The sequence below is a fragment of the Amedibacillus dolichus DSM 3991 genome, assembly GCF_000154285.1.
In the GTDB taxonomy this organism is placed as follows: Bacteria; Bacillota_I; Bacilli_A; order Erysipelotrichales; family Erysipelotrichaceae; genus Amedibacillus; species Amedibacillus dolichus.
In genome coordinates this window covers 2,523-58,373 of the sequence record NZ_DS483462.1, presented here as the reverse complement: position 1 = coordinate 58,373, position 55,851 = coordinate 2,523, and the positions used below count along the sequence as shown (strand labels likewise).

Here is a 55,851-nt window from a genome sequence, read left to right as displayed (position 1 = left end):
CCGGTCTCCGGGTCGGTGGAGGTCTCCGTGCGGTAGCGAATCTCCACTTCCTCAGTAAGCGTCAGCTGATACTGTGCTGCAAACACACGCGCCAGCTCTGCCTGAGCGCTCTGCCGGGTGTAGCCTTGCAAGACGGCAGAGAGAAATGCTGCCAGCTCATGAGGGTCATGGCCGATCATACCAAGGTCATAGCGATACTCGTCATACCCTGGGTGGCTGCTTTCAATGTTGTCGATTTCCTCCTGCAACTGGGCTTCTCTGGCTGCATAATCTGCCTCCACCGCCAGCATTTCCGGGTCATCCGACGGATAGGTGGTGCCGGAGAGAACGGAACCGATGCTCTGCGCCATCATGGAGCAGGAGGACATGGTATTCATCAGCATACAGGTAATGAGGAACAAAACCCCTGCCATCAGGAAACCCTTCTTGTGGCGCATGACGAATGCCCCTGCCTGCTGTACCTTTTCTTTTACCGTCCTTGCGGCTTTTCCGGTTTTGGATGCAGCCTGGGCGGTATTTCCGGCAGTCTGACCGGCGTGTTTGGCGGCGGCATACTGCTTTTTGATGGCCTGCTTTTGCTGCCAGCGGGAAAGTGGATTGCTGGCAAACTGGGGATTTTCCTGCAAAGATTTCTGGTACAGAACATTTACATTTGCCTTTTCCAGTTGGCGCTCTGCCTGTGCTGCTTTGCGGTACGGCTTCAGCTTGTGGCTGCGATAGCCCTCCCGCACCAGATAAGCGCCGGTCTCCACCGCTTCCTCGGACTTGTGGGCGCTTTCCACGCCCACATTGTCCTGTTCTGTTTCCCGGATCTCTTTGTGGAGTTTGCCCGCAACCAGATGGACGGGAGCTTCCTTGACCCCTTGAGAAAGTTTGGAGGGTGGCTTTTTCTTGTCCTCAAAGGTCAGCTTCGAGGTCTTTTTTCCGGTATCCGGGTCGATGACCGTCTGCCTGACCTTTTTCTTTGGGATATTGGCCTGCGCCTTATCTGCTCTGGCCGCAGCTTTCTCCGCTTTACGGATCGGCTTTTCCAGTGCAGGGTCAGACCGTTCCTCATCAGTAAAGCGCAGGCGCGGCTCCTTATTCAAACCATTCTCCCAGCATGAGGGAGGACATCATGTAGTGCAGCTCTGCATAAATGGCCATTCCCACAGGATCGTTGAACATACAACCGGACAGGTAGGCGTAAAACTGTGCCACCACATCGGACAGGATTTTCGCTTCGGTTCCTTCCAGAACCAGACCACCCATACCTTCCTTGGCACGGATGATGCTCCAGACCTCTGCCAGACGGAGCAGCCCCACCTGACCGGTCTCATTCAGTTCGGCTGCCTGATCTGCCGCCGTGCGGCACTCACTTACCGCATCAGCCATGACCGTAAGCAGCTGGCTACGCTGGGCATTTACCGCCCTGTCAAAAAACATCAGCGGGTTTTGATTCAAAATGTTGGGGTTCATAATCATTCATCCTCCTTTTTCAGTTCCTGAGGTTTGGTGGTCATAATACGGTACAGCTCGGTATTCTTCGGGAAGTGATCCACGAAAGGCAGGATCGTGGAACCATAGAACAGCAGGCCCTCGCCCTCACCGGAGTGGGTCACATAGCTAAGCTGGTGTGTGGAAATGCCCAGCTGCTTGGCAAGTATCTGGCGGTCTCCGCCTGCCTGGTTGAGCATATACACGAAGTCGGAGTTTTCAAAGATGTTTTCTACCTCGCGGCTGCTCAAAAGGTCTTTGACATTCTGGGTGATACCTGTCGGAATACCACCCCATTTACGGAATCGCTTCCAGATTTCCACTGTATAGGCAGCGGTCTGTTCCTCCTTCAAAAGCAGGTGCATCTCGTCGATGTAGTAACGGGTGGACTTGTGGGCAGCGCGGTTGATGGTAACGCGGTTCCACACCTGATCCTGTACCACCAGCATACCGATTTTCTTGAGCTGCTTGCCCAGTTCCTTGATGTCATAGCAGACAATGCGGTTGTTGATGTCCACATTGCTCTGGTGGTTGAACACATTGAGGGAGCCGGTTACATAGATTTCAAGGGCCGTAGCGATATACTGGGCTTCCTTTTCCTCCTGTTCCCGAAGCAGGTTATATAGGTCCTCCAGTATGGGCATATTCTCCGGGCGCGGGTCATTGAGGTAAGTCTGATAGACCAGACGCACACAGCGGTCGATGATGGTTTTCTGCACCGGCTGCAAGCCCTCCTTACCGCCCACAATCAGCTCACATAAGCTGAGGATAAAATCAGACTTGAGGGACAGCGGGCTTTCATCATCCGAGTAGTCCAGGTTCAGGTCCATCGGATTGATGTAGTTGGTGGAGGTAGGCGAGATCTTGATGACCTGCCCATGCAGACGTTCAACAAGAGGTGCGTACTCCGCTTCCGGGTCACAGATAATGACATCATCACTGGTAAGCAAAAAGCAGTTGGCGATTTCTCGTTTTGCGCTGAAGGACTTACCGGAACCCGGTGTACCCAAAATCAAGCCGTTGGGGTTTTTCAGCAGCTTTCGATCCACCATGATGAGGTTGTTGGACAGGGCGTTGATGCCGTAGTACAGAGCCTCTTTGCCGTTCTGGAATAATTCCTGTGTGGTGAACGGTACAAAGATAGCCGTAGAACTGGTGGTCAGTCCTCGCTGGATTTCGATCTGATTGAGTCCCAGGGGCAGACAGCTCATCAGCCCTTCTTCCTGCTGAAAGTCCAACCTGGTCAGCTGACAGTTATACTTCTGGGCAATGGAGCCTGCCTGGAAAATGTTGTTGCCAAGCTGACGGGGATTGTCCGCTGTGTTCAGCACCAGAAAGGTCAAAAGGAACATTCTCTCGTTGCGGCTCTGCAAATCCTGCAAGAGTTTTTTCGCTTCACTGCCGTAAGTAGCAAGGTCAGATGGAATGATGTCCATGTCGTATCCGGCACGAACTGCTTTTTTCTGTTCCTCGATCTTACTGCGGTCAAGGTCGGTAATCTTGCGCTTTACCGTTTTGATGGCTTTCACCTGATCCACCGACTGAATGTGCATACTCACAATGAGCGAGCTTTCCATATCCAGAAAATCAGCCAACAGACGGTCATTCAGCTCCGGTGCGAGAATCTGCAAAAAAGAAACAGCCCCGTATTTCTTGCCCATACGGAACTGCTTGCCGGTGCGGAACTCAAAGGAGCTTGGTGCAATAAAATCCTTTGTGGACAGACCGGAAGGAGCCAGCCAGTCCCATTCAAACTGAAACGGGAGCTGTTCATCCATGTGGAATACCGCATGAAGCTGAGAAAGCCTTTCTTTACCGTCCAGCGTTCTGGCAGCTACACCAAGACGCTTGAAGTTGTTGAGTATATCGGTCTCAATACGCTCCAGACGGGGCTTGGCGGCTTTGATGCTGTCTGCGTCGATACCAAAGGTCAGGTATTTGGTCTTGATGAGACCGTTGTTGCCTCTGGCCAGCTGATTTTGCAGCATTGTGGTGTATTCCTCGCGGATACTATCAAAGGCATCCCTCTGGGGCGGGATGGAAATGGAGTTTGCAAAGGTCTCCTCCGATGCCGCAAGGTTCAAAAAAGACAGCTGGAAATGAATCGAGCTGTCAAAATAATTGAGGAAATCACACCAGCCCTCAAAGATCGCGGTCTTATCTTCATTTTGGGAGAGCTGATAGTTGATGTCCTGAAACTGAATGGTCTTTGTGTAGTGGTTGTCCGATACACGGCAGATCCCGTCCGGCCACATCCGTTCATAGGGGATACTGTCCTGTGCCGATTTTCCTTTTCTGTCCGTGCGGTTGGCGCGGGCAATGGCAGCTTCAATCTGCTTTCTGTCGGCGCGGGACAGCTTTTTCTTTGTTTTGACCGGCTGCACAGCTTTTTCCTCGGTTTTTCCGAACAGCTGGTGCAGCCATTTTTTTATTGCGGTGAACAATGTCATACACCTCCTTATCGAGCATTTCCTGCCGCTTTAATACGGCATAAAAGTTGTTGGTCTGGTAAGGTCGCTGCCTGGGGCGGATCACCGTGACGCGAATGATATTGCCCACGATCTTTTCCAACGGCTGGCCATGCTTTTCGTACATAGCCAGCATAAAGAAGGGCAGCATAACCAGCATCATACACATAGCCGCTACACTGTTTCCGGTAGGTTTTCTGAGCAAAAAGAAAAGCGGTACGCCAATAAGTGCTCCGCCCGTGAAGCAGATAAGCTGTCGCTTGGTCAGATTGAACATGACCTTTGTTTTGACTTTTGTTAAGTCCTTGGGTACGGGTACATAAGCCAATGTGGAAACCTCCTTCCGTTTTAATGCGCCTGAAAGACTGATTTTGCAAGGCTGCCGGTTTTGAATAGTGTAAAGCACAGCAGTACGGTGTAGCCCACGCAGCTCCAGATTGCCATGATGATGTCATCTTCCAGAGCGATGTTCTGCACCAGCACAGCATAAATTGCCACACAGACGATAATGAGAAACGCCTGAAAGCCCAGTGCCAGCAGGGATCGGAGGTAATTCTGTCCCATACCGCCCCATTCTTTGCCCATCATTGCAGCCATTGGAACGGGAGCCACCGAAGTTACAAGGTAGATCTCGATCATACGGCCATAAATAACGATAAAGATACAGATATACAACGCCCACATGGTAATGCCAATAAAGAGGGATTGGAACCACAGTCCGAACAGCGGTCCCAAATCCATTTCCATCAACCTCGGTTCCAGATCGGTCATAACTGAGGAAATGTCAATGGACGCATCCGAATTGATAATCCCTGCCGCCTGCGCCACCACGCTCTGCGCCATATCAAAGACGCCCATCACGATATTCCATGTGTTTGTGACAATGAGGATGGCGGCAGCTGATTTGAACACCCACTTGAAAATCATCCAGGTATCCACATCATGCAGGTTGTTCTTGTCTGCAATCATCTGGATCAGGTCTACGGTCATCACGATAGCCAGAATCACACCTGCAATCGGCACCATGATGGAGTTGGACAGATTCTCAATCATGCTGAAAATACTGCCATTCCATCCCTGTGGTGTCTGGCCTACCTGTACGGATATATCCGCGACCTGTTGGTTTACGCTGTCAAACATCCCCGAAAGGTTGCTCATAATGCCGCCCACCAGCATTTCTTTCAGCCAATTCGTCAGGGCTTCAAGTAAGAAATCCATACGGTGTCAACCTCCTTTCCGCCGCCCCCGCAAAGCTGCGGGAGCGGCAAGGATTTCATACGGAGACGCTTAGACAGAGAAAAGCCCGGAGAGCAGAGGTACAAGGACCATGCCGACTACGGCTACACCAGCACCGGCCATGAGCTGCTTCATGCCCTGTGATTTTGCACCAGGGTTGTCGTTTCCGTAACCTTCGAGGAGGTTGATGACGCCCCAGATACCAAGACCAGCACCGAGAGCGATAACGAGAGTCTGAAGAACGGTAATTGCCTGTTCAAAAAATGCCATATAGTTTGTTAGCCGGAATCTGATTAAAAAATAGGTTTGTCATGTTTCATAGGCATACAAAAGCCGGAACAATCTGCCGCCCGGTTTCCGGGGGCATGATTCCGGCTGTCCTCCTTTTTCATTATTTTTTTCTTGCGATTGTCCGCTTTGTACGCCAATGGCCCATAGAGGGCAGATGCGGCGAATAGATAAGATCACTCCCTTCTAAAGCGGAACGAAATTAAGCGCCCTTTGTGTCTACTTCATATACATCGCAGACCTCATTGGGCTTGAGTTTCAGCCTTGCGGACAAGAATGCTTCAATATCAAAAGCGTTCTTGTCATCCGCGTCGGCAGTGTACTTGAAATTGGGGTGCTTGGTGATGTCGTACTTATCCGAAAGGAAAGGACGCACACCGCGCAGCTGGAGGATACACTTGCCGCCATCCATAACAGCAAGCTCATCCTGGCTCATCAGCTCTTTCCCCAATTTTTGATAGTTGAGTGAATGGGATGTTTCCCTCCCACGGCTCTCTCCGGTGTTGTAGGTGTCGATGGTTTCCTTACCCAGCACTGCGGCCAGCTCCTTGAGAGTGGTCGGCTCCTTACCGCCCAGGAAAATGGAGGTATCCATATTGCCGATGATGGTATCGGCGTTGTCCTTGTAGATGGCTTTCAGCTGGCTTTGCGCCTGCAACACCAGACAGGCTGAGATCTCACGGCTTCGGATGGTAGCCACCAGCTTTTCCAGTTTGGGAATCTGGCCGATGTTGGCGCACTCGTCGATAAGGCAGCGCACATGAACCGGGAGCCTACCGCCATACACATCGTCAGCTTTTTCGCAAAGCAGGTTGAAAAGCTGGGTGTAGCACATGGAGATCAGGAAGTTAAAGGAATCGTCCGTATCGCTCATAATGAGGAACAGAGCGGTTTTCCGGTCTCCCAGCGTATCCAGCTCCAACTCATCGTAGGATGTAACCTCGCGCAGCTCCGCAATATCAAATACGGCCAGACGCGCACCGCAGGAAATCAAAATCGACTTGGCTGTTTTGCCGGCGGCCAGCTTATATTTCTTATACTGGCGCACCGCAAAGTGGTTTGGCTTCTCGGCTTCCAGTGCATCAAACATCAGGTCTACGGGGTTTTTGAACTCCTCGTCATCCTCACGGACTTCCATGGCGTTGATGAACTCAATGAGGGTGGAGAAGTTTTGTTCCTCCACCGGAGCCTCATAATGGATATATCCGATAAGGGCACAGTACAGAAGCGTTTCTGCCTTGACCCAGAAATCGTCCCCGGCTTTTCCCTCGCCTTTGGTATTGGCGATCAGCGTTGTCACCAGCTTCAAAATATCCTTTTCGCTGTGAATATACGCAAATGGATTATAGTGCATGGATTTTTTGAAATTGATGGTGTTCAACACTTTGATACGATACGGTTCATAAATGACTTTGCCATTTTTATCTTTTACTGGCTTCCCGTCCTTCCCCAGCTTGGGCGCACCCCTTTGGAGCATTTTTCCGCACTCCACCAGAATTGTTCCCTTCGGGTCCGTCACAACATAGGAGCTGTGCATCTGCATCAGATTCGGTTTGAGCCAGAAGCGGGTCTTACCGGAACCGGAGCCGCCAATCACCAGTACATTTTTGTTTCTGGCAGTCTTTGGGTCCTTGGGGCGGCTGTTCATGGTCAGGCTCTCCGTTTTCGTCAGAATCACATTGTTCTGAAATACAGGATCAACGTAAGGTGCAATATCCTCACGGGTTCCCCAGCGGGCCGAACCATATTCCAAACCATGTCGATATTTCTTGGCGTTCTTGCTTTTAAGATACACCGCCAGCCTCAGACTGCCTCCACAGCACAGCCCTACCAACAAGTCCAATGGATGCAGGCTTGGCCAGAAACTTTCCAGCGCTCCAGGCAGAACCGCAATCAGCGAAAGAAACTTTTCTGAAGCATCCGCCCCTTGTGCCATTCGCCATGCTTCTCCAAAATTGGTAGCAAACAGTCCCATCAGGATATACGGCATATTCAGCAAAATGAGCTTTTTGATGTCCAATGTCTTTTTCATCGTTCCAGCTCCTTTCGCTTGGTGCGATCCACCACAGCATTTTTAACCATCTCTTTGAACTGGTTAAGTTTTGCCAGTACGGACGAGCGCTCTGTTTTCGTTGCCTTTTTGACTTTTTTGTTGGTGTACTCTGTAAAAGCTGCTGTCAGAGCATCTGCATCACGGCCTTTGAAAAAAATCAGGTACTTTGGCGGAGAACTGCTGCGGTCCTTTTTCACCGCATAATCCACACCATATTTCCGGGCGATTTTCTCAAACTCCTTGATAGAGGGGTCTGTGATCTCAATGTTGGATATTCCCTGATTCTGCCCGACAAGCTGCTTCACAGTCTGTTTTCCATGCGGAACAACCGGCGCATCACGGCTTCTCTGTTTTTCCAGCTTCTTTTCCTTTCGATGTGCCATGTACTTGCTTATGGCAGCCTTAAACATTCTGCCGGTAAACTTTGTTCCACTGACAACCAGCGTCAAAGTTCTGTTTTCCACTTCTTCCTGCATTTTCAACGCCTCCTTTCCACGAAGTTTGCAGGGAATCTCATTTTTGCTAAGGCGGAACCACCAGCCGCCGCAGAAGATAACGCTTCATACCGCCCTCCTTAGCGTAACTGGTCAGTACGGTCATAGTGCAGATTGCCCTGACGCACCTTTGCGTGGCTCAAAATCTTAATCTGCCCCTTTTCCTGACTATCCAGTGCTTTTTCATAACCGGTATCCGACAGGAACAGGCGGGTTCGTTCGCCTTTCCAGCCAACAGGGGAATCGTTCGTCAGCACATCAAAAATAATCATGTGCCGGGTGTCCTCGGCAAACCGTTGCAAATCCATGTATTCGTGGCCGTGGTAGTTCTGCGCCCCGGCCTTGAGGCGCATTTCCTCCATCAGCTGGCCCACAGTCTTACGCTCAGGCATGGCGCGCACCTCCTTTCCCACGCCCCTGGCCCTTCACGGTCAGGATGCCGTCCAGGGTGGTGGCGGTAATCCGCAGGCGCTCGGCGGTGGCAATGTCATTCTTCACGATCTCGTCGATGCCGTGGCCGCAGACCACCAGCACATGGGAACGGCGCAGGTAGTCCCGCGCCATATCCAGACCGTCCTTGTGTTCCTGGGGAATGTCGTCCTTGAGGAAGGTGGGCAGGAACAGCACCGGGCAGATGGGCGAATACCCGGCGTCGTACACCTGACGGCAGTAGGCCGCAGCGTTCTCGGCGTTCTCATACTGTCTGTTGCTCCAGGGAGCCGTAATGTAAGCAAGGGGTCGTTTCATGGCAAAATCCTTTCTCCCGGTGTATCCGGGCAGCAGAAAAGCGGCTGTTTACCAGCCGCCTGCATACATATCGTGGTTGACTTGTGCAGTGTAGTGGTTGCTGATCGTGGTCGGCGCGTTGAACAGCACCGCAAGCAGATACTGCTTCATGTTGCGGACCTCGGTGGTGTTTTTCTGTAAGCTGTCCATGACAAACCGGATATGCTCGCTGTCCAGCTTCAAAAAACGGGAGCGCACCACCTCATGGGGGAAGTCACTGCCAGCGATCCGGGTGGTTTTCCGCTTGGCGCAGACAGTCTCCACCATCAGCTCCACAATCTCGTCCAGGTCCTCCCGGTAGGTGGTAAACTCCCGGCACAGGTGGTCATACTCGATGTTCTCCAGAATCAAATCCCGATAACTTTCCATCTCTGAGACAGACATCGCATCCCTTCCTTTCCGTTCCGGCAGCTGTGCTGCCGCTGGCTCCCGGAAGGGAATAGAATCGGTACTTGATCCATAAGTAATTGTTTTTTCTGTATTTGATTTCTCTATATTTAATTCTGCGGGCTTTTCCGTATCCGGTTTATCCAGATACGGGTTTTCCGTATCTGGTGAAGCCATATCCGGCTGGGGCGTATCCGGGTTCTTCGGCTGTGGCTGCTCATATATGACATACTCCGTATCACTGATGCGTCCCTGGCGGTCACGCAGTTTGTGCCGCACAATGTAACCGGCAGCCTCCAATTCCCGCAACGCAGCGCCTATGGCATCCACGCCCTCCTTACAAATCTTTGCAAGACCACGGGTGGTGTAATTCCAGTCCTCTGGCAAAGACAGCATCATGGAAAGCAGCCCCTTGGCTTTTAACGACAGATTTGCATTTCGTAAATGATGATTGCTCATCACGGTATAATCACGGGTCCGTTCAATGCGAAAAACGGCCATCGACCTCACTCCTTCTGAATTTTGGGTACAAAAAACCGCAATCCTCATTCCAAAGAATTGCGGTGTTCAACACTTTTCAAATTTTCTTGCATAGAACCAAAACAGCGGCTTTTGAAGACGCGCCTCTGCAAATGGCTCCTCCTGGGCGAAAGGAAGTGTTTGCATCACGCGGTCAATATCCGTTGTATCCATGTCATGCTGAGATTTGCAATCTTCCCGGATTGCTTCTTGAATTTCCTTTACCGTACACATAGTCATTCCTTTCCTTTCGTTGTATGGGTTTATGAGCGGCGGCGTTTTCCCGGTTTGAAATCGAGGATATGTCCCTCAATCACACGAGCGTAACGCTTGATCTTGATCTCCCGGCGCTGCTGGCTTTGCAGAGCGGCCTGATACCCGTCCTCGGTCAAAAACAGCCGCATTTCCTCTCCGGGACTGCCGTAAGCTGCGCTGGGACGCAGGACGGAAAACTCAATCATCCAGCGTGTGTCATCCCAAAACCTCTCTACGGCGAGAATGTTGTGTCCTTTCAGCTCACGGGCTGAAATATCCCTCATAGGCGGCTCCTTTCATCGTTCCTGGTCTCTCTGACGCTTTTTCTGCCATGCCTCCAGCAGCTTGATGATGGTTTCCTGCATCCGCTGGGGCGTATAGCTTTTAGGGAAATACTTCCGCAAGGTGTCAGAGGTAAATGTCACTCGGTCCAGATCGCTTTTCTTTTCCTCACCCATGATGACACGCATCATATCGAGGGTCAGATGCCCCTCCTGACTGTATTTCTTGAGCCGCTGGGCTTGAGAAAGAGAAGGGGTAGCCTGTTCGCTGTCCATTGCGTCCAACAGGTCTACCTGTTCCTCCTTTTTGAGAAAGGACAGCTCATAGGCAGGGTTCAGGGCAATCTTCTTTTCATCCACCATGTCCAGCAGTTCGGGAATCAACTCTGTCAGACGGATATAGCGCTGAATTTGATTTCTGCTTGAACCAGCCTGCTGAGCCAATATTTCATCGGCTCTCAACTTCGTCCCAACTTGGGACGAAGTTAAATCAACTCGCTCTCCCTGATGTTTCATGGCGTCCAGCTTCATCTTGTAGGCAAAGGCTCTTTCACTTGGGAGCAAGCTTTCTCGTTGCAAATTGCTGTCAACCATAATGATCGTGGCGGCATCATCATCCAAATCCCGAACAATGACTGGCATGGTCTCCTTGTCTGCCAGTTCACTGGCTCTGTGCCGCCTGTGTCCGGCTACCAGCTCATAACCGCCCTCTGGGTCCGGTCGAGCAATCGCCGGAACCAGAACGCCATACTGCTTGATACTGTCAGCGGTCTCCATCATGGCTTCGTCATCCTTGACTTTGAATGGGTGGTTCCTAAAGGGATGCAGCTCAGACAGCGGAATCTCCTGAATCTTTTCCAGCTTTGCATCTTGACGGCCTTCTTCGGTGGAGAATAGATCATCTACCGAGGCCAGCTCTATTTTTTTCGCGCTGCTTTTCAAGTTTCAACACCTCCTTCGTCAGATTTCGATACCCCTCTGCCACTTTGCCGCCAGGGTCATGGGCGAAAATACTTTTTCCCTCTGCGCTAATTTCCTTTGCCCGGACAGAGTGGGGGATCTCTGTGCCGAATACTTTGATCTTGCTGCCATAGGTCTCACGCAGGAGCGCGGAGATCTCTTTGGCAAAGTTGGTTCGGCTGTCCACCATCGTCAGCAGGATACCGTCTATCTGGAGCTTGGGGTTGATCTGCCGCTTTACCTTGTTTACCGTGGAGAGCAGCTGTTCCAGTCCTTTGGCGGGCAGATACTCTGCCTGAACGGGAATTATGATCCTGTTCGCAGCGGCCAGCGCATTGACTGTGAGCATACCCAGGGAGGGCTGGCAGTCGATGAGGATATGGGAGTATTGCCCCTTCAGCGTGTCCAGATATTGCCGCAAGATAGTCTCACGGCTCATGGCGTTTACCAGGGATACCTCCATACCGGATAACTGGATGTCCGCAGGCATCAGGTCAACGCCTTCTGCATGATGCAGAATACCTTCTCCGGGGCGTATAGGCTGATCCATCAGAATTTTGCCCATTGCATCCGACAGTGTAAATGGCAGCTTGTCCGGTTGCGGATTTCCCAAGCTGATTGTCAGGCTTCCTTGCGGGTCCCCGTCAATCAGAAGCACTTTCTTTCCGGCCTGTGCCAGACCTATTCCCAAGTTCGCACAGGTTGTTGTTTTGCCAACGCCGCCTTTCTGGTTGGCGATGGCGATGATTTGCGTGTTCAAATAAACCTCCTCCTTCTACAAAAAATATCCCTATTCCGAAAAATAGGGATGAAAAAAGCCGCTTACTCAAATAAATGAATAAACGGCTATGTAAGAAATATTCGATTGTAAGTAAAGTTTTATATCACTGCAAAATAACGAAGTGCATCTTTGATTGCTTCTACCTTTTCTGGTGTCGGATGTTTCCTCGGCTGTTTCAATTCTTCTACCGCATTAGGAGCATCATACATCGGCAATCCCAAATTTCGCTTTACCTCTGCGATATACGCGGTATGTACCTTGAAGCCGTATTTCGCTTCTATGTACTCCTTAATCATTTTGTAGGTCACTTTTTCTTTGGGCTTGTACGCTTCGGCTCTTTTAGCAATACTATCTACCGGAATCTTGCCCTCGCCCTCTCCAAACTCCACATCAATGTGGATATAACTATCGGCTTTTTTGTGGGACAAAAGAACTACCGTCTCAACATGCTGTGTATTAGGAAACATATCAATCGGAATAACCCTCTGTACTCTATACTTTTCCTGCAACACAGCCAAATTTTTCCCTAACGTTGCCGGATTACAAGAAACATAAATAATTTCCTTAATCTTACTTCTCAAAAGACACTCCAACATCGCATCGTCCAAACCGCTTCTTGGCGGATCGACCACAAGTACATCAATCTCCTTATTTTTCGATAAATACGTAAGCTTACTAGCTGCATCATCACATAGAAATCTCACATGCTCACAATGATTACGCTTCGCATTTTGATTTGCATTCACAACAGCGTCCTTAATCGTTTCAATTCCGATAATCTCATCTGCTTTATCCCTCAAATATAAAGAAATCGCTCCGATTCCACTATACGCTTCCACAATTCGCTTCTTATGCCCTTTTACAAGTGAAGCAATCGTTTGGTATAACACCTTAGCCTGTGCCGTATTTAGCTGAAAGAAGGAACGTGGTGATACTTCCAAATCCAAACCATCGAAATGGAACGGAAGTTGTTTCTCCCCACCTAAATGAACCATTTGCTTTCCAAATACCTCTGCTGTATTTTTCACTGTATGAATGCTCTGCCATAAGCTATACATTCCTCTAATATGTAAAATATCCTCTATTAACGAACAAGACAGCTCGTCATGACCGGTTACTAATGTGCATTGATACTTTCCATCAAAACCACGTACAACCAAAGAACGTATTCCCGATTTTGTATGATGATTATATGGCTGTATACCAAACCTTTTTAACACCTCAATAACCTCATGACGAATACGCTCTACTCCCCGATCATGAACAATGCATTTCTTCATTTCCGTAAAAATATTAGAGTTTGGAAGATAAAACCCACTGCAAAGCTGTCCTTCCTTATTCAATGAAACCGGAAGCTTACATTGATTGCGATATCCGAAGATTTCCTCACTGCCGATAACTTTTTCGACTTTACGAGGATCAACCTGTGCATATTTTATCAATGACTGCTTCAATAAAGAACGCTTATACTGTAGTTGTGCAGGATATTTCGCAATCATCAGCGGACACCCTTTACATGCATGATGCACAAAACATTTCGGCTGTATGCGATCCTTGCTTTTCTTAATAATATAGTTCACACTACCTATCGCATAGCGCTTTTCCTTAGTAACAATTTTTACATCAATTTCCTCATCAAGCAAAGCTCCCGGCACAAATACCGGCGTACGATTCAAATAACCGATTCCTTCACCATTGATTCCGATTTTTTTAATTACTGTTTTCATACCATTTCCCCTTACGATTTTATAATTCGTTTTGTCATTTGATCATGCACTCGTAAGCATACAGCAAAGAATTTAGCATGCTTCATCACCAATGCTTCCTCATTTCCATAGTCCTCTTCAAACACCATGTTGATACAAAAGCCTAAATAAATGATACAGGATATTAAATAGATTGCAAGCAAAGATGTTACAAGAACTGCAATCGGCCCGTAAATATCCTCATAGGAAGTAAAATTATGCACGATACTGATAAACAAATCCGCTAATCCCATGATACCCAAGGTTGTAAACATACCACCGATAAATCCAAAGCTTACATTTCGCTTACGAAAGCTCAGCATACGATAAGTAGCTGTAAACATAAACAGCATTAAACCGGCGGAAATCAGCGGAAACAACTTACTGAACTTCGTAGTCAAATACACACCGGCTAACAAAACCACCGTTAAAAACACAAACATAACAACTGCTTTAATACGAATCGACCATTTGGGAACATCAACCTTTTCATGAGCGGCACTAATCAGCAAAAAGGAAAAAATACTTCTGGAAGCCAGATAGAAGGACGTACAGGCGGTAATAATAAAACTTAAGATTCCATAATCCTTATCTACAAAAAACAAAAAAATCTGATCCAATGTCTCTGCATTGATATCCGGCAAAAAGCTGCGTACAAAATTCAATACCATATCAATCGGCAAATACGCATAGCGAAAAAGCATGGAAAACAACAAAATCGACGGTGCAATAGCCAAAAGAATTGAAAATGACAATGCATATTTAAAAAGACTTCCTTCAAACGATGTAAATTCCTCATAAATACGAAATAGCTTTTCCATCATATCACCCTGCTTTATTTATACTTCTGTATATAGTGTACCACCTTTTCGTTATCCTCGCCAAGAATCATATAATAATACGATCCAAGCTGCCCGATTGCAGGATCTTTTAACAAAGCATCTGCTTTCACAAGATAATCTCCCCACCTTTCTTCCAAATGCTCTAGGCGATAACGAAACGCATTGTAAATTAGCTTATCATCGTTGGTATCTTTTTTCCATATCGCTATTTCACACAGTTCCGCTTCACTAACCGCACTCTTAATATAAACCTCCATTCCCTTTGTATTTATTCCATATTCCTCTGCAATTCGTGCTCGATTCCAAAACTGTTCCTCCAATAGTCCAAACTCCCACACGCGATCAAGTGTATTTTGTTGAATTTCATCAAACAGACGCTCGACTTGTATCGTGTCATCATGAAAATAGCCTATCGTATCTTTACAACCAAGCAATAGCACGATCCAAAGCAAACAAAAACAACATTTCTTCATAGACAGCCTCCTGCTTCACTATATGTGTAAGTAAACAGAAACATGAAAAAAAGCTGATTGCTCAGCTTAATCGTTTTGTGCCCACTCGGGAACCTCATTTCCACGTCTTAATAACACGGCTTTTTGAAATTCGGTTTGATTTAAAAACTCCAATATATCGTGAATTTCCTCTTCACTGCAACCAACCAACAGCTTTACCTCACAATCCTTTTTCAAAATATCAGCTGATACGGCAATCGCCTGTACCAAGCTGCTTTTTTCAGAACCGCGAAATACATCAATCGGTGATTGATCAGAACTCATGGTATCATTCAAATATCCATAATCTACCGGATATACCAAATTAGAATATTTATAATGACTAGAATTTCTCGGACGATCGACAACCAACTTACTAGATAACAGCAAGGTATCTAGCTTTTGCCAAAAAAATGCATTATTCTCATACGTATTCATACTTTTCTCCTCCCTTTTAAAACTTTACACAAACATGCTCTCGTTGAATATCCTTAATTGTTTTACAGCCTGCCATAGCCATGGCTTCCTTCAATTCCAGCTGTATCTTTTCCAAATATAACTTTACACCGTTAGCTCCATCACCAATCACAGCATGGGATATCGGTCTACCGATCAAAACACCGTCTGCCCCTAAAGCGAGTGCTTTAAATACATCGTTACCGCTTCGAAAGCCGCCATCGACAAAAATCTTCATTCTGCCATCTACCGCTTTAACGATATCCTCCAACACCTCAATACCGGATAAGCAATCATCTAACACACGTCCTCCGTGATTGGAAACAATAATGCCATCTACACCGGCTTCCAAAGCCTTCCTTGCTCCTTTAACACTTAAAATTCCTTTTAAAATAACCGGCATTTCCGCCATTTTTTTAATTTTCTTTAGTTCCTCTACATTTTTAAAGCCGACCGGAGTTACACTGTTTCGTAAATTGGTAAGCCCGCTGGCATCAATATCCGAAGCAATAGCAAGTGCTTTTCCCTCTTTAGCAAGCTTTATACGCCACTCCATATCACTTTCGCTCCATGGCTTGATCGTCGGTATACCATATCCTTGATGCTTGGCAATAATATCCATTGGACCGCAAAACATTTCATCATACATTCCATCACCGCTAAAAGCCAAGCTTCCCGCAGCTAAACAACCCTCCACAAGCTCCTGTGTATAGGTCAAATCATCTAAATCAGCCCCATAATTCAAACGAATACCACTAATCGGAGCGGCATAAACAGGTAGTGAAACCTCATGTCCGAAAAAATCCGTCTGCGTTGAAATTTCCGTATTTTCACTGATTGTATCCATTGTAATAAATACTTGCTTCAGCATATCAATATTACGAACAAAAGCATTCCCGCTACCCTTTCCACCGGGACCCGGAGTTTCTCCTCGGCAAGCTGCACCATTGCATTGCGGGCAGCACCGACATTTATGACAGCGCTGCTTGGCGCTTGCATATACCTCTTGCCAATTTTCCATTCTTACACATCACTTTCCAAGCTCATACAAAAAACTAATTCCTTTATATTATACTGTTTGTGAAACAGTTTATCAACCGATTTAAAAGATTTTCATAATTATTTTCATAGTCTGTCATCACCACAGTGAAAGCAAAAAAGAGAACTTCAATGTTCCCTTTCTTTGTACTTCGTAAATACTTTTACCTTTATCTTAGCTTCATACGCAAAGCTCGCATAGAGTTAATAACTGCCAACAGCGTTACTCCGACATCGGCAAATACGCCTACCCACATATTTGTCATATTAAATACTGCCAAAATCAGCACACTTATCTTTACAACAAGCGAAAATATAATATTTTGTTTTAAGATGTTCATCGTCTTTTTCGCAATGCGAATAGCATCTGCCAAAGCACTTGGATCATCTTTCATCAAAACGACATCCGCTGCTTCGATTGCGGCATCACTACCAACACCGCCCATCGCAACACCGATATCTGCCCTTGCCAATACCGGCGCATCATTGATGCCATCACCAACAAAGGCTAGCTTTTTATCAGCTGCTTGCTGCGCTAATAGCTCCTCTACCTTATCTACCTTATCTTGTGGCAAAAGCTGCGTATATACCTGATCCAAACCAAGTTCCTTACCAACAGCTTCTCCTGCCTCTTTACGATCTCCGCTCAGCATTACGGTTTTCGTAATGCCTAACTTTTTCAAATCTGCCATTGCCTGTTTGCTTGTTTCTTTGATTTGATCGGCAATCAGCACGTATCCCATATACTTACCATCATAAGCAATATGCACAACACTAGCTTCTGAAGCTGTATCTTCAAATACAATACCATAACTTTGCATCAAGCCCGCATTACCGGCAAGAACGGCTTTTTTCTCATAATTTACCGCAATTCCCTTACCGGCTATTTCTTCATAACCAGAAAGCTTGCTTTTATCAATTTCATGATCGTATGCCTTGCAAATAGAAACGGCAATTGGGTGAGTAGAGTAGCTTTCCGCATACGCAGCCAATCGCAGTACCTCAGGCTCATCACCTTGTAATGCTACAATTTTTTCTACCTGAAAACTTCCTTTCGTCAATGTACCGGTTTTATCGAATACAACACTGTCAATATCTTTCAAAGCCTCCAAAATATTACCGCCTTTGATTAAAATACCATGGCGGCTGGCAGCTCCGATACCGGCAAACAATCCCAAAGGTATAGAAATCACAAGAGCACATGGACAAGAAACAACAAGGAATGTTAATGCACGATACAGCCAATCGGATAGCTCTGCATTCGGTACCAATAACATCGGCAAAACTACAAGCAAGGCTGCTAATCCCACAACTACCGGTGTATAAATTCTGGCAAATTTTGTGATAAATCGCTCCGTTGGAGCTTTACGGCTTCCGGCATTTTCTACCAATTCTAAAATACGTGCTACCGTAGACTGTCCATATTCTTTGGTAACTCGCAGCTGTAAAACACTGTTTAAATTCAAGGAACCGGCTAAGATTTCCTGTCCTTCTTTCACATCGCTTGGCATGCTTTCTCCTGTTAATGCCGAGGTATCCAAACTTCCGCTTCCTGCAATAACAATACCGTCCAAAGGGACTCTTTCTCCCGGTTTTAGTACAATGATATCACCTTGATGAACCGCTTCGGGAGATACTGTAATTTCTTCTCCATCAACCAACTTATTGGCATGATCGGCACGAATATCCATCAAATCGGAAATTGATGCCCGCGAACGCTCCACTGCATAGGCTTGAAACATTTCACCGATTTCATAAAAAATCATAACCGCAACTGCTTCCTCATATGAAGCAATAGCAAAAGCACCTAATGTCGCAATACCCATCAAAAAATTCTCGTCAAAAATCTCTCCTCGCATGATATTTTTCAAGGCCGCAAGCAAGACCCGCATACCGACAAGCAGATAAGCAGCTGCAAAAAGCCAAATGCCATAAACCGTATCCTCTAAGCATAGAGCTGTTAGAAACAATACGATTCCCACATACAAACGCCAATTCTTTTTTACGGAAAATAAGCCTGCTTGCGAAGAATCGCTTTTTTCTTCATGCTCCATCGCCACCTCAACACCATCTTCCAATGTTGGAATCACTTGCACGATTTCTTTTAACGTCTTTTCAGAAAGCTGTGTTTCTTTCAGTTCTACGTAAAGTACACCATTGGAAAAATTCAAGCTTGCCTGTTTTACATTTTCCATATTTTGAACATACTGCTCAATTTTGGCAGCACAGCTTGCACAATCCAAGCCCTTGATATACAGTCTTTGTGCATTAGCAAGGGGCTGCTTGATTAATGTTTCCTGTAAAGAACAGCTATCATGCTCATGGCAGTCGCAATGCGCATGGGAATGCTGATGATGTTTATGAGTGTGCTCATGGTTAGACTTTCCTTGCTTTTCAACAACATGAATGTTTGGTTCCAATGCAATGATCGTAGCTTTGATTCGATCACTCATATCCCCTTCATAATCAACAAACAGCTTTTTATGTGTAAAATCAACGCTTGCTTCTTTTACACCACTTAGCTTTGCTACACCACGCTCTACCTTCATGGCACAATTCGGGCAATCCAAACCCTCTAATATAAATTGCTTTTGCATTCTAATCACCTCGCTTTAATGCTCTTGAATATGCTCAACTCCGGCATTGAATATATATTGTATATGTTCATCATCTAAGGAATAATAAATATTTTTCCCGACACGACGATACTTAATTAAACGATTTGCCCGTAAAACACTCAGCTGATGCGATACCGCCGATTGTGTCATATCCAACAATGCCACAATATCACATACACACATTTCCGATTGAAACAACAAACTCAGTATTCGCAAGCGTGTCGGATCGGAAAACATTTTAAACAAAGTTCCCAAATCATGATATTCCTCCATTGTCAGCATCTCTTTATTTACATGATTGATAATTTCTTCATGAACTGTAATTTCTTCACAAACAGGTGCGTCCATTTTCATATCCTAACCTCCATTTAATACATGAACATTTGTTCATATGTATTATAAAACATTTCCTATCCTTTTGTCAATCGCAATAAAAAAAGAGGAACACTATCCTCTTAAACATCATGAACGATAAAAATAATCAATGGTTCGCATGATTGCCACCGTAGCATTCTTTAGCTTTTCCGGTGCTTGCTCCAACGCCTGCAAAAAGCTCATAGCACGATCGGCAATACTGAATACACCGATAAATCCAACATCGTATAACTTTTGATAACCGATGCCCAAAGCTCCGCTAATACAAATACATGGCTTATGATAACGCTTGGCAACCTGCAAAATACCCATTGGCACCTTACCAAACAGTGTTTGAGCATCGCTTTGACCTTCTCCGGTAATTACCAAATCGCAATCCTGTATCTGCTTTTCCATATCACCATAGCTTAACAATAAATCAATACCGCTTTCCATACGTGCACCTAATAAACCTATAAATATCGCGCCTAGCCCTCCGGCAGCTCCTCCACCTTCCAAGCTATTTAAATCTATTTTCTTATAACGCTTGATCTGATAACAGAAGTTTTCCATTCCATGTTCAATCTTATGTAGCTGTGCTTGTGTCAATCCCTTTTGACGACCAAACACATAAGTAGCCCCCTGCTCTCCAAGCACATGATTTTTTACATCACAAGCGGCAATCAGCTCAATATCCTGTAATTCCTTTAAACGATGAAAATCAATATAGCGCACCTTATCCAAATTCACAGCCTGCGGAGAAAGATATTGATGATTGGCATCGTAAAAGCGTGCACCTAAACATTGCAAAAGTCCTATCCCACAATCATTGGTTGCACTGCCACCCAAACCTACGATAATTTTCTTACAGCCCTTTTCAATAGCATCTAGCATAACCGTTCCCACACCATAGCTTCCGGCATATAAAGGAGCTCGCTTTTCTCTTGGGTGCATAGATAAGCCAATGATATTAGCAACCTCGATGACAGCCGTTTTCCCATCTTCGATAATAGCATATTCACTTTGTATTTTTCGACCATACGCATCTGTTGTCGCAACACCTACATTTTCGCCATGCATCGTTTCTTTAAAAGCTTGTACCGTTCCTTCTCCACCATCGCCAATCACATAGGAAAGAACCTCACATGATGCATTAACCTCATGAATTCCGGCAGTAATTTGCTTTGCGACTTGTTTTGAAGTCATACAGCCTTTATAGGAATCACATGCTACAATAACCTTCATAGCTTCACCTCCCATATAATATCAAGTATTCTTTCGTTAATTTTACCACATCTTTATTTAAAAGGAAAAGTGAAATTAGGTTTGGAATTGCCATTAAGGCATTTAAAACATCAGCTAAGTACCACACATATACAAAATCAAAACTTCCGCAACAAACCAGCACTCCCAAAAAACATGCTTGATATAAATGCAGCATAAGCTTTGTCGTAAATAGATAATGAATACACTCACGAGCATAATAATACCACCCCAAAATAGAAGGCAATGCAAAGCTTACAATCGCACAGGCAAACAATATTCCTCCCCATACACCAAAGCCTTCTTGAAAGCATGCGATTACCAAAGCAGCGCCCTCCAACCCCAAACCATACGCATCACTTGTAAGAATCATCATGCCGGTAATCAAACAAATAACCAAGGTATCAAAAAATACTTCGAATATACCCCAAAAGCCTTGTTCCACCGGATTGGCATCAACAACTCCGGCATGTGATAAAGGAGAGCTTCCCATACCGGCTTCATTGGAAAAAACTCCTCGCGATACCCCAAAGTGAATTGCTTTGCTAATGACAAAGCCTCCAATTCCTCCTTCCAATGCATCAATCGCAAAAGCGTCCTGTAAAACAAATAAAACAGCAGAAAAAAGATGCTCACGATGCAAAAACAGCAAGTATCCACAGGCAGCAATATAAAGAACGGAAACAAAGGGAATGAGCTTTTCATTCAATCGCATGATTCGATTTCCTTTACCGAATATAAGAGAAGCAACCAGCACTGCTAGTAAAGCTGTAATAAACAGTGGCGGAAGCGGCAAATAAACACGCACACTCTCTACGATCGTATTGGTCGGTGTAATATTCCCTATTCCAAAGGAGGCAAGTATGCAAAACAGTGCAAACAGAACACCTAAAACCGGCATACGACACCCCTTTTCCAATACATACATCGCCCCACCATAACTAACTCCATTTTCTTTATGACGATAGTGCATCGCCAAGACAACCTCTCCATACTTACACATCATTCCAAACAACGCACTTACACACATCCAAAATAAAGCTCCTGCTCCTCCCATCGTAATTGCCGTTGCAACACCGACAATGCTTCCGACTCCCAAAGTTCCGGCTAAAGCTGTCGTTACTGCTTGAAAGGAAGTAATCCCTTGCTGCTTTTTTGCTCCTAAAGAGCCAATCGTCTTGCGAACGATCAAATCGCTTTTACGAAATAAAAAAAAGCGTGTTTTCACCATTAACAATGCTCCACTTGCCAATAATAAAACAAGCATCGGCATTCCCCATAGTATTTTCTGCCAACGCTCCAGTATATATATCCATTTTTCCATACACTTACCTCCCTTACAATGTACGCAGGAAAAGAAAAAAATATTTGCCTGTCATTCAAAATACGGTATATAATACCCTTGAAAAGAGGTAGATACTATGAATGTACTATGTATTATGAAAGATGGCTTTGAAGAATTAGAAGCAGTGGGAACGATTGCGCTATTAAGAAGAGCCGGTATTGATGTCGATGTATGCACAAGCGATGCAAACAAGGTTAGCGGACGTTTCAATCTCACCTTACAGCCGGTAAAGGATCTTAAGGAAGTTGATCCGACAAGCTATGATGCTTTATTTTTACCGGGAGGTCCGCATTACCAAACATTAGAAAGTGATGCTTACATCATGGAAATCTTAAGCAGCTATATCCATAGCAATAAAGTCGTTGCTGCTATTTGTGCTGCTCCGACGATTTTAGGAAGAGCCGGCTATTTAAAGAATAAAAATTATACCTGCTTTACATCTATGAATGAAGATTTTGGTGGTACCTATGTGGATCGCTATGCCGTTATTGATGGCAATATCATCACCGGTCGTTCCGCAGCAGCGGTCATTGACTTTGCTTTTGCGTTGATTGAAAAACTGCTTGGTAAAGAAAGCTGCGATAAAGTAAAAGCATCAATCTATTATTAAGAGGCAAGAAGGTGAAAAACCTTCTTTTTTACTATCCGTTTTCATGCTTCTTATGCTATAATGTATGAGCAATAGAAAGAAGGTGTTTGTTATGTCTCCAGAGCCCGCGGGTCAAACTATCATTCCATCGCATCACACAGGAGACATAGCTGGTGTTCTCCTGTTCTAAGGAGGTTAAAACATGCTTGAATTTTACAAGACCTTTGATAATGTTACAAAAAAAATCGATCAACCGGAGCATGGCTGTTGGATCAATGCCGTTGCACCGACAACAGAAGAAATTGACTTTTTAATCGAAAAAATCGGCATTATGCCGGAATTTGTTAAGTCCTCACTAGACGAAGAAGAAAGTTCTCATATTGATTATGATGATGACACCAATCAAACGCTTATCATTGTCGATTATCCTTGTGCCGAGGAAGAAGAAAACATTCAGGAAAACACATTGCTTTATACAACGCTTCCTTTGGGTGTTATTATTAAAAAGGGCTATATCATTACCATTTCATTGTATGAAAATCTAAGCATTGAGGATATGGCGAAGGGAAGAGTACGCGGTATCAATACCGAAATGAAAACCCGTTTTTTTCTACTGTTGATGCTTCGTATTTCACAACGCTTCTTAATTTATCTACGCCAAATAGACCGCATTTCTTCCAGAACCGAGCATTTATTGCACCAATCTATGCGTAACAAAGAGCTCATTCAAATGCTTGGCTTAGAGAAATCACTTGTATATTTCTCCACCTCACTGAAAACCGATGAGGTTACGATGAACCGTATCAATCGCGGTCATCTTATCAAGCTTTATGAAGAAGATCAGGATTTATTAGAGGACGTGCTGATCGAAATTCATCAGGCAATCGAGATGTGTAATATCTACACCAATATTTTGTCCGGTACAATGGATGCCTTTGCTTCTGTCATTTCCAATAACTTAAATATTGTTATGAAGGTACTGACAGTTATTACGATCGTTATGTCCATTCCAAATATCATCTTCGGTTTTTATGGCATGAATGTTCCCGATCTGCCACTTCCATTTGTATGGTTCCCGTTGTTAATCGCTATTGTTCTTATGCTGATTGCAACTTGGATTTTCAAGAAAAAAGATATGTTCCACTAAACGTATGAAGCTTATATTCATGCGTTTTTCTTTTCCTAAAACAAACTGCTTATTACTTTTTTCGATTATCTACTTTATTATTTAGGACTATGCTATAATGATACTAACGATAACATTCTTTCATAAGGAGGGAAATTCTTCATGAACACTTCAAAAAATCTTGCTAAGCATACCTATGAACTTTTATTATCTGCCATCAATATTCTAGTTACCTTTTATTGTATATATAGTAAAAATATGTATATCCAATATGTCGCTGCCTTCATAATGACCTTTATTGCATTCCTTCTTTTCTCTGCAAAACGCCTTTCTTTAAAACTATATACCGCATGCACCATTGTTGTATGCTTATTTCTTATGCTTTTTCTTTTCTTCTTTGCAAACGCATTTTATACAGACATCTTAAATGCCTATATCACACACCTATTATTGCTTTGCTCTAGCGCTTATATTCGTAAAAAATCAAATACCTATCACGAATAGCCTTTATTTTAAAACATATTTATCCTTCCAACGAAAAAAGCTGCAGTTAACAAGATCAATTCTAACTACAGCTTTTCTATTACAACGATTCAAGGCACTTATCCTTTCATACGTTATTTTATCTACTTCACTTGCACTCTTTCAAAATCCGGGTGCTCTCCGGACCAACCGGTTTGCGGAAGTGTATCCAAACGATACATATCTTCTTGTGAAATCGTAAAATCCAATGTTCGATTTCGCTTCATACGCTCTAAAGAACTTGACTTCGGTAATGGCATAACACCTTTTTGCAAAGCAAACCGCAGACAAATTTGTGCAGGAAAAACCTGATATTTTTCAGCCAATTCACAAATAAGCGGTTCTTGCAAGACACGCGTTCTTCCAATCGGACTCCATGCCTGCACTTGAATATGGTGCTGTTTACAATATTGTACACATGCCTCTTGTGTATAACCGGGGTGAAATTCAAGCTGATCGATCATTGGCTGAATACGTGATGAAGCTCGCAAAACCTCTAAATGCTGAGGTAAAAAGTTACTTACTCCTATGGCACGCACACGTCCTTCATCATACAATTCTTCCATCGCTTGCCATGTTTCAAGTACAAGTGTTTTCCAATCACATGAAAGCGTAGGGCGTGGCCAATGAATCAAATATACATCTAAATAATCTGTTCGCAAACGATTTAGCGTATTTTGAAATGCTTGTTTTGTAGCTTCATAGCCCATTTCATTCTTCCAAACCTTAGATGCTAGCATCACCTTTTCTCTATCAATCTTGCCCTTTTGCATTGCTTCCGCTAAAAAACATTCCGTACCATAAAACGATGCACTGTCAAAATACGTGTATCCACTGGCAAACGCATCTAACAAAACTTGAATGTTCTCTTGATCTAGCGCCTTATAGGTTCCAAATCCAACCTTTGGAAGCTGTATTCCATTTGCAAGTGTAAAGCTCATTGCAATCCCTCTTTCTTTTTTATTCTTCTAGCGAATCCTCAACTAACGCATATCCCTTACGCTCAAATTCTTTTACGATTCGCTTATAATATAAAATCGTATAAAAATTCGCAATCGCATCAAGTATCAACAAAAAGCTAAAATAGTTATGCATGAAATCTTCTAACATCGGCACAAGAATCAACACTACACCTAAAACCAATGGTACTGCCGCCAAAATCGCGTTGATTTTCCATGCTTCTTTTTCCAATCGAAATAAATTCATAGAATATTGCAAGCGAAGGGTACTATCAAGCACTACCACACCACTCAACACTAAGGGATAATTATCCACGATCACATCGGGCTTAGTCGCAACAATCAAACCTGCCACAACATATAAAACGCCAAATGCAAAGCTAAATTCATTCGGCTTCATATACTCCTTTTTAAAGAAATATGCCATAATCTGTAACAAGCCTACCACTGCCACGATCAATCCTGCAATCATGAAAAAATTTAAAAACTGTTCCTTTTTTACCATGTAAGAAATAACAGCAAATATGACATAAAACACCGATAAGACCAATAGCTTCCAATTTTCAACTTTAAAATTCATAGCATTACCTCCAAGCTATCTATATCATATCACATTTTTTAACAGCTATGAGCATTATCCTTTTTTACAGCTGTTCAATAGGCTTACGCTCTGCTTTTTTATTATGTGTCTTTTGACTCCTTCGAGTTAATTCTGCATTTACTTCTTCTAAGGTAATCCCTTTTTCCACCATCAATACCATAAGATGATAAAATAAATCCCCCAACTCGTTAATTTGATCCGTTTTGCTTTGTGTCAGCGCCGCAATCAATACCTCACTGCTTTCTTCACCTACCTTTTTCAATATCTTTTCCAAACCCTTTTCAAAAAGATAAGTTGTATAACTCCCTGCTTCCGGATTTGCTTTTCTTTGTAAAATCGTATCGTATAAAACTGCTAGTTCATTCATAATTATCCTCCTTGAAGCGTCGATAAAAGCAGCTGTAATTCCCACTATGACAGGCAGCACCCTTTTGTTCTACCAAAAGCAGCAGTGTATCCTGATCACAATCTATATACATTTCCTTTACTTTTTGCACATGTCCGCTGGTTTCTCCCTTTTTCCACAACTGTTTTCGAGAGCGACTGTAATACGTTGCATATCCACTTTCCAACGTAATTGCTAAACTTTCCTTTGACATATAAGCAAGCATCAATACCTGCTTTGTATGCACGTCCTGCACAATTACCGGAACAAGTCCATCTCCTTTTTCAAAATCAATTTCCATTATCGAATCGCTACTCCTTTCCTCTTAAGATAAGCCTTTACCTTAGGAATTGTTGTTTCTTCATAATGAAACAGACTAGCAGCTAATGCCGCATCACAAGCATCTGTTTCAAATGCCTTGGCAAAGTGTGCAAGTGCTCCACAGCCTCCGGAAGCAATCACCGGAACCGATACAACGGAGCGCACTGCCTTGCACATTTCTATATCATAGCCCTGCTTGGTTCCATCTGCGTCCATGCTTGTTAACAAAATCTCTCCTGCTCCCAATGCAACTGCTTCCTGTACCCATGCTAATAAATCCAAGCCACTATCTTCTTCACCGCCACGTACATATACATTCCAACCGCTGTTATCTTGACGCCGCTTGGCATCAACCGCCAATACGATGCATTGACTGCCGAAACGCTGCGCTCCCTCCTGAATGAGCTGTTTATGATATACCGCAGCACTGTTTAAACTCACCTTATCTGCTCCTGCCAACAAAAGCCTATGAATATCCTCGAGCGTACGAATACCGCCACCAACGGTAAACGGAATAAAAATTTCCCTTGCAACTCTTTCCACCATCGAAAGCATCGTATCTCGTCCCTCCTGCGTGGCAGCTATATCTAAAAACACCAATTCATCTGCCCCTTGTTCATAGTAGCGCTTCGCTAGTTCAATTGGATCGCCAACCTCTTTTAAGCCAACAAACTGAATTCCCTTCACAACCTTTCCACCCTTAACATCTAAGCATGGTATGATACGCTTGGTGTGCATTCCTATCCCTCACTTTCCTCTATAGCTTCCTTCAATGACAAAGTGTTTGCATACAATGCCTTGCCCGTAATTGCGCCATAAATCCCCAATTCACAAAGCTGCTTGATATGGTGCAGATCTCGAATTCCTCCGGAGGCAATCAGCTGTATATTTACCGCTTTTGACAGCTTCTTAAGCATCGCTAAATTAGGTCCCTGCATCGTTCCATCTCTTGAAATATCAGTAACAATCAGGGTTTTAACTCCTAGCAGCTCCATTTCTTTCGCAAAAGTTATATAGTCTGTTTGACTGGCAGAAAGCCAACCGTTTCCATATACATACCCATCTTTACAATCCAACCCAACTGCAAGCCTATCTCCATAGCGACACAGCGCTTCCTTTAAAAAGCTTGGATTTTCAAGTGCAGCAGTTCCTAAGATGATACGCTTTGCTCCGCATTGAAGATAGCGTTCGATATCCGAAAATGTACGAATCCCTCCACCGACCTCTACCGGAATACCGATTTCGGCAACAATTTTTTGAATCAAAGCAAAATTACAAGGCTTTCCCATTTTCGCACCATTCAAATCAACAAGATGCAAATAGCTTGCTCCTGCTGCTTTAAATTGCCGAGCAATCAAAAAAGCATCATCTCCTACACTTTCCTTACGTTTATAATCTCCTTGATACAAGCGTACCGGTTTGCCATCAAGCAAATCCATTGCCGGTAAAATAATCATACACATTCCTCCACAAAATATCGTAAAATTGCCAGTCCGTCCGTACCGCTTTTCTCCGGGTGAAACTGTGCTCCTACTATATGCCCTTTTGCGACCAAAGCACAAATATGCAAATCATGATAACAAGAATGAGCAATAAGGATATTGGAATCGTAGTGAACTGCATAATAAGAGTGCACAAAATACACAAAGGGCTTTTCGGAAAGCTTAGTAAATAAGGGGTGTGGTTGATCATATTCCAACAAATTCCAACCGATATGCGGAATACGTGCTTGTGGATCGATCATTTTTACGACTTTTCCCTTCAAAAGACCTAAGCCTTTGCTAAGTCCACCTTCCTCGCTTTCCTCAAACAATACCTGCATGCCTAAACAAATTCCTAAAAGCGGCTTCGTTCCATTTCCTACTTCCTCTTTCAACAGCTCTACCAAGCCTAGGGCTTGCAGCTGCTTCATACAGTCCGCAAAGGCACCAACTCCCGGTAAGATCCAACCATCTGCCTTACGTAAGACTTCTGCATCATTCGTAATACAATAGTCTGTCTTAAGATACCTTAAAGCATTTTCCACGCTCCTCAGATTTCCCATGCCATAATCTATAATCGCAATCATCATAAAACTCCCTTAGAGCTTGGCAGCTCATTTCCTTGTATCATCACTGCCATTTTTAATGCTTTTGCCAGAGCCTTAAAGATTGCTTCAATCTTATGATGATCGTTTGTGCCATACAATACATTTACGTGTAAGGTAATACCTGCTTGAAAAGCAAAGGCACGTAAAAATTCTTCTACCATTTCACAAGAAAAGTTACCGATACTTTCTCTTTTTAACTCACAGTGATAAACCAAATACGCACGATCACTGATATCCAATACTACATGTGCCAATGCCTCGTCCATCGGTATATAGCAAGTGCCATAGCGCTGAATACCTCGCTTATCACCAAGTGCCTCTTTAAAGCATTGTCCTAAAAGAATTCCACAATCCTCAATACAATGATGATCGCATACCTCCAAGTCGCCCTGTGCTAGAAGGGTAAGATCCATTTGTGAATGAAAGCTTAGCAATGTCAGCATGTGATCAAAAAATCCGATGCCGGTATGAACATCTGCCTTCCCGCTTCCATCAAGGCGCAAGCTTATTTGAATATCGGTTTCTTTGGTCGTTCGCTCTTTTGTTGCATATCGCATTTTCCTACCTCCTTTTCAAATGCTTCACAAAGTGCTAGCAGGTACTTATTTTGTTTCGCACTTCCAATCGTAATACGAAAACTATCATCTTCATAACTGCGAATGATAACACCATGCTCCTGCAAATAGACAATCAGCTTAGATGCTTGTTTGCTTTTTCCATATATATAATTAGCACTCGAACGAAATACCTGTAAAAAGGATAGTTTTCGCAAACCTTGATATAGCTTTTCACGCTCTTGTTTTATAATTTCCACATACGCTTGATACTCCTTTGCATGACGCAAAGCTACACACGCAACAAGCTGTGATAGAGCATTTACCGTATAAGGTGCCTTATACTTTTTCAATGCTTCGATATTTTTGGAATTGCTTATCACAAAACCAATGCGCATACTAGCTAAACCATAGGCTTTGGAAAGAGTACGTGTAACATAAAGATTAGGATAACACTTCACTTCCTTTCGCATGCTTTCTTCATAAAATTCACCATAGGCTTCATCAATTACAACCGGAATTCTTGGAAAGGCAGCCGCAATGATACGCAGCTTAGCATTGCTTAAGGCAAAACCGGTGGGGTTGTTAGGATTGGAAAGCATGATCATATCCACCTGATTACGCCTTCCAAATTCCACAAAATCATTCACGCTATAACTGCCATCTTCTCGTGTCTTAAATTTAAGCACCTTTGCTTCATACATTCCGGCATAATAATCATACATGGAGAAATCAGGTGAAAGAGTATACAGCGTTTTTCCTTTTCCTAAGTAAGCTCCGATCAACAGTCCTAACAATTCATCACTGCCATTTCCGGCTAACACTTGCTTCTCAAAAAGCGATGCAACCTCACAATATGTCTTGATAAGCTGTGTACATTCTGTATCCGGATAGCGCTGGAATTCCAGCGTCGCTATTGCATTTATGATTTCCTGTCGCATTTCCTCGGAAATATTCCATGGCAGCTCATTCGCATGCAATAAACACCCTGCCTTTTGATTTGTTTCATACATTATTGTTTGCTTCATGTCTTACACCTCACCTTCACTGCATTGGCATGTGCTTGCAGTTGTTCCGCTTCTGCTAGGGTAATTATGGAATCACCATAGGCTTGCAGTGCTTCTATGCTGTAATGCAAATAGCTCGATTTCTTTACAAAACTATCCACTCCTAAAGGATTGAAAAAGCGTGCAGTTCCACCGGTTGGAAGGACATGATTGGTTCCTCCGAAATAATCTCCAACACTTTCACATGTTGCATAACCTAAAAACACACTGCCCGCATGACGTACCAGTGGTAACAGCTCCTCAGGCTTATCGACCATCAGCTCCAAATGTTCCGGTGCAATCTGATTACTGATATCGACACATTGCTGCAAGCTTTCGCAAACAAGTGCAAGACCATAGTTTTCCAAGGATTCATGAATGATTTTCTGCCTTGGAAGACAACGTGTTTGTTTTTGCAGCTCTTGCTTTACCGCATCAACCATATTTTGTGATACCGCAAGTAAAACAGCACTTGCTTGAGGATCATGCTCTGCCTGCGATAACAAATCTGCCGCAATCCACTTCGGATTAGCACCTTCATCACCAATCACTAAAATTTCACTTGGTCCGGCTATCATGTCAATATCAACATCACCAAACACTAATTTTTTCGCACAGGCGACATATACATTTCCCGGTCCTACGATCTTATCCACCTTCGCTATACTTTGCGTACCATACGCCAAGGCCGCAATTCCCTGTGCACCTCCGACTTTATAAACCTCATCAATACCTACAAGCTTTGCGGCTAAGGCAATATTAGTGTGAATACTACCTTCTTTTGATGGTGGAGTAAGCATAACGATTCGTTTCACCCCTGCCAAACGAGCAGGCAATGCATTCATAAGCACACTGCTTGGATATTGTGCACTTCCTCCCGGAACATAAATACCGACACTATCCAAAGGAAGTACCCGCTGTCCTAAATAAATGCCCATTTCCTTTTCCAAACGATAGCCTTTTGATATTTGTGCTTGATGATAAAATAAGATATTTTCTTTGGCCTGCTGCATGCTTCTTCTAAATTCCGGTGTGCATAAATCAGCTTGTGCATTTAATTCTTCACTTGATACACGAAGTTTATTCAGCTCCATTCCATCAAATTGCTTGGTATAGCGAAGCACTGCCTCATCTCCATGCATTCTTACGTCCTCTAAAATAGCACTTACCCTTCCTATCAAAGCAGGATTCATCACTACTCTGCGTTCCTCAATATAGCTTTGTAACTGATCGATCTGTTCAATATTCAGTTGCTTTAACATGCTGCACTCCCCCTTTGCAAATCCTCTAGCACCGCACATACTGCCGTTTGCTTCAGCTTCAAACTGGCTTTATTTACAATGACACGAGCACTTAGATCACAAAGTGTATCAAAAACAACCAAACCATTTTCCCTTAAGGTATCTCCGGTTTCCATGATATCCACGATTCCATCACATAAACCTAAAAGCGGTGCCAATTCAACAGAGCCATCAATTTTAATACACTCTATCTCCCTGCCCTTTTCCATAAAATATGCCTTAGCGACATTGGGGTACTTTGTTCCGATTGTGATATGACCTAGCTTATCAAAAGGATTATGCCCCTTTAAACCACCTAAGATAAAGCGACACTTCCCAATGTTTAAATCAAGCAGCTCATAGTAGTCATCACTTCCCTCCATTAAGGTATCCTTACCTACAATTCCAATATCCGCAACTCCATGCTGCACATAGGTAATGCAGTCATTGGGCTTTACAAGAAAATAGCGAATGTCCTTTTGCGTATCCTCGAATACTAAGGTGCGTCCTTTCTCCTTCAAGGCTTCGACTCCATATCCTTCCTTCTTTAGCATTGCAATGCTTGCTTTTTCCAAACGTCCCTTGGTAAGCGCAATGGCGATTGTCATACAAATCCCTCCTTTACTAGCAGCAGTGTTTCAACCTCCCTTGGATATAGCTGCACACGATGAAACTTTCGCAGCTCTCCAGCATAACGCAAAGCCTCCAATGTCTTTGCCTTCGGATAGTATAAAATCCATGGCTTTTCTAGTGGCACTTCTTCAAGCACCGCAAATACGTAATCCAATTTGACGCTAAAGCCGATGGCATACGCCGGTTTACCGAATTTTTCCAACAAATGATCATAGCGGCCACCACTTAAGACACTTGTGCCACTTCCCTCCATAAAGGCTTCGAAAATAATACCACTGTAATAATTCAAGTGTGCGATCTTGCCAAGATCAAAGCTTACCTCATAACCTAATGAGCGAAGCTGTTGATCCAATAGCTTTAAACCAAACAGAATTTCCTTAACCTCATCGTCCTGACAATATTCAAGAGCTTCTTGCAAAATATCCCCTTTTCCAAATAGCCAAGGCAGCTTTAAGAAGAACGTGCGATAGGTGATAGGAAGCTTTAAGGTTTCTAAATAATTTGCTAAATCAAGCATGCTTTTACGGTCGATATAATCTGCCAGCGTTTCTATTTCCTCCTTAGATAACGCCAGCTTTTGACAGGTTTTAAGAAAAATATTTACCTCGCCGATTTCCAACGTAAAGTGTTTGTTTAATGAGCGCATGACCTCCATAGCACATACAATAACCTCTAAATCACTTTCCTCACTGCTTAAGCCAATCAATTCGATTCCACAATCACTAACCTCATTTTGTTTCCCTCCCAAATGTGCTTTCTGTTTATAAACATCAGCACAATATCGAAAACGTAAGGGCTTTTTTACGTTCTTATACTTATTGGAAACAAAGCGGGCAATCGGCACTGTCATATCCATTCGCAAGGCTAAAATACTTCCACTTGAATCAATAAGCTTATACATTGCCTCTTCCTTCAGCTGTTCAAACCCCATTAGATATGTCTGATAATACTCCAAAGTCGGTGTTGATATTTCATCATAGCCAAAGGCATCGAAAACCTTTTCAATTCGATCCTTCACATTCTGTTTGATATGGTACTGTGCAGGTACAAAATCGCGTGTTCCTTCCGGAATCCAATGCATCTTCACTTCCTCAACCTCCTTCAAAAAACAAAAAAGCTTTCATCTAAAGGACGAAAGCTAGCTTACGTGGTTCCACCTTATTTCGCAATCAATGACTGCCTCTAAGAGTAACGAATACTCAGCAGGGTAACGTATGCAAAACGTCTGGGCTACTTTTTTCACCTCAGCACTCCAAGATGTGTTCAAAATACTTCGCATACCTTTTTCCACCAACCAAAGGTTCTCTGTAATGTCCATATCCCTACTATTTCTTTTCCACGCTTTATATGTTCTTATAGTACGACGGCAAACTGTAAATGTCAATCATTTTATGAAATATTTTACAAAACATTATGTAAATAAATGTAAAATATAATTTAGCAGCATTTATGTTTATCTTTTCATAAACAATTACAATATAAAAAATATTGCATAATACTATCAAATTCTTTTGATCCTAAAATAAATACAAAAAAAGAGATTTCTTGTAGGATCGTTTCCTTCCCCCTACTAGAAATCTCCATTTTTTTATTTACTCAGGATAGAGCAAGAATCCCACCCTCATACAAAATCTTTTTTCATTATGCCAAAACATCATGATCCTCATCAATCAGCACGCGCCGTAGGGATTCTAAAAACTTTAAGAATTTCTGTTGCTTTAATCTATCAAGCTTGCGATAGAAACAAAGGATTGTCTCTTCTTCCCTTGATATTTCGATGCTTTTTTTCTCCTCCATAGGCTCACTTCCCTTTCTATTATATAGTAGCTATAAATAAATCATTTGTAAATACGATATACTATATAATTACCGAAAGGTGCTTGCCAATACTTTCCAAATCTTCTATTCTTCGCTCTTTTCCTCTAAAAGCATTTCTGCTTCTCGTAAATAATCCTCTTTTTTATTCTTACGGCGTGGAATAAAGCGATTGATAAAGGTATTCTTTCCACGATACTTCACATAGAAGAAGCCAAAGATACTAAAGGTAACCGCTCCGATGAGATTAACAATCAAATCATACATCGTATCAATCAATCCGATATCCAAATAACCGCCAAGGCCAAGACTTTTCCCATTTACCACGACATCTTTAATACCATCAACAGTGATTGGAATATTGCTTTTAGTTGCATCTAACGTAACGGTCGTAATGTGATGGACAATCGTATCCTTCTGCATATCCAATCCGGCAAATGTATCCGCTGCAAATTCATAGATTTCCCATACGACACCAATGGTCATTGAAAAGCTAAAGGCAACGATTGCCATAAACAAAGGAGATAAGTGAAATTGAATACGCTCATCTTTATTCATGATATCTACCAAAGAAAAGCCGATTGCCGCAGCTAAAAAGCCATTGATGGTATGCAAGATCGTATCCCACATTGGAAATAAAATATAAAATGAGCTGATTTCGCCTAAAATCTCCGCACTGAATATAAATAGCAGAATAATAATTTCCAACAAAGACGGCAATTCGATTTTAAAACGCACCTGGATAAAGCTTGGTACAATAAACAAAAATAAGGTCAAAACACATAAGAATACATGCTCGTAATTACGATTTAACAATGCCAAAATCATCATAGCAATGACGAAAAAGCGAAGCAGCACATAAACCGCAAAAGTTGTACGATGCTGTTTAATTTCCATCTTAATTGCCGCCCAAGTAATTCGCATTCGTTTTTTCATTTTATCACCTCAAAAATTACAATATGGTAAATATTATACCACTTACCGTAATTTATGCCAGCACTTATTACAGTTTTGTCATTGTTTTCTACGATAAATTACAATACCTCCAAACTGCAATGGATTGGAAATATGCGATGCAAGATATCTGATTCTAATGAAAAAAACAGGCAAACGCCTGTTTCTTGATCATTTTCAGCTATTAGGAATTGGAAGCCGCAACCTTTACCTTGCTGAATAGCTCAGAAATGAGCTTACGAGTTGCTTCATCGTAAGTAAATACTTCATCTTTATCATTTCCAGTTCTTGGAACATACGCATTGATTCCTTCATAATCTCCACCAGGTCCGGATAATTCTTCCATAACTTCTTTATTTGCGGAAGTGTAGCCTACTGTGCTTGAATTATCCATAGAACCTTCATAAGAAGCTACATAGTTGATAAATTCATGTGCAAGTTCAACATTTTTAGCATTCTTAGGAATCACCATACCATCGCTCCATAAATTTGTTCCACTTTCCGGTATATAGAAGCCCATATCCTCATTTTCACTCATAACATAAGCAGCATCTCCGGAGTAGATCAATCCTAATGCTTTTCTTCCTTGCGCCATGCTGTCGATAATTTCATCAGTTACGATTTCCGGTTCCATCGTCTTAACGCACTGAAGCAGCCATTCGTATGCTTCATTCAATTCCTTTTTATCACTTGTATTCATAGAATAACCAAGTGCTTTCAATGCCATCATAAAGCTATCACGTTCAGAATCATATAAGTAAATATCACCTTTATATTTGGTGTTTAAGAAAATATTATAGCCTTGTTTTCTCAAATCCTTTTCGCTTACCTTCGTCTTATTATAAACAATGCCAACACTTCCCCAGAAATACGGAATAGAGTATTCGTTCTTAGGGTCATAAGGAAGTCCTTTTACACCATCTGCTAACAAATCCAAGCAATTCAATTTAGATTGATCTAATTTCTGAATCAAGTCTTCCTGAATCAAACGTTCGATCATATAATCACTAGGTACAAGAATATCATAAGATTCTCCGTTAGCAACCTTGATATACATCTGTTCATTGGAATCAAAATAATCAACAACTACCTTGGCACCGGTTTTTTCTTCAAAATCCTGGATTAGATTTTCTCCCATATATTCTCCCCAGTTATATAGGTGAAGCTCCTGTCCTTCATATTCTCCACCGCCGCCATTAGAATCACAGCCGGCTATTGTTACAGCCATAAAGGCTGTCAATACACTAACTAAAAGCTTTTTCATTTTTCTTCCTATCCTTTCTTGCCTTAATAAGCGGCACTACGTTAATCACAATTAGAACAATCGTTATCAAAACAACAACAAGTGTTGAAATTGCATTGATACTTGGATTTACACGCTTGCTCATCGTATAAACCATAATACTTAAATTCTTTACTCCCCCTCCGGTAACGAAGTAAGAGATAATAAAGTCATCAAAGGACATGGTAAACGCAATCAAGGCACCGGATACAATACCCGGAGTGATCTGCGGTACCAATACCTTCGTAAGAGCCTGCCAAGGAGTTGCGCCCAAGTCCATAGCCGCATCGGCCAAGTTCGGATCTAGAGAGCGGATTTTCGGCATGACACTTAAAATCACATACGGCGTACAGAAGGCAATATGGGCTAACAGCATTGTCATAAAGCCTTTTTCAATCTTAAATGTAATAAACAACAGCATTAAACCGATTGCCGTAACAATCTCCGGATTCATGATCGGAAAATCATTCAGCTGCATAACAAGTCTTTTTACCAGCTTCTTTGATTTCGACAAACCGATTGCCGTAATCGTTCCAATAATAGTAGAAACTACAGTAGCGATCAAAGCAATGATGATGGTCGTGTATAATGATTCCATCATATCTCGATTGGCAAACATCTTTTCATACCACATCGTAGAAAAGCCCTCGAAATGCGTTAAGGATTTACTGGAGTTAAAAGAGAAGATTACCATGAATACAATCGGAAGATAGAAGAAGATAACGGTTAATCCCATGAGCAAAGAGCCGAAGATACGTTTTTCCTTTTTCATGCGTGTTTTCTCCCCTTCCCATTGTTTTTATCTTCAATCTTACGAATCAATACCATACTTAACATCATAACCATTGCCATGATCATCGAAATCGCACTACCGAAGTTCCATTCCCCAACGGTAATAAATTGATTTTCAATGACGTTACCGATTAAGAAGAATTGTCCTCCACCTAATAGCTTCGGTATGAAGAAGGAACTAACGGCAGGTAAAAATACAAGTGTAATTCCACTAACCACACCCGGCAAGGACAATGGCAGGGTAACTCGCAAGAAGGTTTGAAGCTTATTGGCACCTAAGTCATTGCTGGCTTCTAATAGCGATTTATCCATTTTACACAAGGAAGTATTGATTTGCAGAATCATAAACGGAATAAAATTATACACCATACCAAGCAAAACCGCTGTTTCGGTATATAAAATCTCACCGGTATCAATTCCAAACCAACTTAATACGGTTTGTAAAATTCCATCTTTGGTTAAAATACCGATCCATGCATAAGTACGTACCAACATATTGATCCACATTGGAAGTGTAATAACCAAAATCAAAATATTTCTTAAGCGATCGGAGCTGCGTGCAATAAAATACGCAACCGGATAGCCCAAAACCACACAAATAAGCGTTGTCTTTAACGCAATCAATAACGATCTCCATAAAATCAAGAGGAAATCCAGGTCGGTAAAAAATTTCTTAAAGTGGTCTAAGGTGAAGGAGAAACTTATGATATCATTTCCCGGCTTTGTGAATGCATACAACATAATCAAAATCATCGGCAATAAGATCATAAGCGCTACCCATACCATGTAAGGCCACGCAAGCTGTGAAAATTTCTTCATCAGAAACTCATTTTCTCCATGACATGAATATCCTCAGGGAAGAAGGTTAAGCCGACCTCTTTTCCTTCCTCTACATAATCGGTAGTATGAATTTTAAATTCACGTCCCGTCGTTGAGAATACAATTTCATAAACTCCTTCTTTAATATCATCAACATCAAAGCTATAATCAACCGAAATATCAACGGATTGTTCATCATCTGACAACTTCCAGCCTTGTGCATTCGCCCATGTTTTTAAATCGGTATCTAATGCAACCGATTCTTTAATCTCATCAACGGTTTTAAAGAAGTTGAACGCCATAACTGCTTCATTTGCTTTTTCATTTTTTACATAGGTTTGATTGACAACAAAGATTTTTCTTTGAATAGAGGTTCCATTCGCCGTGGAGAAGGTAACCGGATATTCACCGATTTCTTCCTTTAGATCGTATTCGATCTTATTGATGGAAATATATTCATCGGCTTGCGGATCCCATGCCTGTGCATCGGCACGCGCAACGATTTCCTTATCATCTAAATCCTTTAAATCCTCAATATCCACATAGAAATCATTTGCACTGATTTTTTCTTTTCCATCATCGGAAGCTACATCGTGGTTGCGAATGACATGCATTTTCACCTTAACCGTTGTTCCAGGCACCGTTTCTACGATAACCTCATAATGTACACCCTTAAACAATACACTCAGCACTTCTCCTTGAAGCTTGCCCTCGTTGCATTCGACAATATCAATATCCTCCGGACGAATAACAATGTCCACCGGTTCTTTTTCTTTAAAACCGAAATCAACACAATCAAACACTATATCATCAAATTTTACTTTATAATCCTCTAGCATGATACCGGATAGGATATTGCTTTCTCCGATAAAGTTCGCAACATATTTATTTTCCGGCTCGTTGTAAATATCTTGGGGTGAGCCAACCTGTTGAATTTCGCCGTCCTTCATAACAACGATTTTATCTGACATCGTAAGTGCCTCTTCTTGATCGTGTGTAACAAAGATAAAGGTAATTCCGACTTCCTGCTGAATACGTTTTAATTCATACTGCATCTCTTTTCTCAGCTTTAGATCAAGAGCACCTAACGGCTCATCTAACAAAAGTACCTTTGGTTCATTCACCAATGCTCTGGCAATCGCTACACGTTGCTGCTGTCCACCGGATAACAGGGTAACATTCTTATTTTCATATCCTTCCAAACCGATCAACTTCAGCATTTTCATAACCTTTTGTTCAATAACGTCCTTGCTTACCTTTTTTATCTTCAATCCGAAAGCAATGTTTTGATATACGCTCATGTGCGGAAACAGAGCATATTTTTGAAATACAGTGTTTAATTCTCTTTTATAGGGTGGCAGCTTACTGATATCCTCCCCATCGAAAATAACACTTCCCTCCGTAGCATCTAAAAAGCCTCCCAGAATCCTTAACAGCGTAGTTTTTCCACAGCCGCTAGGTCCAAGCAGTGTTACAAATTCATTTTCATAAATATCCAAATTGATCCCTTTTAATACGATCTGTCCGTCAAAATCCTTAACGATATTGCGGAATTGGATCAGCTTTTTCTTTTCCATACCTACAGCTCCTCCGTTTTAAAACATAGGGGGTGTCGTAACCCATAGTATCTTGGCGTCCCTAGACGTGTTATTTTCCAAATAATGGCTCACCTTACCATCTAAATAGAAGGTTTCATTTGCTCGCACCGCCTGTCTTTGGTTTCCACGTACAAGGATCACGCTTCCCTTCAATACATAACCGAATTCTTCTCCGTTATGACAATCCATAACCATACTTTTCTCATGTGGGTGGAGAGTTAAAAGAATCGGCTCCATTTCATTCTTCTGCGCATTGGGAATGATCCATTCAATCGTATATTCGTCCTTTACGCTCTCAAAGAAGTCCTGTGTTTGAAAGACAATCTGTTCCTCCTTCTCCTCTTTAAAGAAATCCGCGAGATTGGTTCCAAGTGCCTCCAACAAATACTCCAACGTCGAAATGCTGGGACTGGTAAGATTTCTTTCCACCTGCGATATAAATCCCTTGGTCAGCTCGCTTCGTGAGGCAACCTCTTCCAATGTCAAATCATTACGAAGACGCAATGCCTTCAGCTTTGCTCCGATATCCAAAAATCTCCCTCCTTTTCATATACTAAACATTTGTTTTAAAAAATCAAACATGCTTATTATACCCTATTTTTATTTTTTATCAATATATATTTAACATTTTTTTTAATAAATAATACATTACATTTCAAAAAGAAACGACCTGCGCATCATCACAGATCGTTCCCGTTCTTAGCCTTACATCCTACACTCTTGTCGATAGCCTATCCAGTGATTCTTCGCTATTTTGCTGCTTTCGCTCACTTACCTGCATCGCCGTAATTCTTGCCATCTTATATACTTCTTCACTCGTACAGCCACGCGACAAATCATTTACCGGTTTATTCAAACCCTGAACAATCGGGCCGATAGCCTCATAGCCTCCCAATCTGGCAACTAGCTTATAGCCGATATTTCCTGCATCAAGTGATGGAAAAATCAATACATTGATATTTCCCGCTATCGTGCTGTTAGGTGCTTTTAAAGCCGCCGTTTCCTTTGATAGTGCCGCATCAACCTGAATTTCTCCTTCCACCTCAAAGTCAAGCATCATTCGTTTCAAACGTTTGGCTACCTCACGCATCTTATCCACACTTTCTCCCTTTCCAGAGCCAAGTGTAGAATATGATAAAATACCGACTTTAGGTACAATGCCCAATTGATTGGCGCTCTCTACGGTTTGTAGGGTTATATCAACCAATTCATCAGCACTTGGATTGATATTTAAGGAACAATCACTGAATAAAAACACCTTCTCGTCCTTTACCATCAAAAAACAGCTTGATACTAAAGACGATGTGGGATTGGTTTTAATCAACTGCAAAGCCGGACGTAAAGTATCTGCTGTCGTTGTCGTTGAACCACCCAATAAGCCATCAACCAATCCAATCTGCAAAGCCATGGTCGTAAAATAATTGGCATGTTCAAGCTTTTCACGACACATTGCCTGATCCCATTTCCCCTTGCGCAAATGAATCATTTCCATAACCATCTGTTCCTTGATCTCATTGCTGATGTTTGACGGATCCATGATTTCGATTCCTTCCAGCTGCTTACCTTTTTGTTTTGCAATCGTCATGATTTGATTGTAATCACCGAACAAAACAGGTTCTACAAATCCTTCTTCATGCAAATGAACTGCCGCCTCCATCATACGCTCATCATTGCCTTCCGCAAATAAAATTCTTGTCTTTCCCATATCTGCTCCTCCTATTTATTTTCCAAGCTGCTCCTGATTTGTTGAAACACCACACAGCGACACCTTGGTGTTACTGTTTATTACTTTAGGATTTTATAATAGCTAATGATAGATGAATACTACAATACTCTCTTTATGATTTTATCTACTTGTATCATATCATATTTTCTTAGCTTTGACATCAACACCATTTAAAAAGATATATGTCCTTTGACTTACCTCTTATCTTATGAGCATTGATTCGCGTTTTCCATCACATTCTCAATAAATCTAACAGTATAGTTCACTAACCTAATTAGAAGAATATCCTTGATAAACAGTCTATTTTTTACTCATATATTCTTTATTTCTATTTATAAAATTGATATTCCTAGATTTCAGTATCCTATTTTTCCATGTAAACTCATAGATGATAGACTATATAGTTATCTTACAACCTGTTTATACAAAAAAATTAAAATTTTTCAAATGATTTGCATTTAATTATTGACAAATATTATTTTAAAGTTATATCATACATATAGTTAGATTGAGCTAACTAAAAGAGTGAGGTGAAGCATTATGAAATTAAAAGATGCTATTGAAGGTCAAGAGTATATCATTCAACAGATTGAAACTGATGATAATGATCTTAATGCTTTCTTGTTTTCATTAGGATGTTATAGTGGTGAAGCAATAACTATTATTTCCCACTTAAAAGATAGCTATGTCGTCGCCATTAAAGACGCCCGCTATAATATTGACGTTCAGCTTGCTGATGCAATCGTTGTGTAATCAGCATATTTTTTTAGCCGCTAAGTTAGTTTAAGATAACTTTTTTTGATAATAGGGAGGAATAACTATGAGAATCGCACTTACCGGAAATCCGAATTCAGGAAAAACTACGATGTATAATGCTTTAACTGGTAGTAATGAAAAAGTTGGAAATTGGGCTGGAGTTACCGTTTCAAAGAAAGAACATGCAATAAAAAAGTTTTATAGCAACAATCAAGAGTTAATGGCAGTAGACTTACCTGGAGCTTATTCAATGTCTCCATTTACTAGTGAAGAAAGTATCACAAGTACATATGTAAAAAGTGAAAATCCTGATGTCATTATTAATATTGTTGATGCAACCAATTTAAGTAGAAGTTTATTTTTCACAACACAATTATTAGAATTAGGTATTCCAATGGTCGTTGCATTAAATAAAAGTGATATTAACGTAAAAAAAGAAACCGAAATAAATGTAGAGCTGTTATCGAAGGAATTAGGTTGTCCGGTTATCAAAACTGTTTCCACATCAAAAGAAGGATTAAATGACTTAATTCATACAGCAATAAAACAGATGAATAAAGCTCAAAATGCTCCATACCATCAAAAGAATATTGATTTAACAAATAGAAATGAAGTTGAAAAAGCAGACAGAGAACGATTCAAATTTGTAAATGAAATTGTTAAAAAGGTTGAAAAACGTAATATGTTAACAAAAGAGAAAAATATCAATGATAAAATTGATACCATTCTTACAAATAAATGGTTAGGAATACCTATTTTTGCAATGGTTATGTATTTCGTCTTTGAAATTTCCCAAGTTTGGATAGGAAAACCTATTGCTGATTGGTTGGTAGGCTATTTGGAAATGTTCCAAGGTTGGGTAGGTGCACTGATTGCAAATGCAAATCCTCTATTATCTGCCTTGCTTGTAGATGGTATCATTGGCGGAGTGATTGCTGTTATTGGATTCTTGCCGCTTGTTATGGTTATGTATTTCTTAATCGCGCTTCTTGAAGATTGTGGTTATATGGCAAGAGTTGCGGTTGTGTTAGATCCGATTTTTAAAAAAGTAGGATTATCCGGGAAATCTGTCATTCCATTTGTTATTACAATCGGTTGCGCTGTCCCAGGTATTATGGCAAGTAGAACAATACGTAACGAAAGGGAACGCAGAGCTACCGCAATGCTTGCACCATTTATGCCTTGTGGAGCAAAGATTCCTGTAATTTCTTTATTTGCCGGCGCTTTCTTTGATAACGCAGGCTGGGTAAGCACGCTTATGTATTTAACAGGTATTATTCTTATTTTCTTTGGCGCTCTATTAATCAATAAAATCGTAGGATATAAAGCAAGAAAATCTTTCTTTATCATTGAACTTCCCGAATATAAAATTCCTTCATTATGGCAAGCATTTAAATCGATGTGTAATCGTGGTTGGGCATACATTGTAAAAGCTGCTACTATTATCTTATTATGTAATACCGCAGTACAAATTATGCAAACATTTACATGGAGCTTAACAGTTGCTGAAACTGCAGATGCCTCAATTCTTGCCTCTATTGCTTCTCCTTTCGCTTATATCTTATTTCCAATTGTTGGTGTATTAAGTTGGCAACTTGCAGCAGCTGCAGTCACAGGATTCATCGCAAAAGAAAATGTTGTTGGTACTTTAGCAGTTTGCTTTGTCGGATTAGAAAACTTAATTGATACAGAAGAGCTTGTTTTAATGCAAGGAGCTGGTGAAGAAGTAGCCGGAGTTATCGCAATTACTAAAATAGCAGCACTTGCTTACTTAATGTTTAATCTCTATACACCTCCGTGCTTTGCAGCAATTGGCGCAATGAACGCAGAAATGAAAAGCTCTAAATGGGTATGGGGAGGCATTGGATTACAATTTAGTGTTGGATTTATCGTTGCTTATCTTGTTTATACCCTTGGTACTTTAATGACTGCTCCGGAAACATTAAATTTAGTCGGAGCATTAGCAGGATTGGGAATTGTCTGCATCATCATAATTACAATCTCCATCTTGATAAAAAATACTAATCAAAAATTAAAAGATGAGTATTCCTTAAACAATAAGTAATGGTTGGTAAAGTTATGATAGAAAATCTAATAATTATACTCCTGATTTCTTCCATAGTTTGTGCTATCTTATTCTATCTTTATAAATCAAAAAAACAAGGAAATAATTGTATTGGCTGTCCTAATGGAAGACAATGTTCTAAAAAAACATGCAAATCAAAATGCTGATAAATAATTACGTTTCGTAGAAAAAACTCTATGCAAAAGAAGACTATGACAATAGATAAACCAACTTCTACTTGTCATAGTCTATTTTTATAGCTCTACCGCTTCTTACTTATTAATCACTCAAAAAACAGCATACTTCTCTTCAATCGGTTCTATTATCTACATATCCATAGAATCAAGAATACTATCTACAAAGGTATCCATTTCAGATTTATTATTATCATTCAATGTACTAACCATCGCTACTTCACTATTTAAAACACTCATCTGCTTCATTTCCTCATCTAAGAAGCGTTTCATCAAAGCACCTGATTTCGGTGCCCAAGAGCCGTTTTCAATCAAGCCTATGGTGCGCTTTTGTAAATTCAAAGCCTTCATGTGCATCAAAAAATCATGCATGATTGGATAAATCCCCAAGTTATAGGTTACAGAGGCCAATACCATATGACTGTATTTGAATGCATCAGCAATCAAATAGGAAACATGGGTATTGGAAACATCATGAACAACAACATTCTTCACACCCTTTTCCACTAGCTTAGCAGCTAACACCTGTGCCGCTGATTCCGTATTTCCATACATAGAGGCATACGCAATCATAACCCCTTTTTCTTCCGGCTCATAGCGACTCCATTGGTCGTACTTATTAAGCAAATAGGCAAAATCATTGCGCCATAGCGGTCCATGCAGCGGGCAAATCACTTTGATATCAAGTGTTTTTGCTTTCTTAAGCAAAGCCTGCACATGAGGACCGTATTTTCCAACGATATTGGTATAATAACGGCGTGCATCATCTAGCCAATCACGATCAAAATTCACCTCATCATTAAACAGCTTACCATCTAAAGCCCCAAAGCTACCAAAGGCATCGGCAGAAAAGAGGACACCATTTGTTACATCAAAGCTAACCATCGCTTCCGGCCAATGAACCATAGGTGCTTCGACAAATGTAATCGTATGCTTTCCGAATGTTCGCGTATCGCCTTCTTTAACTTCATCAATATGTCCGTCGATCGAAAAGCCAAACTGACGCATCAACAGAAAGCTTTTTTCCGTTGAAATAATCGTAACATTCGGATAACGAAGCAAAATTTCTTCAATGCTTGCGCCATGATCGGGCTCCATGTGATTGATAATTAAATAGTCCAGATCACGACCATCAAGCAAATGCTCGATATTTTCGATAAACTGCCGACATATTTCCCAATCAACCGTATCAAATAGTACGGTCTTTTCATCTAATAATAAATAGGAATTATAAGAGACTCCTCGGGGAATGGGGTGAATATTTTCAAACAATGCCAGGCGATGATCATTTCCCCCTACCCAATATAAATCATCAACAACTTTTCTTACACAATACATAGTTTTATAACCTCCTATTTTAATCTAATGTTTCAATGAACTGCGTTTTATCTTCACCACATTCCGGACAAACCCATTCTTCCGGAAGCTTTTCAAACGAAGTTCCTGCCGCAATATCATTTTCAACATCACCAAGCATTTGATCATATTCATATCCACAGCCACTGCATACATGACGCATATAGGAAGGGGCTTCTTTTTTCATAAACGGTCGCTTCATTTTCTTCATCGGTGGTGCCGGTTTCTTTTCTCCGGTATCAAGTGCTTTGCTTAACAGTGGTAAAATTTCCATCAAATCGCCTACAATACCGTAATCGGCATTTTTGAAAATAGGCGCATTGGCATTTTTATTGATGGCAACGATCGTTGTTGCATCTTTAATGCCCTTTAAATGCTGTCCGGCACCGGAAATACCACATGCGATATACAAATTCCCGTTAAACTTTTGACCGGACATTCCCACATAGCGATTGATTGGCAAATATTGTAAGCTTTCCGCAACCGGACGTGAGCTTCCGATTGCCGCACCCACTTGTTTCGCCAATTCTTCAATCAGCTTCATATTTTTCTTTTCTCCGATTCCTTTTCCTACGGAAACCACACGCTCGGCATTCGCAACCGGTGTATCAATATCAATTCCCACCGTAAAATCATAGCCATCTTTTTTCAATGCTTCTACCAAGGCAAGCACCTTATGTTGCGCATCGCCGTCTTTAAAGATTTGTTTTTTTCTTTCTCCGGTTATCGTTCCTTTTTTCTTAGCAACCTTTTGATTTTTCGGTTGTTTTCCGATAAGATGAGATGCAATAACTACTCGTTGAATTTCATTCGTCCCTTCATAAATCGTTGTAATTTTCGCATCGCGATACGCACGCTCTACGTCCATACCTTTTAAATATCCACTGCCACCGAAAATTTGCAACGCATCATTACAAACTTCTAAGGCAATATCACTGGCATATAGCTTTGCCATTGCCGATTCCATACCATACGGTTCATGCTGCTCCTTAAGCTCAGCAGCTGAATACACCAACATACGAGCACAACGAAGCTTCGTTGCCATATCAGCAAGCTTAAATGCAATCCCTTGCTGTTGAGCAATCGGCTTACCGAATTGTTCTCTTTCCTTTGCATACGCAAGTGCATTTTCATACGCTCCTTGAGCAATTCCCAAAGCCTGTGCAGCAATACCAATACGACCGCCGTCCAAGGTTGACATGGCAATTTTAAAGCCTTCTCCTTCTTTTCCAAGCAAGTTTTCCTTCGGTACTCTAACATCGTTGAAAATCAGCTCAGCGGTTGAAGATGAACGAATTCCCATCTTGTCATAATGATCACCAAATGTAAAGCCGCCCATGCCTTTTTCAACAATAAATGCAGAAATTCCTTTTGTTCCCAATTCCGGGTTCGTGGAAGCAAAAACGACATAAATATCTGCTTTATCGGCATTGGTAATAAAGATTTTATTTCCGTTTAGAACATAATGATCACCTTCTAAGACAGCAGTTGTTTCCGTACCTCCGGCATCACTTCCAGCATTGGGCTCCGTTAAGCCGAATGCGCCGATTTTTTCTCCTTTTGCTAACGGTACCAAATATTTCTTTTTTTGTTCCTCATTTCCGAATGCAAAAATCGGATAGCTTCCTAACGATACATGGGCAGAGAGAATCACACCGGTTCCTCCATCAACACGTGATAGTTCCTCTACTGCGATTGCATAGCTTAATACATCTAATCCGGCACCTCCATACTCTTTAGGATAAGGAATTCCCATCAATCCCATGTCTGCAAATTTCGCAATTTGTTCACTTGGAAATTGATTCTCCTTATCAAGCATGAATGCGATTGGTTTGATTTCGGTTTCCGCAAAGGTACGTACTTGCTTACGTAGCTCCTCTTGTTGCTTTGTTGTCGTAAATAACATAATCTACCTCCATTTCTTCCTTTAAGAATTATATTTACGCCTTATTTATATACTAAGCTAACGTATATATTTATATGACACTACCATCTTATCTAACCGCTTACATTTTGTCAAAGCAGATGCTCATGAATTATAAATGATAGATTATACGTATTCAAAACGAAAAAAATCAATCCCTTAAATATGGAGATTGATTCTCTTTGTATCTTGCTTTTTACTTCAAATATTAGCAAATAAAAGTTTTCATTATAAACAGTCTAATGTATCATATCAATATCACTTGAGGTTATAGCTCCACTTGTTACATCTACTTCCGCAGAATATTCTTTTCCATCATATACAAATTCAACATCATAAACCTGTATTCCATCATCATTTTCTTGATAGATCTGAAGATTGGTAATGGCAGCTGCATCTACTTTAAAATGAGCAATTGCCTTTTCTAACGCTTGCTCCTGGGTAAGCATGGCAGCCTCTTTATCCGCTGATGGAGCTTGTGTTTGCTGATTTTCATTCGTCTTATCGTTTTGGGGTGTAGTATAATTCGATGTGCTTATTTCCTCAATTTTTCCTCGCTCACTAATCTCATAAATATATGCCTTTTTATCGGTGTGAAAAGAAAATTCAAAACCGTCATCATCAATTTTTTCTGATGTAAAGCGCACCTCTTTTTCAGATAAACCGGCGTCCTTTAAAGCAATATCTCTTGCCTCTTCCGTTGTAACCTTTTTCCCACAACCGGTAAGCACGAAAGAACAACCAATAGCACCTATCATAAGTAATCTCATTGCTTTCATATCCTTGCCTCCTAGCCTTTTATAGTTTAATACTAGCAAATGCTCCTCTTTTTTTCAAATCGTATGCATCAGCTGAAATCCTAGAAATCACCAATACATATATAAAAATAACAAATACTTCCTCGTTTTTTGCTCATCGTTCTCTTTATGCAGGTAAAGAAGTTAGATTACGGATTTTATAAAACATTTTATAATGAAGAAAAACCACATTCAATTCTATGTGGCTCTTCATAAAACTATTTTCTTGGGCTTTCTACATCTACTGTATCTATTATTCAAACAGCTTAATTTCATACGTATGCTGATAATCCATTCCCATTGATACGGTTGCTGTACGTTTTGTATTGTTATATACAACGGACCATTGTGTTGCGCTTATGCTTCCATCTTTTGTTTTATGTGGCTGTTGGGAAACTGCCTTTAAAAGATTCATTGCTTCTTTTTCCGATAATACTCCTTGTTTCTTATCTAGGGTAGTCATTAACGTATTGTATCGATCCTGACCATGACCGAAATCATAATCTCCCGGTGTTAATAGGAAGTTGGTCGCTGCTTGATATGCTTGCTTCGGTTCAACCAATTTCATCTCATTGTTAATATATTCCACCACAACGGAAGTTCCATTGGCATCGGCTATTTGAAAATGATAACAGCTATTTGCACTTGAATGCATATCATATTGCGATAACAAATCAACAGCCTCTTCTACCGTAGCACAGGTATCTAAAATCATTCGAATTGCCGTTGTTGTCGTAATATCCACTTTATTCGTTGTTTGGTTCGTTTCTTCTGTCGGAATAAGTAGCACCCCTACACTTAAACCTTTTTCGTTCATTCCGTCAAGAGGGGCGTATGGTCCTGCCAAAGTTGTTATACTATTGAAAAAATTATCGGGTAACTTATCTTTTCCATATCCGATAAAGCCTAAATTTACCATGGAAACAGATTCATATCCTTTTTCCGGTTTTGTACGAACCATCATAGCCGGTGAATAGCTTAAATCAAAATTACGGCCGAATAAGTATTCATTTTCGGGAGTTACTGCTGTGAAGGTCGAACAGCCTAAGCTTGGAATATTGATTTCTATAGGCAATCCTTTCATTAACCTTTTTACCACAAAGGAAACCAATTCAGAATCGCTCGATGCGCCTCCTTGTTCTAAAAATTCATCAAGACCATAATCACCATAATACTCCATCATATAGAATGGGTAATCATCAAGCTTCTCAATCGAGTGAAGCGTCTTGATTTCATTGTGAAACATCATATAACCTCCGAAACAAATTGTTATCGCAAGCGTTACAATTGAAATCACTACTATTTTAATTATTTTTTTAGCTTTTTTACTCATAGTATCCTCCACGTATAATTCATAAATCACAAGAAACCAGCAATGAAAATCGCTAGATTAAGTTCATGTTGTGAACGGTTCATATTATAAACATTTTTGATTTTTTTGTCAAATGTAATTTCGCATTGAACTAGCCTTAAAATAATCAGGAGATTACAATGTTCATGATTTCTTTGTGGTTACGGTTAGTACACTGCTATAATAAACTATATCAATTAATAAACAAAAAAGATTGATTTTATTGTAAGCATCAAATAAAAAGTGTATTGAATAAATATAAAAAGCCGAGTAAGGTGGTCATTCTAATAACCATCGCTATTCGGCTTTCTTACATATTGTTTGAACTTGTTCCTCCCATGGCAATAGATAATTAATAAATTCAGAATTTTCCTTGGGTAACCAAATTTAAATAGGGTTTGCTTTAGTAGGGTCTTTTAATAGGGTCTATTAGCAGGGTCTAAAATTTTAATCAAAATCACGTTAAAAAGAGGACAACTACACAATGTAATTATCCTCTTCTTTTTTCTCCATTGTTATTAGATTGCTTAATTCAAATAGAAATGGAGGATATATGAATGATATCATAAAAGCTTTAAATTTAGAAGATGATACTATTCGCCTTGTCGAAATCATCACCAACCAAAACTCTCTTACAAAAACTGTTGTAATCGAGAAACCTTTAGTACCACATGTATGTCCTATATGTGGTTTTTCTATGTACTCTAAGGGTATCTCACTCATCGTAAGGCAAAACATCAAATATTATTAGTCTGTTCATCGAGCCTAGAAAAAGAATCACAAATTTAATACCATTCCTTATCATTAACGAATTAAAGGATATTAATAAAACATGTTCTATGGTAGCTGCACATTTTAATGTATCAGATACCTATGTTCATGATACATTTACTAAATTCGTTGATATGAAACGTTTACCTCTTCCTAGAATATTAAGTATAGATGAAGTCCATTTAGATATTAATGAAAAGACTAAACTGTGTTGTGTACTTATGGATTTTGAAACGAGAGAAATCGTTGATATTTTACCTAATCGCTGGGAAACGACACTCGATGCTTATTTTTATTCTATTAGTTTTCAAGAACGTGGAAACGTAGAATACATAGTAAGCGATATGTATAGCGAATATCTTACATTTCCTGATAAATACTTTAGAAATGCAAAGATAGTAATTGATAGTTTTCACGTCGTTTCTTATTTAAACCAACTGCTAAACAATTATTTAGTCAGTGTCAAAAAGAAATACCAAAAACGAGATAAAGAAAGACTAAAAGAAAAGAACGAATTAAATAATCTTGCATATTCATCAATCAAATAATCGAAAGAACTTATATTATTAAACCATTACAAATTCTTTCTATTAGCAGATTATGAAGATATTCAATGGAATGATAGTCCTACGAAAAGAAACAAATATTTTCATATTTATTTAAGTACATATCAATTAGATGAAATATTTTATGAAGTTGATGACAAGTTTGAAATATATAAAAACTAGAAGCAAACATATATTGATTTTAATAAAACTAAGTTCGATACAGTTCTAGGAACACCTAAATCAACCAAACAAATTCATAGTTACAAAGGAAAAAAAGAAAATCTTATAATAAAAATAGATAAAATGAAATAATTATTATTATTTGAATTAAGCACTTAAAAAGGATAGACACAGTAATCGAATTGTTTCTATCCTTTTCTTTATTTTATCAGTAAACCCTATTAAAAGACCCTACTGAATTTTACACTAAACCCTGCTTAATTTTGGTTACCCCTATCTTCTTGGTGTTGTATGGTATATGTCAGTATGTCGTATCTAGTGAAAGTAATACTTAAAAATATAGCAGACTAATAATACAGAAGTAATTAGTAATATATTACATTCCTATAATCTTCATTATGAGCAGATAGGTAAAGAAGTACGATGTATTGAAGATGAATTGCCATTTGAGATACCTGATAATTGGGAATGGAAGTCGTGGGGAGAAGTTTCGTATAAAATCCAATATGGATATAATGCACCTGCAAAAGATACAGGAGTAATCAAAATGGTTAGAATTACGGATATACAGGATAATCAAGTTTTATGGGATAGTGTTCCTTTTTGTAATATTAAAGAAAATGAAATACCTGATTATTTACTACATAATTTTGATATATTGTTTGCTCGAACGGGAGGTACAGTTGGTAAGTCGTTTCTGGTAGAAAATATCAACGAGGACTCTGTATTTGCAGGATATCTAATTAGAACTGTTTATAACTATAACGAAATTAATCCCAAATATCTTAAGTATTTTATGGAAACTTCTTTATACTGGAGTCAACTAAAAAAAGGAACAATTGCAACTGCCCAACCTAACTGTAATGGACAAACACTCTCAAAAATGATACTGCCTATTCCCCCACTCCAAGAACAACATCGAATAGTTGCAAAACTTCAAGAATTAGAACCGTTGATTGAAAAATACAGAATTGCTGAAGAACAATTACATGAACTAAATTCAAATATCAAGGATCAATTAAAGAAATCGATTCTTCAATATGCAATCGAAGGTAAACTAGTACCTCAAGATCCAAATGATGAACCTGCATCTGTATTATTAGAGCGTATTCGAGAAGAAAAACAACAACTTATCAAAGAAGGTAAAATCAAAAAAGATAAGAATGAATCCATCATTTTTAGAAGGGATAATTCTTATTATGAGAAGTTTGGAAATACAGAGTTCTGTATTGATGATGAAATAAAATGTAGCGTTCCAATTAATTGGATTTTAACAAGACAAAAGAATCTTTGTTGGCTTAATAACGGGAATTTATCAAAAGGTGAGATACTTCCTTATTTAGAAGTAAAAGTTTTACGTGGAAATAAGGAAGCAGAAACAAAAGATAGTGGAGTGATAGTGACCCGTGGCACTAATGTTATTTTAGTTGATGGTGAAAATTCGGGAGAAGTAATGAAAATAAAATACCGAGGGTATATGGGAAGCACTTTTAAAATATTACAAACTTCTAATTTTGTTAACGAAAAATATGTAGACATCATATTTCAATGCAACAGAATTAAATACAAACATAACAAAAAAGGCGCTGCAATACCTCATTTAGATAAAGAACTATTTAATAATACGCTTATCTTTTTGCCACCAATAACCGAACAACAACGAATTTTAGAAAAAATTAATCTCATAACACACTTACTTTAATATTTGTACTTATAATTTTCTTCCGAAGGAGGATTGTTATGAGTAAACAATTTAAAGAATATTTAGAAAAAACAAATTTTTCAAAAAATACGATTGATTCGTATGTATTTGCTGTTGATCAGTATTTTATACAGTATGAGGATATAAATAAAAAAAATTTAAAACAGTATAAAACTTGGTTAATAGAAAACTATAAGCCTAAAACAGTGAATCTTCGTTTAAGAGCTATTAATTGTTACCTAGAATTTTTAAGTAAAGGAAGTTTGAAATTACCATTTATCAAAATTCAACAAAAAACTTATCTTGAAAATGTTATTAGCGAAGCAGACTATAACTATTTAAAGAATTGTTTGAAAAAAGATGATTTGGATTGGTATATGGTAGTTAGATTTCTAGCTGCTACAGGCGCTCGAGTGAGTGAATTGATTCAAATAAAAGTAGAACATGTGCAATTAGGCTATATCGATATTTATTCAAAAGGTGGTAAATTAAGACGAATATATATTCCTGTTAAATTAAAGAAAGAGGCATTGATTTGGTTAAAATCTAGGAATCAGGAAACAGGATTTATATTCTTAAACAAATATGGGAACAGAATTACTACCAGAGGAATTTCGGGGCAATTAAAAAAATTTGCTTTGAAATATGATATTAATCCTAATGTGGTATATCCGCATTCGTTCCGCCATAGATTTGCAAAAAATTTTTTAGCAAAGTGCAATGATATTGCTTTTTTAGCAGATTTAATGGGACATGAAAGTATAGAAACCACAAGAATATATTTAAGAAAAACTTCCACAGAACAACAAGAACTTGTTGATAATTTAATTGATTGGTAAAAACAATACTCCATTCTAACAATCTAGAATGGAGTATATTTTGTTGATCGTATTAACAATTTTAATTTGTTCTTCAAAAGGAGGTAAAGGAAGTAATTGATTTTGTAGATTTTTTTGCGTGATTTGATTTATTGTTTCTGTTTTGACATTATCTAATTGATTTCTAAAAGTAGGTGAATCTAAAAATATTTTTATATAAGGATTAAATTTACTACTAAATTTAGTCATAAAAGCCCCAAATGATGCTTTTTCAATATCTACAATCGCACACTTTCCAACTAAAGAACGACTTCCGTTTCTAGCACAAATAAGTAGATCATTTTTATATATCATTGCTTTTTGTGGCACTTCACATGAAACATATAAGTTATCGCAATATGACATTTTTCCATTTTGAATATTTCCTGATCTTAAAACTAAAATTCCTTTTGAATTAGTTATATCTGACGATTTATATGTTAAACCAATATTTGATTCACCTACAGTACCTAATCTAATCCATTCCCAAGTATTTGGAATTTCAAATGGTATAAGATCATCAATTTTATTTGTAAATTCGGCAAACTTCTCATAATAAGAATAATGTTAAATAACTTTTCCTAACAAATTTACTATTCTTATTTGTTCTTTGAGAGGCGGAACTGCTATAAGTGTTTTTATGATTTTTTCTTTTGAAATATTAGGTTGAGCCCCTCCTTCACCTTTTTTGACAAAGTTTCTTTTATTAGCTAGTAAATAGAAAAATAAGTATTTTGAATAGAATGGTTTGTATACTAAGCATGCGCAACATGCTTGATTTGTAGTTGCTGGAAAAGTCAGTATTCCTAACTTTCCAATTGTTGCTCCATACATCGCAATTAAAACAGAACCAGATGGATTAAGTTTAACAGAAGTTTTTTCTAAAGCTAATTCTGTTATATGATTTGGAATATTTGTGATATATCCGTCATTCAAATCTCCAGTTAATAACCAAGGTATTGTACCATTCGAATAATACTCGTTATTTGATTTGCTAGGAGTAGCGCCTGCTCCCCAATTCCCAATATTGTTAAGTCTTGCCCATTGCCATGAATTTGGTATCTCAAACGGGATTTCATTGTCTATACAATACTCAATTCCGTTTATCTTTTCATAATAAGAATTATCCCTTCTAAAAATGATGGATTCATTCTTATCTTTTTTGATTTTACCTTCTTTGATAAGTTGTTGTTTTTCTTCTCGAATACGCTCTAATAATACAGATGCAGGTTCATCATTTGGATCTTGAGGTACTAGTTTACCTTCGATTGCATATTGAAGAATCGATTTCTTTAATTGATCCTTGATATTTGAATTTAGTTCATGTAATTGTTCTTCAGCAATTCTGTATTTTTCAATCAACGGTTCTAATTCTTGAAGTTTTGCAACTATTCGATGTTGTTCTTGGAGTGGGGGTAGAGGAAAATAAATTGAAAATAATGATTTTTGTACAAAATGCTTAATAGTTACACCTTTAAAATAATTATCCAATATTTTGGAGACTTTATAAAAAGATAGAACTCTTTGATAAAAAACTGGATTAAGTTTTTCATAAAAGCGAACACGATGTAACGCATTTTGATAATACATTGTTTTATTTTTGTTCCACACTGCTGACCTTCCTGCATCTCCACCTTCACAAATTAATAAATCTCCATCTTGAAGCAAATATTTTTGTTTTTCTGCCTCATTAAATTTTGCAATCTTGATAGTATTCATATCAATGTAATCTGATTGGATATTAATACTACATAAGTATGGAACAGATTCACCAATATCTTTTGTTTTATTTAGTGTTTTTCCTAAATAAGATTCTGCAATATCATTAATGTGTACCCATTCCCAATTATCAGGTATCTCAAAAGGCAATTCATCCTCAATACATCGTACCTCTTTACCTATCTGCTCATAATGAAGATTATCGGCACCACGAAAGATGAAAGATTCTGTTTTACTTTTTTTAATCTTCCCTTCCTTAATTAGTTCTTCTTTTTCTTTTTTTATTCTTCTAAGTAAAACTGATGCTGGCTCATCATTTAAATCTTGAGGTACAAGTTTTCCCTGAACAGCCATTTGAAGAATTGAATTTTTCAATTGTTGGGCTGTCATTCTATCTTCCATTA

General features: G+C 40.3%; 58 protein-coding genes and 1 other annotated feature. Of the genes, 8 read left to right on the top strand and 50 right to left on the bottom strand.

From position 1 onward, the window contains the following. The 24 genes from EUBDOL_RS00725 to EUBDOL_RS00610 all read right to left on the bottom strand — a co-directional run. Positions 1 to 1,088 (bottom strand): CD1108 family mobile element protein (locus EUBDOL_RS00725; RefSeq protein ID WP_040462778.1); only part of this gene is annotated, 1,088 nt, incomplete at its 3' end. Continuing rightward, on the bottom strand, positions 1,081 to 1,461 hold the full coding sequence (locus tag EUBDOL_RS00720) for a DUF3851 domain-containing protein (protein WP_425321178.1): 381 nt from the start codon (positions 1,459 to 1,461) through the stop codon (positions 1,081 to 1,083). The genes EUBDOL_RS00720 and EUBDOL_RS00725, both read right to left, overlap by 8 nt. Next, the gene (locus tag EUBDOL_RS00715) at positions 1,461 to 3,860 is read right to left on the bottom strand and encodes a VirB4-like conjugal transfer ATPase, CD1110 family (RefSeq protein ID WP_040462776.1); all 2,400 of its coding nucleotides are present in this window, start codon (positions 3,858 to 3,860) and stop codon (positions 1,461 to 1,463) included. Before EUBDOL_RS00715 ends, EUBDOL_RS00720 begins: the two co-directional genes overlap by 1 nt. Continuing rightward, positions 3,805 to 4,272: a PrgI family protein gene (locus EUBDOL_RS00710; RefSeq protein ID WP_004797482.1), complete on the bottom strand. Its 468-nt coding sequence runs from the start codon at positions 4,270 to 4,272 to the stop codon at positions 3,805 to 3,807. Before EUBDOL_RS00710 ends, EUBDOL_RS00715 begins: the two co-directional genes overlap by 56 nt. A gap of 20 nt (positions 4,273 to 4,292) precedes the next feature. After that, a complete protein-coding gene (locus EUBDOL_RS00705) occupies positions 4,293 to 5,162 on the bottom strand; it encodes a VirB6/TrbL-like conjugal transfer protein, CD1112 family (RefSeq protein ID WP_004797480.1) in 870 nt (289 codons plus the stop codon). Between the two features lie 69 nt (positions 5,163 to 5,231). Beyond that, positions 5,232 to 5,450 carry a Maff2 family mobile element protein gene (locus EUBDOL_RS00700; protein WP_003525154.1) on the bottom strand — a complete coding sequence of 73 codons (219 nt, stop codon included), beginning with the start codon at positions 5,448 to 5,450 and terminating at the stop codon, positions 5,232 to 5,234. Positions 5,451 to 5,670: 220 nt separating this feature from the next. Continuing rightward, positions 5,671 to 7,500, bottom strand: coding sequence for a VirD4-like conjugal transfer protein, CD1115 family (locus EUBDOL_RS00695; protein WP_004797478.1), 1,830 nt, complete (start codon positions 7,498 to 7,500; stop codon positions 5,671 to 5,673). Next, positions 7,497 to 7,985 (bottom strand): PcfB family protein, encoded by a 489-nt coding sequence (locus tag EUBDOL_RS00690; RefSeq protein ID WP_425321177.1) that lies wholly within the window; start codon positions 7,983 to 7,985, stop codon positions 7,497 to 7,499. Before EUBDOL_RS00690 ends, EUBDOL_RS00695 begins: the two co-directional genes overlap by 4 nt. Before the next feature lie 110 nt (positions 7,986 to 8,095). Next, positions 8,096 to 8,407: a DUF5720 family protein gene (locus EUBDOL_RS00685; RefSeq protein WP_004797476.1), complete on the bottom strand. Its 312-nt coding sequence runs from the start codon at positions 8,405 to 8,407 to the stop codon at positions 8,096 to 8,098. Next, a complete protein-coding gene (locus tag EUBDOL_RS00680) occupies positions 8,400 to 8,762 on the bottom strand; it encodes a DUF7768 domain-containing protein (protein ID WP_004797475.1) in 363 nt (120 codons plus the stop codon). The genes EUBDOL_RS00685 and EUBDOL_RS00680 overlap by 8 nt, the downstream gene beginning before the upstream one ends. A 48-nt stretch (positions 8,763 to 8,810) precedes the next feature. Continuing rightward, the gene (locus EUBDOL_RS00675) at positions 8,811 to 9,689 is read right to left on the bottom strand and encodes a DUF6017 domain-containing protein (protein ID WP_040462775.1); all 879 of its coding nucleotides are present in this window, start codon (positions 9,687 to 9,689) and stop codon (positions 8,811 to 8,813) included. 66 nt (positions 9,690 to 9,755) lie between these two features. After that, on the bottom strand, positions 9,756 to 9,941 hold the full coding sequence (locus tag EUBDOL_RS00670) for a hypothetical protein (RefSeq protein ID WP_004797473.1): 186 nt from the start codon (positions 9,939 to 9,941) through the stop codon (positions 9,756 to 9,758). A 29-nt stretch (positions 9,942 to 9,970) separates the two neighbouring features. Continuing rightward, positions 9,971 to 10,246 carry a DUF5720 family protein gene (locus EUBDOL_RS00665; RefSeq protein WP_004797472.1) on the bottom strand — a complete coding sequence of 92 codons (276 nt, stop codon included), beginning with the start codon at positions 10,244 to 10,246 and terminating at the stop codon, positions 9,971 to 9,973. A gap of 12 nt (positions 10,247 to 10,258) precedes the next feature. After that, positions 10,259 to 11,185: a ParB/RepB/Spo0J family partition protein gene (locus tag EUBDOL_RS00660; protein WP_004797471.1), complete on the bottom strand. Its 927-nt coding sequence runs from the start codon at positions 11,183 to 11,185 to the stop codon at positions 10,259 to 10,261. Then, the gene (locus EUBDOL_RS00655; RefSeq protein WP_004797470.1) at positions 11,142 to 11,963 is read right to left on the bottom strand and encodes a ParA family protein; all 822 of its coding nucleotides are present in this window, start codon (positions 11,961 to 11,963) and stop codon (positions 11,142 to 11,144) included. The genes EUBDOL_RS00660 and EUBDOL_RS00655 overlap by 44 nt, the downstream gene beginning before the upstream one ends. A 119-nt stretch (positions 11,964 to 12,082) precedes the next feature. Then, a complete protein-coding gene (gene rlmD, locus EUBDOL_RS00650; RefSeq protein ID WP_004797469.1) occupies positions 12,083 to 13,711 on the bottom strand; it encodes a 23S rRNA (uracil(1939)-C(5))-methyltransferase RlmD in 1,629 nt (542 codons plus the stop codon). Positions 13,712 to 13,722: 11 nt separating this feature from the next. Then, entirely contained in the window at positions 13,723 to 14,550 is an 828-nt protein-coding gene (locus EUBDOL_RS00645; RefSeq protein ID WP_004797468.1) for a YihY/virulence factor BrkB family protein, read from the bottom strand. A 14-nt stretch (positions 14,551 to 14,564) separates the two neighbouring features. Next, entirely contained in the window at positions 14,565 to 15,044 is a 480-nt protein-coding gene (locus tag EUBDOL_RS00640) for a DUF4358 domain-containing protein (RefSeq protein WP_004797467.1), read from the bottom strand. A gap of 66 nt (positions 15,045 to 15,110) precedes the next feature. Beyond that, positions 15,111 to 15,500, bottom strand: coding sequence for an inorganic diphosphatase (locus EUBDOL_RS00635; RefSeq protein WP_004797466.1), 390 nt, complete (start codon positions 15,498 to 15,500; stop codon positions 15,111 to 15,113). Positions 15,501 to 15,516: 16 nt separating this feature from the next. Continuing rightward, entirely contained in the window at positions 15,517 to 16,539 is a 1,023-nt protein-coding gene (locus EUBDOL_RS00630) for an alpha-hydroxy-acid oxidizing protein (protein ID WP_004797465.1), read from the bottom strand. Positions 16,540 to 16,726: 187 nt separating this feature from the next. Further along, positions 16,727 to 19,153, bottom strand: coding sequence for a heavy metal translocating P-type ATPase (locus tag EUBDOL_RS00625; protein WP_004797464.1), 2,427 nt, complete (start codon positions 19,151 to 19,153; stop codon positions 16,727 to 16,729). 15 nt (positions 19,154 to 19,168) lie between these two features. Beyond that, positions 19,169 to 19,528 (bottom strand): ArsR/SmtB family transcription factor, encoded by a 360-nt coding sequence (locus EUBDOL_RS00620; protein WP_004797463.1) that lies wholly within the window; start codon positions 19,526 to 19,528, stop codon positions 19,169 to 19,171. A gap of 108 nt (positions 19,529 to 19,636) precedes the next feature. Next, the gene (locus EUBDOL_RS00615; RefSeq protein WP_022420095.1) at positions 19,637 to 20,773 is read right to left on the bottom strand and encodes a glycerate kinase family protein; all 1,137 of its coding nucleotides are present in this window, start codon (positions 20,771 to 20,773) and stop codon (positions 19,637 to 19,639) included. A 4-nt stretch (positions 20,774 to 20,777) separates the two neighbouring features. Next, positions 20,778 to 22,115 carry an alanine/glycine:cation symporter family protein gene (locus EUBDOL_RS00610; protein WP_004797461.1) on the bottom strand — a complete coding sequence of 446 codons (1,338 nt, stop codon included), beginning with the start codon at positions 22,113 to 22,115 and terminating at the stop codon, positions 20,778 to 20,780. Between the two features lie 97 nt (positions 22,116 to 22,212). Here EUBDOL_RS00610 and EUBDOL_RS00605 point away from each other — a divergent pair, with 97 nt between their 5' ends. Further along, on the top strand, positions 22,213 to 22,746 hold the full coding sequence (locus EUBDOL_RS00605; RefSeq protein ID WP_004797460.1) for a DJ-1 family glyoxalase III: 534 nt from the start codon (positions 22,213 to 22,215) through the stop codon (positions 22,744 to 22,746). Between the two features lie 181 nt (positions 22,747 to 22,927). Beyond that, positions 22,928 to 23,872 carry a magnesium transporter CorA family protein gene (locus EUBDOL_RS00600; protein ID WP_004797459.1) on the top strand — a complete coding sequence of 315 codons (945 nt, stop codon included), beginning with the start codon at positions 22,928 to 22,930 and terminating at the stop codon, positions 23,870 to 23,872. A gap of 605 nt (positions 23,873 to 24,477) precedes the next feature. On the opposite strand, the gene EUBDOL_RS00590 is transcribed toward EUBDOL_RS00600, so the two are convergent. The 20 genes from EUBDOL_RS00590 to pta form a co-directional block, all read right to left on the bottom strand. Next, positions 24,478 to 25,314: an aldo/keto reductase gene (locus EUBDOL_RS00590; RefSeq protein ID WP_004797457.1), complete on the bottom strand. Its 837-nt coding sequence runs from the start codon at positions 25,312 to 25,314 to the stop codon at positions 24,478 to 24,480. Between the two features lie 19 nt (positions 25,315 to 25,333). Further along, positions 25,334 to 25,912: a DUF308 domain-containing protein gene (locus tag EUBDOL_RS00585; RefSeq protein ID WP_004797456.1), complete on the bottom strand. Its 579-nt coding sequence runs from the start codon at positions 25,910 to 25,912 to the stop codon at positions 25,334 to 25,336. Positions 25,913 to 25,976: 64 nt separating this feature from the next. After that, positions 25,977 to 26,300 carry a phosphoribosyl-ATP diphosphatase gene (hisE, locus tag EUBDOL_RS00580; protein WP_004797455.1) on the bottom strand — a complete coding sequence of 108 codons (324 nt, stop codon included), beginning with the start codon at positions 26,298 to 26,300 and terminating at the stop codon, positions 25,977 to 25,979. Then, positions 26,293 to 26,619: a phosphoribosyl-AMP cyclohydrolase gene (hisI, locus tag EUBDOL_RS00575; RefSeq protein ID WP_004797454.1), complete on the bottom strand. Its 327-nt coding sequence runs from the start codon at positions 26,617 to 26,619 to the stop codon at positions 26,293 to 26,295. The genes hisE and hisI overlap by 8 nt, the downstream gene beginning before the upstream one ends. Next, positions 26,619 to 27,377 (bottom strand): imidazole glycerol phosphate synthase subunit HisF, encoded by a 759-nt coding sequence (gene hisF, locus EUBDOL_RS00570; protein WP_004797453.1) that lies wholly within the window; start codon positions 27,375 to 27,377, stop codon positions 26,619 to 26,621. Before hisF ends, hisI begins: the two co-directional genes overlap by 1 nt. A 2-nt stretch (positions 27,378 to 27,379) precedes the next feature. Next, positions 27,380 to 28,096 (bottom strand): 1-(5-phosphoribosyl)-5-[(5-phosphoribosylamino)methylideneamino]imidazole-4-carboxamide isomerase, encoded by a 717-nt coding sequence (gene hisA / locus EUBDOL_RS00565; RefSeq protein ID WP_004797452.1) that lies wholly within the window; start codon positions 28,094 to 28,096, stop codon positions 27,380 to 27,382. Further along, the gene (gene hisH, locus EUBDOL_RS00560) at positions 28,093 to 28,707 is read right to left on the bottom strand and encodes an imidazole glycerol phosphate synthase subunit HisH (RefSeq protein WP_022420980.1); all 615 of its coding nucleotides are present in this window, start codon (positions 28,705 to 28,707) and stop codon (positions 28,093 to 28,095) included. Before hisH ends, hisA begins: the two co-directional genes overlap by 4 nt. After that, positions 28,707 to 29,285: an imidazoleglycerol-phosphate dehydratase HisB gene (gene hisB, locus EUBDOL_RS00555; RefSeq protein ID WP_004797450.1), complete on the bottom strand. Its 579-nt coding sequence runs from the start codon at positions 29,283 to 29,285 to the stop codon at positions 28,707 to 28,709. Before hisB ends, hisH begins: the two co-directional genes overlap by 1 nt. After that, positions 29,234 to 30,310 (bottom strand): histidinol-phosphate transaminase, encoded by a 1,077-nt coding sequence (gene hisC, locus EUBDOL_RS00550; RefSeq protein WP_004797449.1) that lies wholly within the window; start codon positions 30,308 to 30,310, stop codon positions 29,234 to 29,236. The genes hisB and hisC overlap by 52 nt, the downstream gene beginning before the upstream one ends. Continuing rightward, positions 30,307 to 31,590 (bottom strand): histidinol dehydrogenase, encoded by a 1,284-nt coding sequence (gene hisD / locus EUBDOL_RS00545; RefSeq protein WP_004797448.1) that lies wholly within the window; start codon positions 31,588 to 31,590, stop codon positions 30,307 to 30,309. Before hisD ends, hisC begins: the two co-directional genes overlap by 4 nt. Next, on the bottom strand, positions 31,584 to 32,216 hold the full coding sequence (hisG, locus tag EUBDOL_RS00540; RefSeq protein ID WP_004797447.1) for an ATP phosphoribosyltransferase: 633 nt from the start codon (positions 32,214 to 32,216) through the stop codon (positions 31,584 to 31,586). The genes hisD and hisG overlap by 7 nt, the downstream gene beginning before the upstream one ends. Then, positions 32,213 to 33,322, bottom strand: a complete 1,110-nt coding sequence (hisZ, locus tag EUBDOL_RS00535) for an ATP phosphoribosyltransferase regulatory subunit (RefSeq protein WP_235713670.1) — start codon at positions 33,320 to 33,322, stop codon at positions 32,213 to 32,215. Before hisZ ends, hisG begins: the two co-directional genes overlap by 4 nt. A 43-nt stretch (positions 33,323 to 33,365) precedes the next feature. Next, positions 33,366 to 33,589, bottom strand: a binding site (T-box leader). Positions 33,590 to 33,882: 293 nt separating this feature from the next. Next, the gene (locus EUBDOL_RS11415) at positions 33,883 to 34,038 is read right to left on the bottom strand and encodes a hypothetical protein (protein WP_004797444.1); all 156 of its coding nucleotides are present in this window, start codon (positions 34,036 to 34,038) and stop codon (positions 33,883 to 33,885) included. Between the two features lie 105 nt (positions 34,039 to 34,143). Then, positions 34,144 to 34,992 (bottom strand): hypothetical protein, encoded by an 849-nt coding sequence (locus tag EUBDOL_RS00530; RefSeq protein WP_004797443.1) that lies wholly within the window; start codon positions 34,990 to 34,992, stop codon positions 34,144 to 34,146. Between the two features lie 202 nt (positions 34,993 to 35,194). After that, positions 35,195 to 36,274, bottom strand: coding sequence for an ABC transporter substrate-binding protein (locus EUBDOL_RS11675; RefSeq protein ID WP_004797441.1), 1,080 nt, complete (start codon positions 36,272 to 36,274; stop codon positions 35,195 to 35,197). Beyond that, entirely contained in the window at positions 36,255 to 37,064 is an 810-nt protein-coding gene (locus EUBDOL_RS11670; protein WP_004797440.1) for an ABC transporter permease, read from the bottom strand. Before EUBDOL_RS11670 ends, EUBDOL_RS11675 begins: the two co-directional genes overlap by 20 nt. Further along, the gene (locus EUBDOL_RS00515) at positions 37,061 to 37,903 is read right to left on the bottom strand and encodes an ABC transporter permease (RefSeq protein ID WP_004797439.1); all 843 of its coding nucleotides are present in this window, start codon (positions 37,901 to 37,903) and stop codon (positions 37,061 to 37,063) included. Before EUBDOL_RS00515 ends, EUBDOL_RS11670 begins: the two co-directional genes overlap by 4 nt. Continuing rightward, the gene (locus EUBDOL_RS00510; protein ID WP_004797438.1) at positions 37,903 to 39,480 is read right to left on the bottom strand and encodes an ABC transporter ATP-binding protein; all 1,578 of its coding nucleotides are present in this window, start codon (positions 39,478 to 39,480) and stop codon (positions 37,903 to 37,905) included. The genes EUBDOL_RS00515 and EUBDOL_RS00510 overlap by 1 nt, the downstream gene beginning before the upstream one ends. Before the next feature lie 18 nt (positions 39,481 to 39,498). Then, a complete protein-coding gene (locus EUBDOL_RS00505) occupies positions 39,499 to 40,032 on the bottom strand; it encodes a helix-turn-helix domain-containing protein (RefSeq protein ID WP_004797437.1) in 534 nt (177 codons plus the stop codon). Positions 40,033 to 40,213: 181 nt separating this feature from the next. After that, the gene (gene pta, locus EUBDOL_RS00500; RefSeq protein ID WP_004797436.1) at positions 40,214 to 41,206 is read right to left on the bottom strand and encodes a phosphate acetyltransferase; all 993 of its coding nucleotides are present in this window, start codon (positions 41,204 to 41,206) and stop codon (positions 40,214 to 40,216) included. A gap of 561 nt (positions 41,207 to 41,767) precedes the next feature. Here pta and EUBDOL_RS00495 point away from each other — a divergent pair. Both EUBDOL_RS00495 and feoB read left to right on the top strand, forming a co-directional pair. Continuing rightward, positions 41,768 to 41,980 carry a FeoA family protein gene (locus tag EUBDOL_RS00495; RefSeq protein WP_004797435.1) on the top strand — a complete coding sequence of 71 codons (213 nt, stop codon included), beginning with the start codon at positions 41,768 to 41,770 and terminating at the stop codon, positions 41,978 to 41,980. A gap of 67 nt (positions 41,981 to 42,047) precedes the next feature. Next, positions 42,048 to 44,048: a ferrous iron transport protein B gene (gene feoB / locus EUBDOL_RS00490; RefSeq protein ID WP_004797434.1), complete on the top strand. Its 2,001-nt coding sequence runs from the start codon at positions 42,048 to 42,050 to the stop codon at positions 44,046 to 44,048. 326 nt (positions 44,049 to 44,374) lie between these two features. Here feoB and EUBDOL_RS00485 read toward each other — a convergent pair whose 3' ends face one another. The 4 genes from EUBDOL_RS00485 to EUBDOL_RS00470 form a co-directional block, all read right to left on the bottom strand. Then, complete coding sequence (locus tag EUBDOL_RS00485; protein WP_004797432.1) at positions 44,375 to 45,580, bottom strand: FprA family A-type flavoprotein; 1,206 nt, start codon at positions 45,578 to 45,580, stop codon at positions 44,375 to 44,377. A 19-nt stretch (positions 45,581 to 45,599) separates the two neighbouring features. Further along, positions 45,600 to 47,504 (bottom strand): acyl-CoA dehydrogenase family protein, encoded by a 1,905-nt coding sequence (locus EUBDOL_RS11970; protein WP_004797431.1) that lies wholly within the window; start codon positions 47,502 to 47,504, stop codon positions 45,600 to 45,602. Between the two features lie 257 nt (positions 47,505 to 47,761). Next, complete coding sequence (locus EUBDOL_RS00475; protein ID WP_004797429.1) at positions 47,762 to 48,301, bottom strand: PepSY domain-containing protein; 540 nt, start codon at positions 48,299 to 48,301, stop codon at positions 47,762 to 47,764. A 271-nt stretch (positions 48,302 to 48,572) separates the two neighbouring features. Then, positions 48,573 to 49,652 carry a C45 family autoproteolytic acyltransferase/hydolase gene (locus EUBDOL_RS00470; RefSeq protein ID WP_040462768.1) on the bottom strand — a complete coding sequence of 360 codons (1,080 nt, stop codon included), beginning with the start codon at positions 49,650 to 49,652 and terminating at the stop codon, positions 48,573 to 48,575. Between the two features lie 571 nt (positions 49,653 to 50,223). On the opposite strand from EUBDOL_RS00470, the gene EUBDOL_RS11335 reads away from it, so the two are divergent. The 4 genes from EUBDOL_RS11335 to EUBDOL_RS00450 all read left to right on the top strand — a co-directional run bounded on the left by EUBDOL_RS11335 (position 50,224) and on the right by EUBDOL_RS00450 (position 53,710). Continuing rightward, entirely contained in the window at positions 50,224 to 50,421 is a 198-nt protein-coding gene (locus tag EUBDOL_RS11335; RefSeq protein ID WP_004797426.1) for a hypothetical protein, read from the top strand. 88 nt (positions 50,422 to 50,509) lie between these two features. Then, complete coding sequence (locus EUBDOL_RS10900; RefSeq protein WP_004797425.1) at positions 50,510 to 50,989, top strand: transposase; 480 nt, start codon at positions 50,510 to 50,512, stop codon at positions 50,987 to 50,989. A 619-nt stretch (positions 50,990 to 51,608) separates the two neighbouring features. Next, complete coding sequence (locus EUBDOL_RS00455) at positions 51,609 to 52,871, top strand: restriction endonuclease subunit S (protein WP_004797424.1); 1,263 nt, start codon at positions 51,609 to 51,611, stop codon at positions 52,869 to 52,871. A gap of 38 nt (positions 52,872 to 52,909) precedes the next feature. Further along, positions 52,910 to 53,710 (top strand): tyrosine-type recombinase/integrase, encoded by an 801-nt coding sequence (locus tag EUBDOL_RS00450; protein WP_004797423.1) that lies wholly within the window; start codon positions 52,910 to 52,912, stop codon positions 53,708 to 53,710. 15 nt (positions 53,711 to 53,725) lie between these two features. Here the strand turns inward: EUBDOL_RS00450 and EUBDOL_RS00445 are convergent, their stop codons facing one another. After that, positions 53,726 to 54,229 (bottom strand): restriction endonuclease subunit S, encoded by a 504-nt coding sequence (locus EUBDOL_RS00445; RefSeq protein WP_083781320.1) that lies wholly within the window; start codon positions 54,227 to 54,229, stop codon positions 53,726 to 53,728. Between the two features lie 66 nt (positions 54,230 to 54,295). Then, on the bottom strand, positions 54,296 to 55,851 hold a 1,556-nt coding region (locus tag EUBDOL_RS00440), incomplete at its 5' end, for a restriction endonuclease subunit S (protein WP_004797421.1).

Coding starts and splice junctions, on each gene's coding strand:
- EUBDOL_RS00705 (WP_004797480.1), bottom strand. CDS start 5,162: ATGGATTTCTTACTTGAAGCCCTGACGAATTGGCTGAAAGAAATGCTG.
- EUBDOL_RS00700 (WP_003525154.1), bottom strand. CDS start 5,450: ATGGCATTTTTTGAACAGGCAATTACCGTTCTTCAGACTCTCGTTATC.
- EUBDOL_RS00695 (WP_004797478.1), bottom strand. CDS start 7,500: ATGAAAAAGACATTGGACATCAAAAAGCTCATTTTGCTGAATATGCCG.
- EUBDOL_RS00685 (WP_004797476.1), bottom strand. CDS start 8,407: ATGCCTGAGCGTAAGACTGTGGGCCAGCTGATGGAGGAAATGCGCCTC.
- EUBDOL_RS00680 (WP_004797475.1), bottom strand. CDS start 8,762: ATGAAACGACCCCTTGCTTACATTACGGCTCCCTGGAGCAACAGACAG.
- EUBDOL_RS00675 (WP_040462775.1), bottom strand. CDS start 9,689: ATGGCCGTTTTTCGCATTGAACGGACCCGTGATTATACCGTGATGAGC.
- EUBDOL_RS00670 (WP_004797473.1), bottom strand. CDS start 9,941: ATGTGTACGGTAAAGGAAATTCAAGAAGCAATCCGGGAAGATTGCAAA.
- EUBDOL_RS00665 (WP_004797472.1), bottom strand. CDS start 10,246: ATGAGGGATATTTCAGCCCGTGAGCTGAAAGGACACAACATTCTCGCC.
- rlmD (WP_004797469.1), bottom strand. CDS start 13,711: ATGAAAACAGTAATTAAAAAAATCGGAATCAATGGTGAAGGAATCGGT.
- EUBDOL_RS00645 (WP_004797468.1), bottom strand. CDS start 14,550: ATGGAAAAGCTATTTCGTATTTATGAGGAATTTACATCGTTTGAAGGA.
- EUBDOL_RS00640 (WP_004797467.1), bottom strand. CDS start 15,044: ATGAAGAAATGTTGTTTTTGTTTGCTTTGGATCGTGCTATTGCTTGGT.
- EUBDOL_RS00635 (WP_004797466.1), bottom strand. CDS start 15,500: ATGAATACGTATGAGAATAATGCATTTTTTTGGCAAAAGCTAGATACC.
- EUBDOL_RS00630 (WP_004797465.1), bottom strand. CDS start 16,539: ATGGAAAATTGGCAAGAGGTATATGCAAGCGCCAAGCAGCGCTGTCAT.
- EUBDOL_RS00625 (WP_004797464.1), bottom strand. CDS start 19,153: ATGCAAAAGCAATTTATATTAGAGGGTTTGGATTGCCCGAATTGTGCC.
- EUBDOL_RS00620 (WP_004797463.1), bottom strand. CDS start 19,528: ATGAAAATGGACGCACCTGTTTGTGAAGAAATTACAGTTCATGAAGAA.
- EUBDOL_RS00615 (WP_022420095.1), bottom strand. CDS start 20,773: ATGAAGGTTATTGTAGCATGTGATTCCTATAAAGGCTGTATGACTTCA.
- EUBDOL_RS00610 (WP_004797461.1), bottom strand. CDS start 22,115: ATGGAAAAATGGATATATATACTGGAGCGTTGGCAGAAAATACTATGG.
- EUBDOL_RS00605 (WP_004797460.1), top strand. CDS start 22,213: ATGAATGTACTATGTATTATGAAAGATGGCTTTGAAGAATTAGAAGCA.
- EUBDOL_RS00600 (WP_004797459.1), top strand. CDS start 22,928: ATGCTTGAATTTTACAAGACCTTTGATAATGTTACAAAAAAAATCGAT.
- EUBDOL_RS00590 (WP_004797457.1), bottom strand. CDS start 25,314: ATGAGCTTTACACTTGCAAATGGAATACAGCTTCCAAAGGTTGGATTT.
- EUBDOL_RS00585 (WP_004797456.1), bottom strand. CDS start 25,912: ATGAATTTTAAAGTTGAAAATTGGAAGCTATTGGTCTTATCGGTGTTT.
- hisE (WP_004797455.1), bottom strand. CDS start 26,300: ATGAATGAACTAGCAGTTTTATACGATACGATTTTACAAAGAAAAGCA.
- hisI (WP_004797454.1), bottom strand. CDS start 26,619: ATGGAAATTGATTTTGAAAAAGGAGATGGACTTGTTCCGGTAATTGTG.
- hisF (WP_004797453.1), bottom strand. CDS start 27,377: ATGCACACCAAGCGTATCATACCATGCTTAGATGTTAAGGGTGGAAAG.
- hisA (WP_004797452.1), bottom strand. CDS start 28,096: ATGATTATTTTACCGGCAATGGATTTGCTTGATGGCAAACCGGTACGC.
- hisH (WP_022420980.1), bottom strand. CDS start 28,707: ATGATTGCGATTATAGATTATGGCATGGGAAATCTGAGGAGCGTGGAA.
- hisB (WP_004797450.1), bottom strand. CDS start 29,285: ATGCGATATGCAACAAAAGAGCGAACGACCAAAGAAACCGATATTCAA.
- hisC (WP_004797449.1), bottom strand. CDS start 30,310: ATGAAGCAAACAATAATGTATGAAACAAATCAAAAGGCAGGGTGTTTA.
- hisD (WP_004797448.1), bottom strand. CDS start 31,590: ATGTTAAAGCAACTGAATATTGAACAGATCGATCAGTTACAAAGCTAT.
- hisG (WP_004797447.1), bottom strand. CDS start 32,216: ATGACAATCGCCATTGCGCTTACCAAGGGACGTTTGGAAAAAGCAAGC.
- hisZ (WP_235713670.1), bottom strand. CDS start 33,322: ATGCATTGGATTCCGGAAGGAACACGCGATTTTGTACCTGCACAGTAC.
- EUBDOL_RS11415 (WP_004797444.1), bottom strand. CDS start 34,038: ATGGAGGAGAAAAAAAGCATCGAAATATCAAGGGAAGAAGAGACAATC.
- EUBDOL_RS00530 (WP_004797443.1), bottom strand. CDS start 34,992: ATGAAAAAACGAATGCGAATTACTTGGGCGGCAATTAAGATGGAAATT.
- EUBDOL_RS11675 (WP_004797441.1), bottom strand. CDS start 36,274: ATGAAAAAGCTTTTAGTTAGTGTATTGACAGCCTTTATGGCTGTAACA.
- EUBDOL_RS11670 (WP_004797440.1), bottom strand. CDS start 37,064: ATGAAAAAGGAAAAACGTATCTTCGGCTCTTTGCTCATGGGATTAACC.
- EUBDOL_RS00515 (WP_004797439.1), bottom strand. CDS start 37,903: ATGAAGAAATTTTCACAGCTTGCGTGGCCTTACATGGTATGGGTAGCG.
- EUBDOL_RS00510 (WP_004797438.1), bottom strand. CDS start 39,480: ATGGAAAAGAAAAAGCTGATCCAATTCCGCAATATCGTTAAGGATTTT.
- pta (WP_004797436.1), bottom strand. CDS start 41,206: ATGGGAAAGACAAGAATTTTATTTGCGGAAGGCAATGATGAGCGTATG.
- EUBDOL_RS00495 (WP_004797435.1), top strand. CDS start 41,768: ATGAAATTAAAAGATGCTATTGAAGGTCAAGAGTATATCATTCAACAG.
- feoB (WP_004797434.1), top strand. CDS start 42,048: ATGAGAATCGCACTTACCGGAAATCCGAATTCAGGAAAAACTACGATG.
- EUBDOL_RS00485 (WP_004797432.1), bottom strand. CDS start 45,580: ATGTATTGTGTAAGAAAAGTTGTTGATGATTTATATTGGGTAGGGGGA.
- EUBDOL_RS11970 (WP_004797431.1), bottom strand. CDS start 47,504: ATGTTATTTACGACAACAAAGCAACAAGAGGAGCTACGTAAGCAAGTA.
- EUBDOL_RS00475 (WP_004797429.1), bottom strand. CDS start 48,301: ATGAAAGCAATGAGATTACTTATGATAGGTGCTATTGGTTGTTCTTTC.
- EUBDOL_RS00470 (WP_040462768.1), bottom strand. CDS start 49,652: ATGAGTAAAAAAGCTAAAAAAATAATTAAAATAGTAGTGATTTCAATT.
- EUBDOL_RS11335 (WP_004797426.1), top strand. CDS start 50,224: ATGAATGATATCATAAAAGCTTTAAATTTAGAAGATGATACTATTCGC.
- EUBDOL_RS10900 (WP_004797425.1), top strand. CDS start 50,510: ATGGTAGCTGCACATTTTAATGTATCAGATACCTATGTTCATGATACA.
- EUBDOL_RS00450 (WP_004797423.1), top strand. CDS start 52,910: ATGAGTAAACAATTTAAAGAATATTTAGAAAAAACAAATTTTTCAAAA.